This is a genomic window from Candidatus Mycolicibacterium alkanivorans (assembly GCF_022760805.1).
GTDB lineage: Bacteria > Actinomycetota > Actinomycetes > Mycobacteriales > Mycobacteriaceae > Mycobacterium > Mycobacterium alkanivorans.
In genome coordinates this window covers 2,396,217-2,453,887 of the sequence record NZ_JAIVFL010000001.1, presented here as the reverse complement: position 1 = coordinate 2,453,887, position 57,671 = coordinate 2,396,217, and the positions used below count along the sequence as shown (strand labels likewise).

The 57,671-nt window shown below is 65.0% G+C and carries 47 protein-coding genes, 1 tRNA gene and 3 rRNA genes (2 of these 51 cut by a window edge); 18 read left to right on the top strand and 33 right to left on the bottom strand.

Going from position 1 to position 57,671, the window contains the following annotated elements; all coding sequences use genetic code 11:
* The 3 genes in view from K9U37_RS12195 to K9U37_RS12185 are tightly spaced (each overlapping or abutting the next) and all read left to right on the top strand, a layout consistent with a single transcriptional unit that may run on beyond the window.
* Positions 1–491: the 3' portion of a TIGR02391 family protein gene (locus K9U37_RS12195; protein ID WP_243071913.1), read on the top strand. Its footprint begins 358 nt before the window's first position; 491 of the gene's 849 nt are visible here — the last part of the coding sequence; its start codon lies off the left edge, out of view; its stop codon occupies positions 489–491.
* Positions 488–1,030 (top strand): hypothetical protein, encoded by a 543-nt coding sequence (locus K9U37_RS12190; RefSeq protein ID WP_078292513.1) that lies wholly within the window; start codon positions 488–490, stop codon positions 1,028–1,030. The genes K9U37_RS12195 and K9U37_RS12190 overlap by 4 nt, the downstream gene beginning before the upstream one ends.
* Complete coding sequence (locus tag K9U37_RS12185) at positions 1,027–1,779, top strand: ETEC_3214 domain-containing protein (RefSeq protein ID WP_078292514.1); 753 nt, start codon at positions 1,027–1,029, stop codon at positions 1,777–1,779. Before K9U37_RS12190 ends, K9U37_RS12185 begins: the two co-directional genes overlap by 4 nt.
* Positions 1,780–2,217: 438 nt before the next feature.
* Here K9U37_RS12185 and K9U37_RS12180 read toward each other — a convergent pair whose 3' ends face one another.
* Genes K9U37_RS12180 through K9U37_RS12170 form a run of 3 tightly spaced genes read right to left on the bottom strand, consistent with a single transcriptional unit; the run spans position 2,218 to position 5,124 of the window.
* Entirely contained in the window at positions 2,218–3,573 is a 1,356-nt protein-coding gene (locus K9U37_RS12180; protein ID WP_243071911.1) for a hypothetical protein, read from the bottom strand.
* A gap of 52 nt (positions 3,574–3,625) precedes the next feature.
* Positions 3,626–4,507 (bottom strand): nucleotidyl transferase AbiEii/AbiGii toxin family protein, encoded by an 882-nt coding sequence (locus K9U37_RS12175; protein ID WP_243071910.1) that lies wholly within the window; start codon positions 4,505–4,507, stop codon positions 3,626–3,628.
* Positions 4,504–5,124, bottom strand: coding sequence for a type IV toxin-antitoxin system AbiEi family antitoxin domain-containing protein (locus tag K9U37_RS12170; protein WP_243071909.1), 621 nt, complete (start codon positions 5,122–5,124; stop codon positions 4,504–4,506). Before K9U37_RS12170 ends, K9U37_RS12175 begins: the two co-directional genes overlap by 4 nt.
* Positions 5,125–5,304: 180 nt before the next feature.
* On the opposite strand from K9U37_RS12170, the gene K9U37_RS12165 reads away from it, so the two are divergent.
* From K9U37_RS12165 to K9U37_RS12130, 10 genes are all read left to right on the top strand, one after another.
* Positions 5,305–5,619: a recombinase family protein gene (locus K9U37_RS12165; RefSeq protein ID WP_243071908.1), complete on the top strand. Its 315-nt coding sequence runs from the start codon at positions 5,305–5,307 to the stop codon at positions 5,617–5,619.
* Positions 5,586–5,693 (top strand): recombinase family protein, encoded by a 108-nt coding sequence (locus K9U37_RS20520; protein WP_372489507.1) that lies wholly within the window; start codon positions 5,586–5,588, stop codon positions 5,691–5,693. Before K9U37_RS12165 ends, K9U37_RS20520 begins: the two co-directional genes overlap by 34 nt.
* Positions 5,690–5,968, top strand: a complete 279-nt coding sequence (locus tag K9U37_RS20515; RefSeq protein WP_372489567.1) for a helix-turn-helix domain-containing protein — start codon at positions 5,690–5,692, stop codon at positions 5,966–5,968. The genes K9U37_RS20520 and K9U37_RS20515 overlap by 4 nt, the downstream gene beginning before the upstream one ends.
* A 178-nt stretch (positions 5,969–6,146) precedes the next feature.
* Positions 6,147–11,288: a DEAD/DEAH box helicase family protein gene (locus tag K9U37_RS12160; RefSeq protein ID WP_243071907.1), complete on the top strand. Its 5,142-nt coding sequence runs from the start codon at positions 6,147–6,149 to the stop codon at positions 11,286–11,288.
* A gap of 5 nt (positions 11,289–11,293) precedes the next feature.
* Positions 11,294–14,116, top strand: a complete 2,823-nt coding sequence (locus K9U37_RS12155; RefSeq protein WP_243071906.1) for a DUF8741 domain-containing protein — start codon at positions 11,294–11,296, stop codon at positions 14,114–14,116.
* A complete protein-coding gene (locus K9U37_RS12150; RefSeq protein WP_243071905.1) occupies positions 14,113–18,024 on the top strand; it encodes an Eco57I restriction-modification methylase domain-containing protein in 3,912 nt (1,303 codons plus the stop codon). Before K9U37_RS12155 ends, K9U37_RS12150 begins: the two co-directional genes overlap by 4 nt.
* 16 nt (positions 18,025–18,040) lie before the next feature.
* Positions 18,041–20,326 (top strand): McrB family protein, encoded by a 2,286-nt coding sequence (locus K9U37_RS12145; RefSeq protein WP_243071904.1) that lies wholly within the window; start codon positions 18,041–18,043, stop codon positions 20,324–20,326.
* The gene (locus K9U37_RS12140; RefSeq protein WP_243071903.1) at positions 20,295–21,503 is read left to right on the top strand and encodes an McrC family protein; all 1,209 of its coding nucleotides are present in this window, start codon (positions 20,295–20,297) and stop codon (positions 21,501–21,503) included. The genes K9U37_RS12145 and K9U37_RS12140 overlap by 32 nt, the downstream gene beginning before the upstream one ends.
* Positions 21,503–22,921: a hypothetical protein gene (locus K9U37_RS12135; protein WP_243071902.1), complete on the top strand. Its 1,419-nt coding sequence runs from the start codon at positions 21,503–21,505 to the stop codon at positions 22,919–22,921. The genes K9U37_RS12140 and K9U37_RS12135 overlap by 1 nt, the downstream gene beginning before the upstream one ends.
* A gap of 103 nt (positions 22,922–23,024) precedes the next feature.
* Positions 23,025–23,390, top strand: coding sequence for a hypothetical protein (locus K9U37_RS12130; protein ID WP_243071901.1), 366 nt, complete (start codon positions 23,025–23,027; stop codon positions 23,388–23,390).
* A 45-nt stretch (positions 23,391–23,435) separates the two neighbouring features.
* Here K9U37_RS12130 and K9U37_RS20510 read toward each other — a convergent pair whose 3' ends face one another.
* The 3 genes from K9U37_RS20510 to K9U37_RS12115 all read right to left on the bottom strand — a co-directional run bounded on the left by K9U37_RS20510 (position 23,436) and on the right by K9U37_RS12115 (position 25,477).
* Entirely contained in the window at positions 23,436–23,684 is a 249-nt protein-coding gene (locus tag K9U37_RS20510) for a hypothetical protein (RefSeq protein ID WP_372489506.1), read from the bottom strand.
* Between the two features lie 63 nt (positions 23,685–23,747).
* Entirely contained in the window at positions 23,748–24,455 is a 708-nt protein-coding gene (locus K9U37_RS12120; RefSeq protein WP_243073350.1) for a creatininase family protein, read from the bottom strand.
* Between the two features lie 29 nt (positions 24,456–24,484).
* Positions 24,485–25,477, bottom strand: a complete 993-nt coding sequence (locus tag K9U37_RS12115; RefSeq protein WP_243071900.1) for an NsdA family TPR-like regulatory protein — start codon at positions 25,475–25,477, stop codon at positions 24,485–24,487.
* A 374-nt stretch (positions 25,478–25,851) separates the two neighbouring features.
* Here K9U37_RS12115 and K9U37_RS12110 point away from each other — a divergent pair, with 374 nt between their 5' ends.
* The 5 genes from K9U37_RS12110 (at position 25,852) to K9U37_RS12090 (ending at position 30,524) form a co-directional block, all read left to right on the top strand.
* On the top strand, positions 25,852–26,235 hold the full coding sequence (locus tag K9U37_RS12110) for an SCO3933 family regulatory protein (protein ID WP_243071899.1): 384 nt from the start codon (positions 25,852–25,854) through the stop codon (positions 26,233–26,235).
* Positions 26,236–26,310: 75 nt separating this feature from the next.
* Complete coding sequence (locus tag K9U37_RS12105; protein ID WP_243071898.1) at positions 26,311–27,714, top strand: FtsK/SpoIIIE domain-containing protein; 1,404 nt, start codon at positions 26,311–26,313, stop codon at positions 27,712–27,714.
* Between the two features lie 74 nt (positions 27,715–27,788).
* Positions 27,789–29,081, top strand: coding sequence for a replication initiator (locus K9U37_RS12100; RefSeq protein ID WP_443627157.1), 1,293 nt, complete (start codon positions 27,789–27,791; stop codon positions 29,079–29,081).
* A gap of 7 nt (positions 29,082–29,088) precedes the next feature.
* Positions 29,089–29,295 carry a helix-turn-helix transcriptional regulator gene (locus K9U37_RS12095; RefSeq protein ID WP_243071896.1) on the top strand — a complete coding sequence of 69 codons (207 nt, stop codon included), beginning with the start codon at positions 29,089–29,091 and terminating at the stop codon, positions 29,293–29,295.
* Positions 29,295–30,524, top strand: a complete 1,230-nt coding sequence (locus K9U37_RS12090) for a site-specific integrase (RefSeq protein WP_243071895.1) — start codon at positions 29,295–29,297, stop codon at positions 30,522–30,524. Before K9U37_RS12095 ends, K9U37_RS12090 begins: the two co-directional genes overlap by 1 nt.
* A 97-nt stretch (positions 30,525–30,621) precedes the next feature.
* On the opposite strand, the gene K9U37_RS12085 is transcribed toward K9U37_RS12090, so the two are convergent.
* The 27 genes from K9U37_RS12085 to K9U37_RS11955 form a co-directional block, all read right to left on the bottom strand.
* Positions 30,622–31,002, bottom strand: a complete 381-nt coding sequence (locus K9U37_RS12085) for a hypothetical protein (protein WP_243071894.1) — start codon at positions 31,000–31,002, stop codon at positions 30,622–30,624.
* Positions 31,003–31,263: 261 nt separating this feature from the next.
* Positions 31,264–32,238, bottom strand: coding sequence for a hypothetical protein (locus K9U37_RS12080; RefSeq protein WP_243071893.1), 975 nt, complete (start codon positions 32,236–32,238; stop codon positions 31,264–31,266).
* A 248-nt stretch (positions 32,239–32,486) separates the two neighbouring features.
* Positions 32,487–32,563 (bottom strand) — tRNA-Pro (locus tag K9U37_RS12075).
* Between the two features lie 78 nt (positions 32,564–32,641).
* Positions 32,642–33,409 (bottom strand): sulfite exporter TauE/SafE family protein, encoded by a 768-nt coding sequence (locus tag K9U37_RS12070; RefSeq protein WP_252394540.1) that lies wholly within the window; start codon positions 33,407–33,409, stop codon positions 32,642–32,644.
* Positions 33,410–33,591: 182 nt separating this feature from the next.
* Positions 33,592–33,894 (bottom strand): hypothetical protein, encoded by a 303-nt coding sequence (locus tag K9U37_RS12065; RefSeq protein WP_243071891.1) that lies wholly within the window; start codon positions 33,892–33,894, stop codon positions 33,592–33,594.
* A gap of 108 nt (positions 33,895–34,002) precedes the next feature.
* Positions 34,003–35,409, bottom strand: a complete 1,407-nt coding sequence (gene der / locus K9U37_RS12060; RefSeq protein ID WP_243071890.1) for a ribosome biogenesis GTPase Der — start codon at positions 35,407–35,409, stop codon at positions 34,003–34,005.
* Positions 35,406–36,086, bottom strand: coding sequence for a (d)CMP kinase (gene cmk / locus K9U37_RS12055; protein WP_243071889.1), 681 nt, complete (start codon positions 36,084–36,086; stop codon positions 35,406–35,408). Before cmk ends, der begins: the two co-directional genes overlap by 4 nt.
* Positions 36,083–36,826 carry a pseudouridine synthase gene (locus tag K9U37_RS12050; protein ID WP_243071888.1) on the bottom strand — a complete coding sequence of 248 codons (744 nt, stop codon included), beginning with the start codon at positions 36,824–36,826 and terminating at the stop codon, positions 36,083–36,085. Before K9U37_RS12050 ends, cmk begins: the two co-directional genes overlap by 4 nt.
* A complete protein-coding gene (scpB, locus tag K9U37_RS12045; protein WP_243071887.1) occupies positions 36,819–37,508 on the bottom strand; it encodes an SMC-Scp complex subunit ScpB in 690 nt (229 codons plus the stop codon). Before scpB ends, K9U37_RS12050 begins: the two co-directional genes overlap by 8 nt.
* Positions 37,509–37,510: 2 nt before the next feature.
* Positions 37,511–38,329: a segregation/condensation protein A gene (locus K9U37_RS12040; protein WP_243071886.1), complete on the bottom strand. Its 819-nt coding sequence runs from the start codon at positions 38,327–38,329 to the stop codon at positions 37,511–37,513.
* The gene (locus tag K9U37_RS12035; RefSeq protein WP_243071885.1) at positions 38,326–39,189 is read right to left on the bottom strand and encodes a ParA family protein; all 864 of its coding nucleotides are present in this window, start codon (positions 39,187–39,189) and stop codon (positions 38,326–38,328) included. The genes K9U37_RS12040 and K9U37_RS12035 overlap by 4 nt, the downstream gene beginning before the upstream one ends.
* Before the next feature lie 91 nt (positions 39,190–39,280).
* Positions 39,281–40,225, bottom strand: a complete 945-nt coding sequence (gene xerD, locus K9U37_RS12030) for a site-specific tyrosine recombinase XerD (protein WP_243071884.1) — start codon at positions 40,223–40,225, stop codon at positions 39,281–39,283.
* Positions 40,222–40,845 carry an NUDIX domain-containing protein gene (locus K9U37_RS12025; RefSeq protein WP_243071883.1) on the bottom strand — a complete coding sequence of 208 codons (624 nt, stop codon included), beginning with the start codon at positions 40,843–40,845 and terminating at the stop codon, positions 40,222–40,224. The genes xerD and K9U37_RS12025 overlap by 4 nt, the downstream gene beginning before the upstream one ends.
* The gene (pyrG, locus tag K9U37_RS12020) at positions 40,838–42,610 is read right to left on the bottom strand and encodes a CTP synthase (RefSeq protein WP_243071882.1); all 1,773 of its coding nucleotides are present in this window, start codon (positions 42,608–42,610) and stop codon (positions 40,838–40,840) included. Before pyrG ends, K9U37_RS12025 begins: the two co-directional genes overlap by 8 nt.
* A gap of 143 nt (positions 42,611–42,753) precedes the next feature.
* The gene (locus K9U37_RS12015; protein ID WP_243071881.1) at positions 42,754–43,695 is read right to left on the bottom strand and encodes a copper transporter; all 942 of its coding nucleotides are present in this window, start codon (positions 43,693–43,695) and stop codon (positions 42,754–42,756) included.
* A gap of 31 nt (positions 43,696–43,726) precedes the next feature.
* Positions 43,727–44,911 carry a putative cytokinetic ring protein SteA gene (gene steA / locus K9U37_RS12010; protein WP_243071880.1) on the bottom strand — a complete coding sequence of 395 codons (1,185 nt, stop codon included), beginning with the start codon at positions 44,909–44,911 and terminating at the stop codon, positions 43,727–43,729.
* Between the two features lie 93 nt (positions 44,912–45,004).
* Positions 45,005–46,765 (bottom strand): DNA repair protein RecN, encoded by a 1,761-nt coding sequence (recN, locus tag K9U37_RS12005; RefSeq protein ID WP_243071879.1) that lies wholly within the window; start codon positions 46,763–46,765, stop codon positions 45,005–45,007.
* 7 nt (positions 46,766–46,772) lie between these two features.
* Positions 46,773–47,696 carry an NAD kinase gene (locus K9U37_RS12000; protein ID WP_243071878.1) on the bottom strand — a complete coding sequence of 308 codons (924 nt, stop codon included), beginning with the start codon at positions 47,694–47,696 and terminating at the stop codon, positions 46,773–46,775.
* A complete protein-coding gene (locus K9U37_RS11995; RefSeq protein WP_243071877.1) occupies positions 47,693–48,502 on the bottom strand; it encodes a TlyA family RNA methyltransferase in 810 nt (269 codons plus the stop codon). Before K9U37_RS11995 ends, K9U37_RS12000 begins: the two co-directional genes overlap by 4 nt.
* Positions 48,503–48,509: 7 nt before the next feature.
* Positions 48,510–48,686 carry a hypothetical protein gene (locus tag K9U37_RS11990; protein ID WP_243071876.1) on the bottom strand — a complete coding sequence of 59 codons (177 nt, stop codon included), beginning with the start codon at positions 48,684–48,686 and terminating at the stop codon, positions 48,510–48,512.
* Between the two features lie 8 nt (positions 48,687–48,694).
* Positions 48,695–49,720 (bottom strand): HAD-IIA family hydrolase, encoded by a 1,026-nt coding sequence (locus K9U37_RS11985; protein WP_243071875.1) that lies wholly within the window; start codon positions 49,718–49,720, stop codon positions 48,695–48,697.
* Between the two features lies 1 nt (position 49,721).
* Complete coding sequence (locus K9U37_RS11980; protein ID WP_243071874.1) at positions 49,722–50,555, bottom strand: tetratricopeptide repeat protein; 834 nt, start codon at positions 50,553–50,555, stop codon at positions 49,722–49,724.
* A gap of 126 nt (positions 50,556–50,681) precedes the next feature.
* Positions 50,682–50,795: ribosomal RNA gene (gene rrf / locus K9U37_RS11975) — 5S ribosomal RNA — on the bottom strand.
* Positions 50,796–50,899: 104 nt separating this feature from the next.
* Positions 50,900–54,022, bottom strand: a 23S ribosomal RNA gene (locus K9U37_RS11970).
* 391 nt (positions 54,023–54,413) lie between these two features.
* Positions 54,414–55,934 (bottom strand): 16S ribosomal RNA (locus tag K9U37_RS11965).
* The 16S, 23S and 5S rRNA genes sit together here, the layout of an rRNA operon.
* 381 nt (positions 55,935–56,315) lie before the next feature.
* On the bottom strand, positions 56,316–57,605 hold the full coding sequence (gene tyrS, locus K9U37_RS11960) for a tyrosine--tRNA ligase (protein WP_243071873.1): 1,290 nt from the start codon (positions 57,603–57,605) through the stop codon (positions 56,316–56,318).
* Between the two features lie 27 nt (positions 57,606–57,632).
* A protein-coding gene (locus tag K9U37_RS11955) for a DNA-3-methyladenine glycosylase (RefSeq protein WP_243071872.1) crosses the window boundary here: on the bottom strand, positions 57,633–57,671 show its 3' portion. Its footprint extends 573 nt past the window's final position; only the last 39 of its 612 coding nucleotides appear in the window; its start codon lies off the right edge, out of view — the gene reads right to left on this strand; its stop codon occupies positions 57,633–57,635.

The window sequence follows — 57,671 nt, the reverse complement described above, 5'->3', positions numbered from 1 at the left end:
TGATCGGATCGCTAGAAGACATGGCCGCACGCGCCGAAGTCGAGTTGCCGCCGACGGTCGACGTCGCGCAGATGCACCCGGCAGTGTGGGGTCAGGCCGCCCGTCTGTGGCGTGACGGCCACTACCGGCAGGCGGTGTCGGCCGCCGCGGATGGCGTTGTGCAGTTGGTGAAGGCGCGCACCGGTGGGCCGGAACTCGACGACACGACGCGGTGGAATCAGGCGTTCTCCGAGAAGGACCCCGAGCCGGGCAGACCGCGTCTTCGGTGGCCGGGCGACCAAACCGACCGAACCGTGGTGTCGATGAACGACGGACTACGTCGGTTCGCGCCGGGCGCGCAACTGACGATCCGCAATCCCGCCACCCACGGACCGGGCGAGATGACCCAACAGGAGGCCGTCGAACGCCTATCGGTTCTCAGCCTGTTGGCGCGGTGGGTCGACGAATGCGACCTCATCGAAGCACTCGACCCGTCGGCGGGAACGCCGTGACCATCGCGGCGTTCGTCCTCGGCGTGCTCGGATTCGGTCTGGCCGCGTCATCGCTGACGTGGCAGATCTACACGTTCCTCATGCAGGGCGCGCGGCCGAAACTCACCCCCGTGATCGGCATGCTCACACCGGGCGGCATGGTCACCAACGACGCCACCCGCGACATCCGTAAGTCATTGGTGAGCACCGCCAAACAACTGTCACCCGGCCCGCTGATCGTCGGTGTCAAGGTCGTCAACGCTGGGCGGGCACCGTTCCATGTCGCCGGGTGGGCTATCCGCGCCGACCCCAGCGGCACATCCTTCAACGTGCTCGGCGAACAAATCGGCTCACCGGAGGTGCCATGCGACATACCTGCGGGTGCCGAGGAGATCTTCTTCATGTATCTGAACGGGGCGACCAACCTGAAGTCAGGCGCGGACCGCATCGAAGGCACACCGCAGCAGATCGTTGCCACCGTGTTGAGTGGCGGTCGCACTCACGTGTCTAAGCCGATTGCGTCGGTGAATCTGGCCATCGAGTCGGGCGGTGCGCCGTGAGTGATCAAGTCAGCCTGTGGGATTCGGTGTCGACAGGGCTCGGCATAGGTGGTTCTGCGGCCGGTTTGATTGGTGCAGCATGGGGTGCCGCGTTCGTGGTGCGCCGGTGGTGGAACCGCACGATAGGTCGCCGTCGCGCACAGTCCGACATCCTCGACCAACTGTGCTGCACCAGCTCCATGACGTTCGTCGAATCGAAGCTCGGGGTGCCGCAGTTCATCACCCATCCCGACGACCGCGAGGAACGCGTCTACCGCCTCCCCGGCGCGTGGGTCATCGTGCACCCGGTCGCCGGTGCAGTGCGCTGGTTCTCCATCACCATCACCGACCCCGACATGTACTACGACATCGGACCGACAACCCTCGGAAACCTGCCCATTCGCCTCGGCGTGAGCACTTTCGCGGACGCACCACCGTCGGAACATGAGTCGTTGCAGATCGGCGCACGAGACGCCACCTTCGTCCGGTACTACGACTACGGGAACACCGCCGGTGGCGGGCAGCCCTACTGGCTCGCCTTCAACCCGGTCGGCTGCGGCACCTTCAGCGGCGGCGAACCGTACGGAACGGGCACCTTCACCGGCGACGGCCTTGGCAGCTACGGCACGCCGCCGGACACCGCCGGGATCACCGCCAACACGCTCACCGTCATGTCCCCCGAGGGCAATCCCAACGACATGCGGGAGCGGTGGCTGCACGGCCCACACCACGACCACGTGAAGCTAGCGGTACGCGAACGCCGGAAGTGAGGACAGTGCGCGCATTGTTGCACCCGCCGGGCCGCCCAGATTGGTTGCGGCGCAACCACACACGGCCCGCTGCACCCGGCCGACACCCGTCGATCGGCTACCTCGGGCCGCGGCCGCCGAATTTTTCGGCCGCGCAATAAAAAATCATGACTACCGCGGGCGGAAGTCACCTCACCTCCCCCACCAACATTCTGGGGGTAGGGGTCGATCCGGTCGACGGCGTGACGGTTCTTGCCGCCCCGACGGCCCGCTGCGCGACGAGCGCGGCCCACGCTCGACCGTGGGCCGCCTGGCCGTTCAACGTGTGGCGGCTCGCGCGGTGGTGGTCGCGGCACCCCGGCGCGCAACTTACGAAGGAGACTCGCCGGGGCACCGCGCCGCGGCCGGGCATAGGCGGTTGCCCTTCGCCCGCCCGGCGCGGTTCGGGGTGCGCCTAGACTAGACAGCGCTCGCCCCATACGTGTCGGCGAAGTGCAGCACCCGCGGTGCGAGAGGTGTTTGGGACGGAGCCAACTGACGGCGGGTGAAGCCAGGACCGGTTTGCAGCAAGTACATACCGCGCCTTCCCTGGAATCGGCCGATCAGCTCGCGGACGGTTGCGGCGTCCTCGGCAACGTTCGGATACATGACGTTGTCCAGTTTTTCCTGAAGCGGACCCATGAGGGGCTGAATCGCCTTGATCATGTCCAGGACGCTGGGATCGGAATCCAACTCCTCTAGCTCGCGACGCTTGAGCCAGGGTTTGTTCCGGTTGTCGTTGATGAACTCCAGCATGAAAGCCCGGTCCATGTTGATCTTGACCTCAGGATTGTCACAGACACTCGCGTTGAAGCTCCACTTGAACGCGTCAATGTCACCGTGCTGCAACGCATCACGCAAAGCCTCCAGCCACCGGTACTCGAAAGACATCTTCTTGAGACCGTCGAAGAGTGTTTTGACCTCCTCCACCTGCGAGCGGTCGAGGCTGAGGGTTCGTCGCGCGCTACGGATCGTCTGATACTCGTGGATCTGTAGCGCGGCGGTGAAAGAGATAAGCGCTGAGCGGATTCTGCGCCGCCGTTCGTCCATGGCGTCCTGGTCGGATAGTGTTACGCGTTGGCTCTGGAGCTCACCAAGAACGCCGACCAGAACGTCGCACAATCGGTCGCTTTCGTCGGAGATGTGTTGCAGCAGCTCGCTGTCAATCATCCGCCGAAGCCGTTCGTACGCATCGCGATAGCGTGTGTTTTCTTCATTGGTGAACGAACACAGTCGCTCGAAGATGGGTGCGTCGGATCGGCTTGGGTCGCGATGCAACAGAATCGCTCCGTATGGATCGGCTGCCGCTTCTGTATCCTCGGCGTCCATCTCGGCCGTCCGCCTTCCAAGTACGTCCAGGGACTCCTTGAGATCAGCGGCAACGGCGGCAAACCGCTGCTGGATCTCATCCGACGATGGCAGGCCCCCGGTCAGCCAGCCCTTCCGCTCCGACAGGACATCGCGCAAAGCATCTTCCATAAGCCGCTGAGCGGAATCCCTCGTGTAACGATCCCGGACGTCTGGTGTGTCTGCCCAGTCCATAATCATGGTTGTCGATGTTTTCGCCAGCGCATTGAGCGCCTCGAAAATGACTAGAGCAGAAGGGTTTACGCCGGTAACGCTCGACAGCGTGAGGTGCTGCCATGCCTCCAGGGCGTTGTCGGCGAAATCTGTCGCACTCTCGCCCTCGATGTCGTCCAGTGAAGAGGCGAACGCCTCCAATCGGTCGATCCACTTCCCCACGTTCTCTACTTCGCCGTGCTCGTCGTCCGCCACTTCGGTGCCTTTCTTCGGCTGTCACATCAGGTGTAACGCACCACACCGACAATCAGGTTTTCGTCGCCCTATCTATCCGGTGGACGAATCTGTGCACGGCCCCGGCCGCCTCCTCTGCCGTCGCAGCAAGTTCAAGGTGATCCAGCCCTTCCAACGCTCCCGAGTAGATCGGCGGCCAGTGCGGCAGTGCGGTCACATTCGGCGGCCATGGATGCTGAGCGCGCACTTCGAATACCGCGATGCACGCGCTGCGCGTTGGCGAGAGATCGGTGTCGGGCAGCAGCCCTTCCAGAAGCTGCAAGTCCACCAAATCGTGAGCGCGATCGTTGACCCTGGGCGCTTCAAACACCGCGGTGACCGCATGGAGCTTCTGCGCGACCTGCCACGGAATGGTCATGCACGGCACGGATACCGCCACGGGGACCCCGACAAGGCCCAGGGCATCCGAAGTGAGAGTGTCGAACTGGTCGGCATTGCCGGCTTCGACGGTGGAGACCTCGATCGGAACAGATGCGAAAGGCTTGCCGCGGTAGTTCAGCTTGGCGGTGAATCGTCGCGGCTTCACGGGCATGCCGGGAACATCGATCTCCTCGGGGACGGTGAAGATCGCGGTGAACCCCTCCCACCCCGTCTCGCCCGCCTCGGCCAGCTGCTCATGGACTTCTTCGATATCGCGACGTGCGACAGTGTCGAAGTCTTTGGACGTTCGCGAATCAGGGATCCCCCGACGCAGTTCGAGCGACGATCCGCCTTTGACCAATAGCAGCGGAGCGCCGTTGTCGTCGGTGAGCATGGCTGCGAACTGTGCGACGACGATCATCGCGACGTGGCGCTGCAGCCGGCCGAACACCACACCTTGCCGTTGCGCTGCTTGCGTGAGCCGATCTCGCAATGAACGCAGGTTCGTCGGCGGCGACGAATAGGGCTGGTTCATGCCGACGCCCGCTTCGCGCGAGCCCGGCCACGGGCGGGTGCATCGAGGGCGGCGCGCAGCTCAGCCGCCGGCCCGCGGCGCAGGGTGCCCTCAGCTTCGGCCCGCTCGATCGCCGTCCGAAGTTGATAGGGATCGGTGCCCGTGTCCAGGCAGTCTTTGATGGTGCGCGCAACCGTCGTGACAGGTATGCCGTCGACCGACGTGATGTCGGTTGCCTGAAGGTCGCGGCGGTGGAGCCGGTACAACTCACCCCCGGCCGCGCGGGGATGGTTGTCGCGCGGGACGGTGAGATGGATGCGCGACGGGTTGACGTCGGCAAGATCGTGAAGCACCAAGGCCGACTCATGCGAAACAACACCACGCCCCAAAGCCCACGACACTGCGGCTGCGAGATCGTCGTGCTCACCGCGCGGCAGGACAGGCACCCGGTACACACCACGACCGGCACGCTCAAGACGTCCGCGTGCCGTCAGAAGACGAAGCTGCACGGGGTCCACACCGATATCCCGCGCGTCCCGAGTCGTGACGTAGCCATGTTGCTCGGCGGCAAGTTCAACAAGCTGATCCCAGATCGCCATGTGCGCAATCGTATCAAATAGATACGTTTCTGCACACAATACCGACAGCGGACGGTACTCGCATGCAGTCGCCTGCCTGACAGTTTGAACCCCCGCCTGGACGCGGTTCCCGGTCCCACAGCGAACTGGTGTCACAGATGTTAAGCGTTTTGCGACAGGCCGCGTCGGTGCGTGAAAACCCAAGTGGGGCTGTCACATAACCGTGTGCCATTAGGCGGCATGACCAAGAACGTCGCTTATGCCAGAGTGACCACCAGCAAACAGACGACCGAACAGCAGGTCGCCGCGCTCCAGGCGGCGGGCTGCGCACCGATCTTCACCGAGACCATGAGCGGTAAGCGCAACGACCGGCCTCAGCTCGCCGCCGCGCTGGCCGAGCTCAAACCCGGCGACACCCTCACCGTCTGGAAGCTCGGCCGGCTCGGGCGTGACGCCCTCCGCTCGCCACGATCAAGGACTTGCACGACCGGGGCATCGTCGTCCGCTCGCAGACCGATGGCTTGGACTCCAGCACCGACTGCGGGCGAATGGTGATGGGCATCCTGGCCCACGTCGCCGAGTACGAGCTGGGCCTGAAACATGAACGGGCCGAGGCCAGCGCAAGCTGATCCGCCAGCGCGGCTGCTCACTCGGCGGCGCGAAGCCCAAGCTCGATCCCGAGCAGGTCGTGGCTGTGCGCCGCGCCCACGCCAACGGTGACACTGTCGCGTCACTAGCTCGGGTTCATAAGGTGTCCCGCATGACCGTGTACCGGATGTTGGAGGGTCGGCGATGGAGCGCGAGCGGTAACCGGCAGCTCTGGACCGAACCCCACGTCATCGCTGTCGACGACCTTTTACCGCAAACACGGCCAGGATCGTTTACCGAGTCGATGATGGGATGACGCGGTAGCCCAAGCAGCGGCAAAGACGAGCCCCAAAGCGACGAGCCGCCGGTATGTTCGTCGTGACCCCTTGGTCAGGGGCCGTACGTGCCAGTCAGGCATGGGGCAAGGTGACCGGATGCGCGGCCGCGGGGGTGCGCCCGGGGTAGGAGAGTTATCCCGAAGGGAGGTGAGTTGTATGGACATCTTTCGGGTCCATCAGGAGCTGATCGACGACTACAAATCCTTCACCACCAGCGCCGTCGAGCCGCGGGACCCGCGGATCAAGCAGTACGTCGACGACGAGCTCGCCGAAGGCAAGCAATGGCCTGAGCCGTGGCTGTCGCTGAACCCGACTTTCGCCGCCGGCGGCTCTATTGACGAACTGGTCGCCGACGACCTGCTGCACCCCGAGTGCGCCAGGATCTTCCGCCCCAAGGCAGACCTGGTGGACGCCGGCGACCGGCCGATCACCCTGCACCGCCACCAGCGCGAGGCCATCGAGACCGCGCGCTCCGGGAAGAGTTACGTGCTCACCACGGGCACTGGCTCCGGTAAGTCGCTGGCCTACATCGTCCCGATTGTCGACCGGGTGCTCCGCCAACAGTCGCGCCAGGCAGGAGTCAAGGCCATCATCGTCTACCCGATGAACGCCCTGGCCAACAGCCAGGTCGGTGAGCTCGAGAAGTTCCTGCGCTTCGGCTACGGCGAGGGGAACGAGCCGGTGACCTTTGCCCGTTACACCGGTCAGGAGCAAGGCGAGCGCCGCGAAGCTATCCTCCGCAACCCGCCCGACATCTTGCTCACCAACTACGTGATGCTCGAGTTGATGCTCACCCGGCCGGAAGAGCGGCGAAAGCTCGTCGACGCGGCGAAGGGCCTGGAGTTCCTGGTTCTCGATGAGCTGCACACCTACCGCGGCCGCCAGGGCGCCGACGTCGCCATGCTGGTTCGCCGGGTGCGAGATGCCTGCCAGTCGCCGGCTATGCAGTGTGTCGGCACCTCCGCGACGATGGCCAGCGCCGGGACCGACGCCGACCAGCGCCGGGTTGTTGCCGAAGTCGCGACGGGCCTGTTCGGCGCGGAGGTCACGGCTGACCGTGTTATCGGCGAGACACTTGACCATGCCACTACTGGCGATCCCGACGACATCGCGCAGTTGTCCCGAGAGGTTCAGGCGGGTGGCGCCGCAGGCGGCTATGAGGGTCTGGCTGATTCGTCGCTGGCGTCCTGGATCGAGACGACGTTCGGGCTTGCGATCGAAGAGAATTCGGGCCGGGTGATCCGGCAGCGTCCGGCCAGAGTGCGGGATTCCGCAGCGCGCCTGGCGGACCTCACCGGGCGCACCGTGGATCAGTGCGCCCAAGCGATTCGCACCACACTGTTGGCCGGCTCGGCGGCTAGACACCCGGTCACAGGCAGACCGCTGTTCGCCTTCCGGTTGCACCAGTTCCTCTCGAAAGGCGACACGGTGTATGTGTCGCTGGAAAACGAGGCCCGGCGGCACATCACGTCGCAGTACCAGATCGCGGTGCCCGATCGGCCCGATCACGTCCTGATACCGTTGGCCTTCTGCCGGGAGTGCGGTCAGGAGTATCTGGTGGTCGCACGGTCCTCTGAGGACTCGGATGTGATCTACCGCCCGCGGCGTGACCGCGACGCCAGCGGAGGAGACCAGGCCAACGGCTACCTCTATATCTCGACCGATCAGCCGTGGCCGGCGGACCCGCTCCCAGAGGGGCGCTTGCCCGACTCTTGGCTGGCTGACGGGCAAGTCGCCGAACGCCGCCGCCAATATCTGCCGCGCCGGGTCCGAGTCGACGTCGGCGGAACCGAGGTCACCGGCGCTGGCATCGACGCAGCGTTCGTCCCGGCTCCGTTCCGGTTCTGCCTGCGCTGCAAGGTGTCCTACGAACAAGCCCGAGGAAGTGACTTCGCGAAGTTGGCGACGCTGGACGCCGAGGGTAGAAGTTCCGCGGTTTCGGTGCTCAGCACTTCGATCGTGCGCTCATTGGACAAGATCCCACCCGGCGAACTCAGCGAGGAGTCACGCAAACTACTGACCTTCGTCGACAACCGTCAGGATGCGAGCTTGCAGGCCGGGCACTTCAATGATTTTGTCCAGATGGTTCAGCTTCGCGGAGCCGTCTACCGGGCATTGCAGAGCGGAAGCCTGCACCACGAGGACGTCGCGCAGCGAGCGGTCGAGAGCCTGGGCCTGCGATTCGAGGACTACGCCGCCAACCCCGAGGCCGTATACGGCGCCCGGTCGTCGGCCGAGCGCGCATTCAAGGAGTTCATCGAGTACCGCTTGTACTCCGACCTTCAACGCGGCTGGCGGGTCACGATGCCCAACTTGGAGCAGACCGGCTTGCTTGTAGTGGAGTACGAGTCGCTCCCCGAAATCGCGGCCGACACCGCGCTCTGGGAGCAGGCCTATGAACCGCTGCGCAACGCCACCGCCATCCAGCGAAAAGAGTTGTGCCATATCATTCTTGACGAGTTCCGGCGCGATCTTGCGGTCGCCATCGACTGCCTGACCGACGACGGATTCGATCGTGTGAAGCGGCAATCCGATCAGCACCTGCAAGGACTATGGTCGATTCCCCCGCACGAGCCTCGGCCCCGGCCAGCGGTGGTGTCCACCGCGGCAGGCAAGCCGGGCGCCCTGCGGTCGATCGCCCGCCTGACCGGGCGGACCGCGCTGGGACGGTACATCCGCGAGTCCAGCGGGCTCACCCTCGGCGGCGAGCAGATGGACACCACCGACTCCCAAAAGGTGATCGAAGATCTCCTCAAAGTTCTCGACCGCGCGGGCCTTCTGACAACCGTGGACGTCGAAGGCCTGTCGGGACCGAACTACCGGCTGAAGGCCTCGGCGGTGATCTGGAAGCGGGGTGAGGGTGTCACCGGCGCACCCGATCCGCTGCGGAAGGGTTTCGACCCGGATCAGGGCACCCGGGTCAACCCCTTCTTCCTTGAGCTCTACCGCCACACCGCACCCGAACTCGTCGGCATGTACGCCCGCGAACACACCGCCCAGGTGACCGCCGCGGACCGCGAAGAACGTGAAAAGGCCTTCCGCAAAGGCGAATTGAAGGTGCTGTACTGCTCACCCACGATGGAGCTCGGTGTCGACATCGCGAGCCTGAACGCCGTCGCCCTGCGCAACGTCCCTCCGACGCCCGCCAACTACGCCCAACGCAGTGGACGTGCGGGCCGGTCGGGCCAACCCGCACTGGTCACCACCTACTGCGCAACCGGCAATTCGCATGACCAGTATTACTTCCGGCGTTCCGTCGACATGGTCGCCGGCTCAGTCGCCCCACCGCGCCTTGACCTCACCAATGAAGCCCTGCTTGCCTCCCACCTGCAGGCGCTGTGGCTGTCGGAGACCGGCGCCGATCTGCACTCGCGCATGCCCCAGCTGCTGGAACTCGAATCGCCCGGCATGCCATTGACTTCGGACCTCGACAAGACGCTCCGCAACCCTGATGCGATCCGGCGAGCAACCGAACGGGCCGCCACGGTGATCGCCCCGCTCATCGAGGATTTGCAACGTACGTCGTGGTGGCATGTGGACTGGCCCGCAACCGTCATCGCCGATGCACCAGATGAGTTCGACCGGGCGTGCGAGCGGTGGCGCGAGCTGTATCAAGCTGCGCTCGACGATCAGGCCGAGCAAAACCGGATCGTGCTGGACGGCTCGGTGAGGAAGCAGGCGCGGACTGCGGCCGAGGGGCGCCGACGTGAGGCCGAGGGTCAGCTTCGTCTGCTGCGCAACGAGGACACCGACCGCACCCACTCCGATTTCTACACCTACCGTTACTTCGCCAGCGAGGGATTCCTGCCCGGGTACAGCTTTCCCCGGTTGCCGCTGGCCGCCTACATTCCGGGCGTGCGGCCGACGATCGGCAACCGAGCGGGCGGCGACTACCTGCAACGCCCACGTTTCCTGGCGATCAGCGAATTCGGGCCTGGCGCAATCATTTACCACGAAGGCGCCCGCTACGAGATTAAGCGCATCCAAGTTCCGATGAATTCGGGCGGCATCGGCACGGTCGACACCCAGGATGCCTACCGCTGTCAGTCGTGCGGCTATCATCACGTGCGCCGCCCCGGACTCGACGTGTGCGAGAACTGCGCGGCACCGCTGAGCGCGCCCCAGTACGGGCTGATGCGCATGCAGACGGTGTTCGCCCGCCGCCGCGAACGCATCTCCAGCGACGAGGAAGAACGCCGCAGAGCGGGTTTCGAGTTGCACACCTCCTACCGGTTCAGCGAGCACGGTCCTCGCCTGGGGCGCTCCGACGCCGCGGTCGGGGATAGTGAGGGCGGGCTGATGACCGTCAGCTACGGCGACACTGCGACGGTGCGCGTCACCAATGTCGGCCGTCGGCGACGCAAGCATCCGGCAGACCTCGGCTACTGGCTCGACACCGTCAAGGGCAACTGGCTTTCTGAGCGGGACGCCGAAGACACCACGCCCCAGGATGAATCGCTGGACGACGCCGCCGATGTCCCTACTAAGCAGAAGGTGATCCCCTACGTCGAGGACACCCGCAACATCCTCGTGGTCCGACTCGACACGCCCGTCGCCGAGGACGTGTCCACCAGCCTGCGCTACGCGCTGGAACGCGGTATCGAAGCCGAGTTTCAGCTTGAGGACTCCGAATTGTCCAGCGAGGCGCTTCCCGACAACGACGGACGCGGCCGAATGCTGTTTACCGAGTCGGCCGAGGGCGGCGCAGGTGTGTTGCGGCGGCTGCACACCGAACCGGACGCCTTAGCGCGAGTCGCCTTCGCCGCGTTGGAGATCATGCATTTCAGTGCCGACGGCACCGATCTGGGCCGGGCGGAGGGTGCCCGGGAACGATGCGAGAAGGCTTGTTATGACTGCCTGTTGTCCTACGGCAACCAGACCGACCACGCGGTGATCGACCGGCATGTGATCCGCGACCTGCTGTTGCGGCTCGCGGAAGCGACGACGGTGCCAGTCATCGACGACGAGCCCCGCGGCGACAAGGCGTCAGAGCTCAAGGCGCAGTGTGAATCCGAGTTGCAACGGGCCTTCATCGACTTGCTGGTGCAGCACGAGTTCGCCCTCCCCGATAACGTCGGGCAACCGGTAGCCCAGGCAACGGTGCGCCCCGACTTCGCGTTCAGTGCCGACGGATCTGCTTTGGCGGTGTTCGTCGAAGAGTCCACCCCGCCAGACGCTGAAGAGGTCGAGGAAATGTTCAACGACGCCGGCTGGTCGGTGCTGAGACTTCATCCCGGCGAAAACTGGCTGGCTCAGGTGCGCGAGCACTCATACGTATTCGGCGACGGAAGGGTTTAGGCACTGTGGGATTCGCCCCTGGAAGTCTGGTCACGGCACGCGGCCGCGAATGGGTGGTGCTGCCGGAGAGCACAGATGACTTTCTGGTGCTGCGGCCCATCGGCGGCATCGACGACGACATCGCCGGGGTGCTCGCCAGTGAGGGTGTCAGCCCGGCATCGTTCCCGCCGCCGCACGCGGAGGATCTCGGCGACCACCTGAGCGCATCGCTGTTACGCAGCGCGCTGCGGATCGGGTTCCGCTCCACCGCAGGCCCGTTCCGGAGCCTGGCCTCGATCGCCGTCGAGCCTCGCGCCTACCAGATGGTGCCGCTGATGATGGCGCTTCGCCAGGACGTCGTGCGCCTGCTGATCGCCGACGACGTCGGCATCGGCAAGACCATCGAGGCCGCTTTGGTTGCCACCGAGCTGCTGAAGGTCGGTGATGCACGAGGGCTCACGGTGCTGTGCAGCCCCGCGCTGGCCGAGCAGTGGCAGGGCGAGCTCAGAGAGAAGTTTGGTCTCGAAGCGGAACTCGTTCTGCCCAGCACGGTTCGCCGGCTGGAACGCGGACTCATCGGCGCGGAGTCGATCTTCGAGCGGTACCCGGTCACCGTGGTGTCCACCGACTTCATCAAGAGCGCACGGCGTCGCCACGAGTTCCTCCGCACCTGCCCGGATCTGGTGATCGTCGACGAGGTGCACACTTGCGTCGCGGACTCCACCACCAGCGGATCGGGCCGCACTCAGCGCTATGAATTGGTCCGCGACCTGGCGGCCGACCCTTCCCGCCACCTGATCCTGGCCAGTGCCACCCCCCACAGCGGCAAGGACGAGGCATTCCGGAACCTGCTGGGGCTGTTGAAACCCGAGCTGGCCACCGTCGACCTGGAGAAGAAAGCCGACCGGGAATACTTGGCCAGGCACTTCGTGCAGCGCCGCCGCGCGGATCTCCGCCGGTATCTCGACGAGGACACCCCGTTCCCGAAGGATCGCCTCTCCGCTGAGGTGCCCTATTCGCTGAGCCCGGAGTACCACGCGTTATTCGCCAAAGTCCTCGACTACGCCCGGGAAACGGTGCGCACCGGCGAAGGCGGGCTTGCTCGGCGGGTCAACTGGTGGTCCGCGCTGGCGCTGCTGCGCGCGCTGGCCTCCTCGCCGCGGGCGGCGGCTCAGACCCTGCAGACCCGGGCGGCGACGGTCGCCGCCGACTCCCCGGAGGAAGCCGACGCCATCGGCCGGGCCATCGTGCTCGACCAGGCCGACGACGAGGCGCTGGAGGCCGTCGACACCACGCCCGGCGCCGACACCGACACCGACACCAAGGCCGGCAATGCCAAATCGCGCCGGCTGCAAGCATTCCGGGCCGAAGCTCTCAAACTCGAAGGCAAACCCGATCGAAAGGTCGCCGCGTTGGTGAAAAGCGTCAAGGAACTGCTGGGCGACGGATTCAACCCCATCGTCTTCTGCCGATTCATCGACACCGCCGACTACGTGTCCGAGCAACTCGGCGCGGCTCTCGGAAAGAACGTCACCGTCCGCGCCGTTACGGGCACCCTGCCCCCCGCTGAACGAGTCGCTCGTATCGAGGAATTGGCGACGATTCCGGGCCAGCACGTCCTGGTAGCCACCGACTGCCTCTCGGAGGGCGTGAACCTGCAGGAAAACTTCCAGGCGGTGGTCCACTACGACCTGGCGTGGAACCCCACCCGCCACGAACAGCGGGAGGGCCGGGTGGACCGCTTCGGCCAACGGGCCGACACGGTGCGCGCGGTGACTCTCTACGGCCGCGACAACCAGATCGACGGCATCGTGCTCGAAGTCCTGCTTCGCAAACATGAGGCGATCCGCAAGGCGACCGGCGTCGCGGTACCGGTACCCGACAACAGTGAGGCCGTTGTCGAGGCACTGATGGAGGGACTGCTGCTGCGCGGCCGCGACGCGGAGCAATTGGGTCTGGAACTCGACCTGGAGGAAAAGCGCGATGCGCTGCACAACCAATGGGAGTCGGCGGCCGCACGGGAACGCAACGCCCAGACCAAGTACGCCCAGCACGGCATCAAACAACAGGAAGTGGAGACTGAACTCAAAGAGACCCGCGCCACCCTGGGCACCAACACCGACGTCGCCGAATTCGTCGACCACGCGCTGCGGGCCTTGCGGTCGACGGTGACCACCGCCGACTCTGGATTCACTGCGACGCTGGGGCCCCTGCTCCTGGGGCTGCGTGACGCGCTGCCGCCCGGCCGCAAGGACCCGCTGCACTTCGCCGCCGAGCTCCCGGTTGCCCGGGGTGACGCCGTGCTCACCCGCACCGACGCATCGGTGGAGGCGGTCGCCAACTACGTCCTGGAATCGGCTCTTGACCCGCAGCTTGCCGACGATCAGCGGCCTGCCCGGCGCTGCGCGGTCATCCGCACCAAGTCGGTGTCGACGCGCACCACGCTGCTCATCGTCCGCTATCGCTTCCATCTGCAGCTGCCGTCCCGCTCCGGCAGCCGCGAGCTGGTTGCCGAGGACGTCGCGTCGCTCGCCTTCGAAGGATCTCCGGCGAAGCCGCACTGGCTTTCACCGGAGTCGGTGGCTCCGCTGCTGCACGCCCGACCGTCCGGCAACGTCCCCGCCCCGCAGGCGACCCAGTTCATCACCCGCGCCCTCGATGGCTTGCCCGACATCGCCACGCATCTCGCCGAACACGGTGAAGAGCTCGCCGCGCGCCTGCTCGAGTCGCACCGCCGGGTGCGTCAGGCGGCCGCCGACGTGGTCCGCGGCCTGACGGTGATCGTCGAACCGGGCGCCGATGTTCTCGGCGTCTTCGTGTACGTGCCGCCGGCTGGAGGCGACAAGTGAGCACCGACACCGCATCCACCAACTTCGTCGGCGTCCGCATCGTCGGAGGTCTGCTGCCCGCCGACCTGCTCGCCAAACTCGTGGCCGCCCAGACCCAAGACGGATTGTCCTCCAAAGACTTTCACCTCGCCGCCGGCGAAACCGTGCGCGACGCCGCCAACCGGGTATGGGCCTATTTGCGGGGCGCCTGGACCACCTACCGCGCGGCCCTGGCCGCGCTGCCCGACAACGATGCCGCGACCGGGCTGACCCGAGAACGCTTCGCCCTCGTGCTGCTCGACCAGCTCGGATACGGCCGCGTCCATCCCACCGGGAAAGGCGGCCTGCACGTCGGGGACCGCAGCTTCCCCATCTCACATCTGTGGGGAAACGTCCCGATCCATCTGCTCGGCCGCGTCGCAGTGGACACCCGGACGAAGGGCGTGGCCGGGGCGGCCGGCGCCTCGCCGCAGTCGATGGTGCAGGAACTGCTCAACCGCTCCGATGACCACCTGTGGGCCATCCTCGCCAACGCGACCACCCTGCGGCTGATTCGCGACTCCACCTCGCTGGTGGGGTCGGCCTACGTCGAATTCGACCTGGAAGCGATCTTCGACGGCGACCTGTTCGCGGACTTCCTGCTGCTGTACTCGCTGTGCCACGTCTCCCGCCTCGAACCCCGCGACCCCGAAGTCGGTCCCGCCTCCTGCTGGCTGGAGCACTGGCGCCAGGACGCCATCCAATCCGGTTCCCGCGCCCTGAACCTGCTGCGCGACGGCGTCATCCAGGCACTGCACACCCTCGGCTCGGGATTCCTCACCCACCCCGACAACGCGACGCTGCGCCAAGACCTCGCCGACGGCCAGATCACCGTCGAGGAGATCAACCACGCCCTGCTGCGGGTCACTTACCGGTTGCTGTTCACCTTCGTCGCCGAAGACCGCAACGCACTGCTGGATCCCCACGCTGATCCGCAGGTGCGCCGTCGCTACCTCGACTACTTCTCCACCGAGCGGTTGCGGCGGACATCCCGGCGCCGCCGCGGCGGCCGCTACGGCGACCGCTGGGAGGCCCTCAAAGTCGTGTGGCGCGGCCTCGGCAGTGTCGACGGCCTGCCCGAACTCGGGCTGCCCGGTATCGGCGGCCTATTCGACACCGGCGCGCTGGACTTCCTCATGGACTGCTCGCTGAGCAACCAGGCGCTGCAATCCGCGGTGCGCTCCCTGTCACTGGTGAAAGAACCCCGGTCACAGGCCATGCGGATCGTCGACTACCGCAACCTCGGCGCCGAGGAACTCGGCAGCATCTACGAGTCACTGCTGGAACTCATGCCGAGCTGGGACCCAGCCACCAAGACCTACTCGCTGGCCGTCGCATCGGGCAACCAACGCAAGGACACCGGCTCCTACTACACCCCCACCTCACTGGTGGAGTCGCTTCTGGACACCGCGCTCGACCCGATCTTGAACGACGCCGAGAAGTCCGACGAACCCGAGCAGGCGCTGCTGTGCGTCACCGTCTGCGACCCCGCCTGCGGCAGTGGACATTTCCTCGTCGGGGCGGCCCGCCGAATCGCCAAGCGGGTGGCCGCCCTGCGTACCGGTGACCCCGAACCGGCCCCCGAGGCGGTGCGCTCGGCGATGCGCGACGTGGTCGGGCGCTGCATCTACGGCGTAGACCTCAACCCGCTCGCCGCGGAGTTGGCCAAGGTGTCGCTGTGGCTGGAAGCTCTCGACCCGGGCCGGCCCCTGACCTTTTTAGATGCCCAGATCAGAATCGGCAACGCCCTCGTCGGCGCTACCCCCCGGCTGCTCGCCGGGGGTCTGCCCGATGAGGCGTTCAAGCCGATCGAGGGCGACGACAAGAAGATCACCGCCACCCTGGCCAAGCAGAATAAGGCCGAGCGCAGCGCCCAGGGCAGCCTCTTCGATGTCGACATGGTCGCCGCGAACACGAAACTTGCCGAGCAGGTGGAGAAGGTGGTCGCCGCACCGGCGCTGTCACTGGATGACGTTCATGTGCAAGAGCAGCGTCTGCGCGCCTACACCCAGTCGACCGCTTACCGTCAGCAGCGATTGGCGGCCGACGCCTGGTGCGCGGCCTTCGTATGGCCGAAAAGCCTCGGCGCGCCGCCCGCGATCACCCAGCGCACCATCACCACGCTGAGCGACGGCGACGACAAGCTCACCGACAAGCAGCGCGCCGAGATCGAACGCCTGACCGCCGAATATCGGTTCTTCCACTGGCACTTGGAGTTCCCGCACATCTTCCCGACCGAGTCGACGGATGACGACACCGTGAACGACGCCACCGGCTGGTACGGCGGTTTCTCCGTCGTGATCGGCAACCCGCCCTGGGAGCACGTTGAACTCAAGGAGCAGGAGTACTTCGAAGCCCGCGATCCAGATATCGCCAAGGCGGCTGGCGCCAAACGCAAACGCATGATCACCGAATTGCTGGCCGGCGATTCGCCGGTCGGCCGCGATTACATGGCCGCGAAGCGTCGCCTGGACGGGGTCCGTCACTTCGCGGCGAATTCCGGGCTTTACCCCCTGTGCGGGCGCGGCCGGATCAAGACCGACCCCCTCTTTGCGGAGACGGGACGCGCGCTACTGGCGGGCGAAGGTAGATCCGGGATGATCCTCCCTACTGCTATCGCCACCGACTCGACGACGCAGTATTTCTTCAAGAATCTTGTGCAGAGCGGCTCCATCTCAAGTCTTTACGACTTCGAGAATCGCAAGCCTCTCTTTGAAGCGGTCGACAGCAGGTATAAGTTCTGCCTATTGACGCTTGCCGGTCGAGATTTACGTGAGCCGGAAGCGGATTTCGCGTTCTTCGCCCATGACCCTACGGACCTCGAACGACCCGGATCGCGGTTCAGTCTGACGCCAGAGGAAATCACGCTGCTGAACCCGAACACCGGGACATGTCCGATCTTCCGCAGCCGCCGTGACGCGGAGATCACCCTCGGTATCTATCGGCGGGTGCCGGTGTTGATCCGGGAGGGGGATCCGGACGGAAACCCCTGGGGTGTGAGGTTCATGCAGGGCTTGTTCAACATGACCAGCGACTCCCACCTGTTCCGCACCCGCGATGAGCTTGAGGGTGACAGTTGGACGCTGAGAGGGAATGTGTTCTTCAAGGGCCAGCAGGAGATGCTGCCGCTGTATGAGGCCAAGATGATTCACCACTACGACCACCGCTGGGCCACTTATCAGCGTGACGGCACGGTTCGTGACGTCACGCTTGCAGAGAAGCAGGATCCAAACTTTGTTGTCATGCCCAGGTATTGGGTAGATAGACGGGAGGTCGACACTAAGCTCGAGGGCCGTTGGACTGGTGAATGGCTGATCGGCTGGCGCGATATCTGCCGGAGTACAGACGTTCGGACGGTGATTGCAGGCGCCTTGCCCCTTGCCGCAGTCGGAGACAAATTCTTGCTAGCGCTCGTCGCTGCTGATGTGGGTGGCCTATTGCAGGCTATGTGGTCATCGTTCGTCTACGACTATTGCGCACGCCAGAAGATCGGGGGAACATCTCTCAAGTATTTCACTTTCATGCAGCTGCCCGCACAACGTCCTGATGTCTTCTCGCTCGGCTCAGAGTGGGATGCGGCACGTCCACCCAGGAAATGGGTCATCCGGCGCGTCGATTACCTTCGGTCCGAATGGTCGTCGCCTCCGATCCGCACGGTAGCGAAGGCGGAACTGGACGCCGCGTTCTTCCATCTCTACGGCATTGAGCGCAATGACGTCGACTACATCATGGAGACCTTTCCGATCGTCAAGCGCAAGGACATTGCTGAGCACGGGGAGTACCGAACCAAGCGGCTGATCTTGGAGATGTACGACGCGATGGCGGAGGCCGGGCGAACGGGTAAGCCGTATGAGTCGCCGTTCGATGAGAAGGCTGGGACCGCACGCTGAGGGGAGGACCGCTGTGGTGAGCGTTGACGATGTGGGTGTTTTCGGGCGGCCGGATGCCGTGGCTGTCGAGAAGATCGGCCGCCGGCTGATCGAATCGGCTTTCGGGCAGGACGGCTCGCTGCTGACACCTGGACAGCCGATCTGGACGACCGACCATCTTGCTGAGCTTCAGCACCACTACGTCGAACGGCCGAACCTCGGATCAGGCGGACTGATCGAAAAGCTCGACGAGCAGCTGGCGACAACCTCATCGGGTGCCGTCCAGCTCTTCGCCGAGCTTCTGATCCTCAACGTCTTGCCCATCAGTAATCTCGGCGGGCAGTTGAAACTTCAACAAGTCCAGTCGGTGCTGGACCGCTGTGATCCGCCCGTCGAGATACCCGACGAGGTGAAGCAGGCACTACTGGAGGGACATGCCTTTCACGGAGGACCCGCGTACGGCGGCAACAAGCCGAATCAGTTGGCGTACCTGATAGCGGTCGCCCAACACTTCAAGTCGCTCTCCGAGCAGCGCAGGGTTGACGCACTCATCGAGCCGCTGATCTTCCGCTCCGAGGTCGACGCTGTCGAGTCCGGCCAATGGGCGCAACGGCAAGCACTCCTGTATCTGGCCTTCCCGGATTTCTTCCTACCGATCGTCAGCCGCGGCCAGCGTCGCCTGATCCGTGACACCTTCGCACCCGAGTACTTGGGTCGGCCTGTCGGTGACGTCGATGAGGACCTCCATCTCATTTATGAAGCGATGGTGGACCAGCACGGCGTGGTCGATTTATACAAGTCGCCGTGGCTGGAGATGTGGCAAGAACCGCCGGTCATCGTTGATCCGGCTCCCACCGACGAGGTGCGCCACGCCTGGCGGGTGCACGGCTCCAACGTCAAAGGCCAAGACATGGTGCCTATTTGGCGAAAGAAAGGCACGGTGTCTCTCGCTGCGAGCTTGCTGCGTCACGTCGAGCCCGAGGTCTCGAAAGATGAGCTCAAGGGCTTCGTCGAGGAGGACTACCGCTCTTCGGGCTACGCGCAGCGTCAGGAGAAGCTCGACGAGTTCTATGCCTTCCTGGCGCGCATGCACCCAGAAGACCTCGTTGTCACCGTAAGTCAGGGACAGGTTTACTTCGGGACCATCACCGGACCGCCTGAATTCGTGAAAAGCAGTGACCAGCGGTCCAATCTCAGACGCACCGTCAGGTGGTATTCCCGCTCATTGCCGTTAGCGGACCTCCCAGCCGAGGTATCGGCTCGTTTCAGTGCCCAAGGCGAGGTTCTGGACCTCACCCAGCATTTGGACACGCTCGTGGCCTTGGCCGAGCATCGGCAGCCACCGAAAGGGCCTGCCTCGCTGAACCTTCCGGATGCCACCGATGAACTGGCGACGCGTCTGAACGTGCCCACGGAGTGGCTGCAGGAATGTGTCGACCTGCTGCGAGACCGCCCGCAACTGATCTTCTACGGCCCGCCAGGGACGGGCAAGACCTACATCGCTCAGGAACTCGCACGGCATCTCACCACCGGGGCGAATGTCAAGATCGTCCAGTTCCATCCGGCCTATACCTACGAGGACTTCTTCGAGGGATACCGGCCCAAGGAACACGGCGGCGGCCAGGTCGGCTTCGCCCTCACCCCAGGGCCGCTGCGCTCCCTGGTCGACAAGGCCAAGGACAATCCGGATGCGGTCTATGTGCTGATCATCGACGAGATCAACCGGGGCAATTTGGCCAAGGTTTTCGGTGAGCTCTACTTCCTACTGGAGTATCGCGACAGCGCGATCGACCTTCTCTACTCCGCGGACAACACCGAGCCGTTCTCGCTGCCGAAGAACATCCTCATCATCGGGACGATGAACACCGCCGACCGTTCGATCGCCCTCGTCGACGGCGCGATGCGCCGGCGCTTCGCCTTCCTTCCGCTGCATCCCTCGGAGAGCCCAACCAACGGGATTCTGCGCAAATGGCTCGAGGCGACGAACCGTCCCAGCGAAGTGGCCGAACTACTCGAGGAACTCAACTCGCGCATCGAGGATTCCGACTTCAAGATCGGACCGTCCTACTTCATGCGGTCGGCGGTGCACGAGGCCGGCAACAAAGGGCTGGAGCGGGTCTGGCGCACCGCAATCCTGCCGCTGCTCGAAGAGCACCACTACGGAGACGGCACCGACGTCCGATCCCGTTACGGTCTCGACGTCATCCGCAAGGCCCTGCAGAACAAGGCTCCTGTCGGCGAAACACCGCCGGCCGATGACGGCCCGGCCACAACCCCTCCGGAAGCACCCGATGACGGCGCCGGCACCGCTGCTGCTGACTGAGGGCGAGGCCGCCCAGACCGTCGCACTCACCGACGCGGAATACCTCGCGCTGCAAGGCCTCGCCTTGGTGAACGTGACACCGACGCTGACGCACGGGCTATTCGAGGTCTCGGCCAGCCGCAAAGTCGGCGCCGTCCGCATCGGTGAGCGTCAGATCGTCGTGCGCCCGAAGATCACCGATCTTAACCGGCTTGTGTTCCTGCTCGGCTATGCGAAGGATCTCGGCATCTGGCGTGACGATCTGGTGCATCTCTCCGCCGACGAAGATCTGTTGCCTGCTCTGGCAGAGGCCTTCGGCCGGCTTGCCCTGCGCGCGGTGGAGCAGGGCCTCTTGCAGGGATACCGCACCGTCACCGACCGGCTGCCGGTGCTGCGCGGCCGGCTGCTGGCGGGCGAGCAGATGACCCGCCTCTACGGCCTTCCCGTCCCGGTGGCCGTCGAGTACGACGACTTCACTGTCGACATCGCCGAGAACCAATTGCTGCTGCTGGCCGTCAATCGGCTCATCACCGTTCCCAGGCTCGCGGAGGTAGCGCGTCGCCGCCTGCAGCGACTGCGGCGCATCCTCGCCGACGTGACGGTTTCGCCACGCGGCGCGGTACTGCCGAAATGGCACCGCAGCCGACTCAACGCTCGGTACCACTCGGCACTGGCCCTTGCCCACATCGTGCTCGCGGCGGAGTCTTTCGAGCACCGCGTGGGTGACCTCACCGTTACCGGCTACATGTTCGACATGTGGCGGGTGTTCGAAGACTTCGTCACGACCGCGCTTCGGGAGTCCCTTCACTCCCAAGGTGGCCACAGCGTGTGCCAGAAGTCCCTGAGCCTCGACCTGCGCGACCGGGTGGTGATGCGGCCGGACCTGATGTGGTTGCGTGGCGGGGAGGTGCGTGCGGTGGTCGATGCCAAGTACAAAGCCGAACGGCCCGAGGGCTTTCCGAATGCGGATCTCTATCAGATGCTGGCGTACTGCACCGTGTTGGGCCTTTCTGAGGGGCACCTGGTGTATGCGAAAGGCAATGAGCCAGTGGACTTGCACACCGCTCGGGGCAGCGGTGTGGTGATCCATTGCCATGCCCTCGACTTGAGCGCTCCGCCGGCTGAGCTGTTGCGGCAGGTCGATCAGCTGGCGGCAACGGTTGCGACGCCGACGGGCGCACTGAGCGTGGGGCCGTAATGGCATCAAAGAAGGTGGATGTCGCCGTCTACGACGGCGACCGGCTCGTGACCAAGCTGGCTGCTCGTCCGGTACGGCTCATGCCCGGTGGGTACGCCGGCGTCGTCTACAACGCAGCGGTCTATCCCCTGTACGCAGACGACTGCATCAAGCTTGCGGACGAGCCGGTGGACAAGGACGACTGCGACCGCTTCGTACCGGCATATAAGGACACTCCGTACGCGCCTGAGGACAGACCGAACGAGGGAGATGACGACGCAGGCCATCTCGGAATCGAGGCCTGGTATCTGGAAAGCAACCAGTTCGGCCACTACCTCGTTTTCGATGCCTTGGAGACTGCCGCGCGGCGGCTCGTCGACGCGGTCGAGTCGCATGGTCTCGGAGTCAGACGCTGGGACGAGAGTTCCCGCCCAGCCGACAATGGTCAGTTCTACGACTGGTTCATCAGGTTGGGCTTCACAGGCTCGCGTGAGGAGTGCCTGCGTCGACTGGCGGCCCTGCTCCAGGACGAAGAGATTCAGCAGGATGACGGCTTAACTGAGGTGCTGGCTGCTGCCGAGTCTGATTCCGGCTCCGCGCACCTAGACCAGATGGTGGACGCGGTGTTTGCCGCCGTCACGGAAGATGTCGATACCGGCCAGGTAGTCGAGTTTCTCGAGTTGCTCGACCTGGAGGGAAGCGGCGAGCACCTCGGCTATTTCAGTTGGCGCTACCGCGAGGCAATGACTCGTCCCGGCGCAGCCTTTGACGGTTCCGTTGAGAGCCGCCTGCGAGTGCTCGCCACAATCGTCAAAGACGACAAAGAACTACTGGCGCGATTCATCCGCAGCTACGGCAGATTCCTTGACCAGTCCCGTGGTCTGACCCGGAGCGCGATTGACGCCGAGTTTGACCGGGTCGACCTCGACGCCAGCTGGCGGTCGGCTGAAGACGCGCTGCGTCGAGCGAGGGCAAGCACAATCTTTCTGATCCACGCCTCACTGCTGATCTTCGGGGACGACGACTGTAGAGAGCAGCTGATTGACAAGGTGCGCCAGCTGGCTCCTCCGGAGCCGCACGGGTGGCGCCAGTACCCGCAAAACGTGATCGCCGCGATCGACAACTTGGAACGGATGATCGGCTTCGTCGAGCAACTACTATGCGGTGACCTGGATGATTTCGAAGAACGGTTCGTCAACGGACAGGACGAACTGCTTGCGCTCGAACGCGGTGACTTCGACTTCATCGCTGAGTTGGCCAGCGTCGCAAAGGTTTCGGCTGGGGCGGTGGACGGTGACCTGCCGTTTGTGGTCCTGCCGCCGGGTGAACTGATCCAGTCGTTCATCACGGAACTACGCGCGAAAGGCAGCTATCAAGGTCGAGAGATCGACTTGAGGCGCGTCGAGGTGCTGAAGCGGCTTGAGGATTATTTTCCCTGAAGCGCGTTGCCGAATCCACCGTGGCGCCTTCCCGTCGCGTGGTCGGGACAACCTCTACGTCGTTCTGTCCATTGCACACCCTGGCGGCCGTGGTGAGGACGCCGTGGCGATAAGCCCTTGCAGGGGCGAGCATGCGACGTTCGTTGTGCGCCACGATTGCGGCTCCGGCCTGCCTTGGCACGTTGTCCTCTCCCAAACCAAGCGCGAGGCGAAGTTACTTGGGGCCCGCCGGCTGTTGTTCACTTCGAAGTCGGGACGCGGAATCGACGAATACGAAGCCATGCTGGAGAAACTGTTGTGGCTGCTTGAATCCGAGCCCGAGGACTTCGATTGGGGCGGAGCATCTCTGGATGAAGAGTTGCATGCCGACGACGGTCGACCGGGTTGGAAAGGTGGTCGGGCTGGCGAAGGCGGCTCGTCACCGGGGGTGGCGGGAAAGATCGTCAACTGGATGTTGCGACGGAGGTGAGTGACCGAGTTGAACCGCAGACGCGGACGACTTGGATGCGGGAGTTCAGGCCTTCAGCACCGGCGTTGGTGATCGGGTGGGCGAAGTAGGACAGCAGCCCTGCGCCTCGTGGCGCTTCAACGTCTTGGCTGCTTCGATGATCGGCTTGAGCCGCGAGCGCTTGAAGTGCTTGGCCGCCCTGCCGCTACCGCGGCGCTTGTAGGACCAGAAGTGGCGCAGGTCTTCCTTGATCCCAGTAAAGAAAATTCTCACAACCGGCAACGCTGCCTCGAACTCGTTCAGCTTGTCGGGCACGACAGCTTGGTCCGTGGCGGCGGACGGGAGCGCCAGCGGACGGGAGCCGTCACGGCGTTGACGTCAGGCGTGTGGATCGACGAGAAGCGCGATCAGTTCGCCAACGGCCTTGCCGAGATGATTGAGGACCGCAAGGCCCTTCTCGGCGGTGGCTCGTGAGGGGTAGCCGATGACGCCGCTGTCGGTGTACGCGCTCATGCCGACAGTTGTCAGATGCCGGCGGTCGGGCGCGCTATGGTCGGCGGTCTGCCATCCGTCGCGGACGTGACCGGGATGTGTGGCGAGCAGGATTGACGTTTCGAGTTCGCCGGCGTGCATGTCGTCATGATTAGTGCTGGTGATGCCCGCGGCTTCACGCGCTTCCGTCCAGACTTCGCGACTCGGAAAAAGGCCGACGCGGATATCGCCCTTGGTGTTGGCCTCTTGGACCGCGTTCGACAGCACATAGTTGCCGCCGTGTGCGTTGACAATGACGAGGCCGCGGGTTCCCTGACTGTTGAGTGAGTCGATGAGGTCGTTGACGATGCTGTTCAACGTGGTCGCGCTGATGCTCACCGTCCCCGGAAAATCCGCGTGCTCGTGCGAGCATCCGAACGCCAGCGTTGGGAGTTGAAAAACGTTGTGCTGTCGGCTGATCGAATCGGCGATGGCTGTTGCAATCAATGTGTCGGTGACAAGGGGAAGGTACGGGCCGTGCTGCTCGAATGATCCGATCGGAAGCAGCGCCAATGCAGCCTCGGGCTCGCTGTCCTCGGTTGTCGTGGTCGGCATATCCAAGCCGATCTCTCCTTGGTGGTGAGTCACAGGTTGAAGTCTCCTCGCAGAGTTTCCTCGATCTTGCTGCGCAGTGTTTGCAGAGGCAGCGTTGTTGTTGCTCTGGCGCGGTCGCGAATTAGCTTGCGGCACTGCCGTAGTTCACGCCGCGTCCGATCTGATGGCGCCGACAAGTACGTGCTGATCGTCTGGGGAAGCAGTTCGACCGCAGTGCGGGAGTCGCCGACCATGATCGTCGCTCGCAGCAAGCGAGCCGAAGCCACGGCGAAATCGCGACGCTGGCTGCCAGGCCAGCTCCCGTGGTGTTCGCGCAGCAACTCCAAGGCATTCGCCGCATCGCCAAACATCATCAGTCCCGAGGAGATCTCACCGGCAACGTAGGCGGGCGAAGCATAGATCGCGTGATCGTCCGGAACCGGCTCGATCTGTGCGATGTGGACGGCGTGCGCCGAGAGCCGGGCAAAGCTCTGTCGGTCGCGATCCGCAGCCGCCGCCAGCGCTTGCTGACGCGCAATGCTTGCGGCGAGGCGCCCCACGGAGATCCCGCTGATGAGTCTTGCCGCGCCATCTGCCAGTTCGACCGCCAGCCTCGGGTCGGACCGCAGCACGATGTTGGATCGCCGCATGAGGACGGTCGCTTGCAACGAGGGGTCTGCTGAGCGGAGGTGATCCTCTGCTCGTGTCGTCAGCTCCAGGGCTTTCAGTGCGTCACCGCTGTCCTGGGCGATCCAGCCACCAAGCTCAGCGATGCGGCCAGCAGCCCGGCGTATCTCGGGGCGTACGGCCGGCGGGGTAACGCGGATGAGTTCCTCAATCGTGGTCAAGTCACGGTCCACCAGCTCTCGGGCGTACGCGGGACCGAAGATGTGCTCAGCTCGGATGTGCGCTGCACGCTGTTCCAAGATCACGGCGAGCACGTCGCCGTCGAACTCAGCCTGCACCAACAGCGGACGCGGAAGATCTGTATCGACGGCGAGGCCGAACAGGCGGTCCTCGTCCTCCTGGAGCGCTTCGGCCAAGAGCCCCCTCCAAAGCGGCCCTGGCTGACGCCCACGTTCGAACTCGACGATTTGTCGTCGAAGTGAGTCAGAATCGATGGCCTTCAGCCGTTGCTTTATCCGAACGCGCAAGACTTCGGCGGCTAGGTCATTCTGACTCCAGCCCCATTCAGCGCGCGCAGCACGCAATCGCTGTGCGCTCATCGGTCGTGAAGCTGCAGCGTCGGCCACACCCCGATTTTGCCTGATCAACCGCACCGCTAGCCGCACCTTGGCGCGCAGTTTCGGTCTCCCCCTGTCTCCCTGCGGCTCCCTTACGCAACCGGCAGAGCACTGGTGTTCTGACCTGGTGGCGATCGCCACGTCAAACAAATCACAGGTCAGGAGCAAATCCGATGAAACTCAAGATTGACACAACCGGGGTGTCGTTCGTCTGCACACGGGCACCGGAGCAACGCGTCGCCTTCGACACGGGACAGCCGCGGATCGACCGCGAAACGGGTCAGCCGCTGTGGCAAGTCCAACTGATGGCCCTCGATGTCTCGGGCGCCGAAGTCATCGCCGTGACGGTCGCCGGCGACCCCGGCGTGACAGTAGCTCAGCCTGTCCAGGTTGACGGCCTGATCGCGTCGCCCTGGAATCAGGACGGGCGCAGCGGTGTCGCGTACCGCGCAGACGCCATCCGCGCTTCAGGTGCACCCCTGTCGGGGGTGGTCGCGCCGCCGAAGACGGTGCCCCCGTCAGGAACGTCGGCCGGTCCAGGCAAGACGGCCGCCTGAGCGAGTTGGTCGGGGACTGCATCACGGACCGCGGTCGAGCGGCGATGCAGTCCCCGATTCTCGAAGGAGATTGCAATGTTTGATTCCTCGAACACCCGTAAGCCGAAGCCGTCAGGCAGCACTGAGTCTGATTGGGACGAGACCATAACGCTGATCGTCACCGGCCTAGCGAAGGGACTCGGGATCCTCATCTGGTGGTCGGTGTTGTTTCCGATGATCAGCCTCCCCCTGCTAGTGAGCTTCTGGATTGGATTAAGGTACGCGCCGATCCTGGGATTGCTCCTCGCCGTCGCATCGGGGTCAGCGCTGGCGGCGTGGGCCTACCTCTCGCCCGAGTCGTTCGACGAATGGATCACCGCCAGGATGTGGTCACGATGGCGGACGTGGTGGATCTATCGGCACCGCTGGGAGGCCATCTGCACATTGCACGGTCTGACGGCCTCGATGGCCGGCCGCACGCTGGTGCCAACGCTCCGGTCGGTATCGATTGGTGCGATTTGTGACGTCGCGGTCGTTCGGATTCTTGTCGGGCAGTCGGTCGCCGACTGGCAGAACAAGACGCTTGCGCTCGCCGAAGCCTTCCGAGCTGAGCGGGTGACGATTCGTTCCCGCAGACCCGGCGAGGTCAACATCACCGTGCATCACCGCGATGCCCTGGCCGGTGTCGTTCGGTTACGACGACCGAGCCATGAATCCCATGCTGACCTCACGAACATCGATGTCGGCATCATCGAGTCCGGAAAGCGTTGGAGTATCCCCGTCTTGGGACATCACATTCTGGTCGCTGGCGCTACCGGCGCCGGCAAGGGATCCGTTCTCTGGTCGCTCATCTCCGGACTCGCGCCAGGCATACGTGCAGGGACAGTGCGTCTGTTGGTCGTCGATCCCAAGGGAGGCATGGAGTTTGGCCGCGGCCAGCGACTGTTCACCGGATTCGCCTACGACAACGGCGAGCGCACACTGGCGCTACTGCGGGCAGCGACTCAGGTCATGCAACAGAGGGCCCAACGGCTTCGCGGTCATACGCGCTTGCATGCTCCATCTAGCTCGGCGCCCCTGATCGTCGTCGTGGTGGATGAGATCGCCTCGCTGACTGCCTATATCGGCGATCGCAAAGTTCGTTCCGAAGTCGAACAACTCCTCGGGCTGTTGCTCTCTCAGGGCCGGGCTGTCGGGGTCTCGGTGGTCGCGGCAGTACAAGATCCGTCGAAGGACGTGTTACCGATCCGGCAGTTGTTCTCCATACGGATCGGGATGCGGATGACCGAGGCCACTCAGACCGCCATGGTGTTGGGTGCCGCGGCCCGCGACGCGGGGGCGCTCTGCGACGAGATATCGACGGCGACTCCCGGCGTGGCATATGTCTGCCAGGACGGACGTGCCGAACCCATCAGGGTGCGTGCTTTCCATGTCACTGACGCCGACATCGACTATCTCGCCGAGCATTTCCGACCTTCGATCGGAAAGGCGGCACGGTGAATGGCTCGGTGTCGGACATTCCGTCGCTGCCGGATGCACCGGCCGGGGTCGACAGCTCCGCCGTACTGACACAGATGGTGCGGCGGGCTGCGTCGCCGAGTTTCGACACATGGTGGGATACCGCGGAAAGATGCGGATTCTGCGCGAGCCCAATCCGCTTGAAGGCCTCCGACGAGTTCGGCAGGCAGCATCACGTCCTGACCAGGTGCAATAACCGCCGCGCTACGGCGTGCCCGTCATGCTCTGATCTGTACGCCCGCGACATTTGGCAAATGATCCACGCCGGGCTCAACGGGGGACATCACGGTATCCCCAGTACGGTCGCCGATCACCCACAGTTGTTCGTCACGCTCACCGCCCCGAGCTTCGGCGCTGTTCACACGACACGGCGCAACGGAACCTACCATCCGGGGAACCAGCAAGGTACAAAGTGCGCACACGAGCGCATCATCCGATGCAACTGCACCCACAGCCTGCATGATCCCGCCGTGGGCCAGCCGCTGTGCAGCGAGTGCTACGACTACGTAGGGCACGTTCTCTTTGCCTGGCACGCTCCCGAACTCTGGCGTCGATTCACCATCCGCCTCCGCCGGTCGCTCAGCCAAGCACTCAGAACGCGCGGCGCCGACCCCAAAGGCACGAGGCCGTCCTTCGTCAAAGTCGTTGAGCTACAACGCCGCGGCGTCCCTCACTTCCACGCCGTCATCCGCCTCGATGCGGCTTCACCTCCGGGAGAACAACCTTCTCCCCCGGAACCCAATCTCGATATGGCCGACTTCGTCGAATTGGTAAGGCGGGCAACGGTCGATACCAAGCTGGCGATACGCAACGACGTCGTTCTGCGCTTCGGCGAGCAACTGGACATCAAGTCCATCAGCGGGGCAGGCATAGTCGGCTCCGACGCCGACGTCCACAACCGCCGTGTTGCCGGCTATCTCGCCAAGTACGTGACCAAGTCGGTGACAGACCACGGTATCGATTCCCGGCGTCTCAGCGAGGAAGGAATCGATCAGCTCGATGTGACGGATCACGTTCGCCGAATACTCCAGACGATCGTTTCCGTCGCCCGCGACGAGCAATATCAGGAGATGACCCTCTGGCTGCACACACTGGGTTTCCGAGGGCACGTGACAAGCAAGTCGCGACAGTTCTCGACGACCATGAAGGCCCTGCGCGAGCATCGGGCTGACTGGCGGCGGGAGCGGGCAGGATCACATCCGGAAGCCGCCACGGTCCAGCAACTGATGTGGGAGTTCGAACGCTCGGGATACGAGAACCTCGGTGACCGCCTGCTGGTCATTTCGGCTTCTACTCGTGCTCGTGAGCAGCGCCTTACCGGGCGTAACGCGTTGAAGGAAGGCGCGTGAACCGAGGATGCTGCTAGATGGGCGTTGGTACAGTAGCAACGAGCTTGCCGAACTCCTCCACGTGGACGCCTCGACCATCCGGCGTTGGCGAACCGCACGACCGCCGCAGGGTCCGGCATTCGTTCAAGTATCTGATCGGGTGTTCATGTACAACTCGGACGACGTTGAGATGTGGCTCGCCAGTCGGCGCGTCGATCCTGGTGAGGTGGCGTGATGGTTGATAAAGTCGCTCTGCCACTGGGGATTTCGCTAGCTGCTGACATCGAGGAGCGCCCCGGCGGGGCGTACCGTGCACGTGTCCGATGGGTCGATCCGGCCGTCAAGAAGCGAGTGTCCAAGTCTGAGACGTTCACTACGCGTGAAGCCGCCGAAGACTGGATCAACCGGATGCGTCAGTCCGCCGGTCGCGGCATCGACCCAAACACGGCGACGACCACCCTCTCGGAGTACGGCACGACCAACATGAAACTGGCGCTTCGTGGCCTGGAAGGCAAGACCACCGATCCGTACCTCGCCGGGTGGCGGAAGCGAGTCGTGCCATCGCTCGGCCACCTACCGGTAACCATGATCACCAACGGCGCGGTCGATCGGGCCGTTCACGCGTGGATCGCTGACGACTGCAGCCGTTCGACCGTCAAGAACAGCCTCGCGGTGCTGGTTCGGGTCATGGAGCAAGCGCTCCGCGACGGGATCATCGATCGGAACCCGGCTCGGATCAGCGGCTGGCAGCGCGAGTACAAGCTCGCCGAGGATGAGCTGGACGACCCGCGATCCCTGGCGCTGCCGGACTGGTCTGCACTGGTGACCCTCGCTGACGCATTGGTCGCAAACTCGGCGGATAAGTACCAGGGCTGGGGCGACGCTGTCGTCTTCGAGGCGTGCACCGCCGCGCGCATCGGTGAAGTCTCCGGCTGCCTCGTTCGCGACATCGACACCGAAAACTGGATCTGGACCGTGTGCCGCCAGACGACCCCATCCCCCGGCGAACTCACGCACGGCGCCACCACCGCATCTGGTGGGGGCCTGGTCGACAAAAACACCAAGGGCCGGCGAGCACGTCAGGTGCCGCTGATCGAATCGATCCGCGACCTCATTCAGCGTCGGATCGAACTTACCGCCGGTGAACCCCATGCGCGGCTATTCACCGGCCCGCGGGGCGGGCGTATCACCACCGCCACCCTTCGCGACGCGACCTCTTGGGATGAGGTGGTGACCAAACTTGGCTACGAGCAGCTGACGCGCCACGGCCTGCGGCACACGGGGCTGACATGGATGGCCGACGCAGGTGTCCCCCTGCACAGTCTTCGCAAGATCGCCGGCCACGGGAGCATCACGACCACCCAGCGCTACCTGCATCCCGATCGGCAGTCCGTCGCCGATGCCGGTGAGTTGCTGACGCGGCATCTCTCGTCTAACGTCGGGCGCAATCTGCGCGTGGTGTAGGTACCGATCCCGTTGTCCCAGAGTCGATATCATCGACCTTGCCATCCGACCTACCAAACAAACGTGGTCGATCTGTTCGGAAGCCAGCTTAATTTAGTTACTTCGGCGCTTTGAAGGCGATCGCAGTCAAGGACCGCGTTGCGCTCTCAAGAGAATCGAAGGCATTGGCGAGGTCTGTTTGGAGCTTCTCGAACCTGTCGAACTCGTCGACCTCGCCTCCACGATGCGCGGCCTGCATTGGTCCGTTCCAGTTCTCAGCGGCGCGCCTGATCGTCTTCAGCGCGGCTTCAACCTCGGAATTGCTGGTAAGCAGCTCGGCTGTGATGACCTCGTGCTTGATCTTGTCGCAGAGGACGATGTGCTTCTGCCTGACATCCATTAGCCGCGAAGATCTCTCGGCAGGTGGCGGGTCATTCCGCGCGGTCTGCTCACGATGCGTCATCGTTGCGTCGAACAGCTCGCGTTGCGAGTCAATCATTTTCGGTCGTTCCGATAGCACGGTAGCGACTTCCTCGCGTAGCTGATCGGCTCGCTTGTCAGCTCGGTTCGCCGCTCCCTCTGAGCGTGTCGTCCATCGAGTGAGCCAGACACCACCGAGGGCGAATACAGCGCCCATGACCGGGCCTGTAGTCAACTCACGGAACCAGTCACCCCAAGTCAATTCTTTCCCCCCCCCAACAACTTGCATTCCGAATGGAAACCGACGCAAGCTCTACTGCGCGATCCGTAGCGTTGTTCCTCACGGAACATGGAGCAGGATCTGTGTCCATGGGTGGTCCCCGACCACGGCCACGCCCTGGCCATCGACGATTATCCCTCGGAACGACTTGTGCCCGAGTGCCCATCGTCGCTGGCGGATCTCGGCGAGTGACCGGCGCCGCCACCGCACGCCGTTCCAACCGGGTGGCGGTTCCCCACCAACCTCACGAATCCAATCCGGCGCGAGGAATACCTCTTCGCCGTACACCATCAGCTCGGCAACGTGGGCGTCGTACTCGACGCGCTCTGACTTCATCGTTTCTTCCACCTTGAGCCAGAACCATTTGTAGAACTCGCGTACGGCAGCCGTGTAGCGACCGATGATCGGAATCAGATCAATCGAATCGCCGTGTTTCTCAAGGTATTTACGAACCACTGCCGTCAAACTGTCCCACTTCAGAAGTGGCTTGACATGCAACCGAAATTGGAACTCTGCCGCTGGCACCGACTGTGAAAACTGCCACGCCGGGTTCAAGTAAGGAAGGAATCGATGCTGAGAGTAATTGCGGAGCTCTTCTAGAAGTTTGGCCTCGTCCGCTTCGAACACTGCCAGGCGCTTGGTGGTGTATTCACCTTGCTCGAACCCAGAGAGCTCCTTGCCGAGCTTGGGCCAGATGTCACGCAGAACTGCGCGCTGACCTGAGATAAGCGACTTCACGGAGGCGAGCAAATTCGCGAGGAGTCGAGCTAGCTCGATGCCGAACGGGTCGCCGACGTCCGGGTTGAATGGCTGACTATGGCCAATCTCGGGGTAGCGCAGGACGTGGGCCTGTAGCTCCTCAGCGTTCTTACTGAATGCGTACGAGGTCAGATTGAGATCGCGCATCATCACGATCACCTCGAACGGCCGCATCTTCGTCAGCATCGCCTGGCGCCGCTTGTACTCGGCGATCCATGGGTTCGTCCAGCTCGTGGTGGACTCCCGACCGTCCTCGTCGCCCCCCGCTGCCTCCATGAACCTCATGATTCCACCCGCATCCGACACTTCCCGGTGGTTCCGCTTCCGTGTCCTGGAACTGACTGTTGGTTCCCGTCCGGTGCAGGCCGCTCCAGGATTTAACCTGGGGTGAACACCGACCAGCAGCTCCGCTGTCTACTCAGCCGATCGCTGCACATACACCATCTGGTCCCAGTCTGGTCCCAGACGCCCGGTCGATGGGAGACTCACGGCGAGAATCTCCGCAGGTGAAAGCCTACTTCTCTTGGTCGGGCTGACAGGATTTGAACCTGCGACCACTTGACCCCCAGTCAAGTGCGCTACCAAACTGCGCCACAGCCCGTTGCCGCCCGAACTACCGTCGGCAGCAGGTCGAAAGCCTACCGCAGGCCCCACCGCCAACCCGAATCGGCCACAGGTGTCACACCGTCAACAACCGGTACAGCCCGATCAGCCCCACCACCACGATGACCGCCCGCAGCGCGTTCGGCGACAGCCGCCGCCCGTAGTGCGCCCCGAGCCACCCGCCGACCAGCGATCCGGCCGCGATCAGTCCCGCCGCCGGCCAGCTCACCCGGTCGAACGCCACCACCGTGTAGCCCACCGCCGCGACGATGTTCACCAGCAGCGACAGCAGGTTCTTCGCCGCGTTCATCCGCTGCACGTCTTCGGGCAGCAGCGCCCCCATCACCCCGATCAGCAGGATCCCCTGCGCCGCGGTGAAGTAGCCGCCGTACACCCCCACCGCGAACGTCCCGACCACCAGCGCCGCCATCCGCGCCGGCGACACATGCGAAGCCGACCGCCCCGCCTGCTCCGCGCGCTGACGCGCATAGGCCTGGATCCGCGGCCCGATCACCACCAGAACCAGCGCCGCAACCAGCAGCACCGGCACGACCTGGGTGAACACCTTCTCCGGCAGATGCAGCAGCAGGAACGCGCCGATCGCCGCGCCCGTCACCGACGCCGGAATCTGCCAGCGCAGCCGATCCCACTGACCGCGCAACTCGGCCCGATACCCCCAGGTCCCCGACACCCCGCCGGCCACCAGACCGATCGCGTTGGACATCGTCGCGGTCACTGGCGGATACCCCAGCGTCACCAGCGTGGGAAACGTGATCAGCGTGCCCGAGCCGACCAGAGAGTTGATCGCGCCCGCACCCATACCGGCCAACGCGATCACGATCATGTGGGCGACAGACACTTGGTCAATCCTAATCGCCCCGCAGGCACGCCCGGCACTCGCCGTCAGCCCAGGCCGACAGTCAACGAAACCTGTTCGCGCTCAATCAAAGCCCGCAAGCCAGTCGAGCAGGTGGTGCACCTCGACAGCTATGGAAAACGGGCCCGGCTCAATACCTGAGCGACGGCTCAGCGGCCGGCGTGGCCACCGCCACCGCCGCCGACACGGACCTCCCCACCGCCGCCCGGGACGGCGTTGAAGCCCGGCTGGGCGACCTCCGCTTCGGTCAGGTTGTCGCTGACATCGGGGATCACCGACGGCGCGCAGTTCATCGAGAAGTTGTCCTCTGTCTCAGTCTCCGAGCATGCCAGCACCCGCGGCCCGGGGCCCGAATGCGAGACCGCGAACACCGCGACGGCGGGCGCAGCCGCAATCACGGCTCCGGCGAGCACATACGCCAGTCGCCTGGTACCGATAGACACCGTCGTCATGACGGCTCTCCCTCCCGAACCGGCCGGAGAGCGAACCCCGGACGCCGAAAACCTCATCACTGGCAACTTACCGCCCAGCAGCCCTCACAACCCAGCAAACGCCCGAACTCAGCGTGGCTTGAGCTTGCGCTTCTCGCGCACCCGCACGTTGATCCGGATGGGAGTGCCCTCGAAACCGAAGGTCTCCCGCAGGCGACGTTCCAGGAAGCGGCGGTACCCGGCCTCCAAAAAACCGCTGGTGAACAGCACGAATGTCGGCGGTCGCGCGGTGGCCTGGGTGGCGAACAGGATGCGGGGCTGCTTGCCGCCGCGCACCGGCGGCGGGGTGGCCGCGACCACGTCCTTGATCCAGGTGTTGAGCTGTCCGGTGGAGATGCGCTTGTCCCATGACGCCAAGGCGGTCTCCATCGCCGGCACCAGCTTCTGCACGGCCCGGCCGGTCTTGGCCGAGATGTTCACCAGCGGCGCCCACTGCAGCTGATGCAGCTGCAGGTCGATCTCGCGGTCCAGCAGATAGCGCCGGTCCTCGTCGACCAGATCCCATTTGTTGAACACCAGCACCAGCGCGCGGCCCGCCTCGATCACCATCGACAGCACCCGCTGGTCCTGCTCGGTCAGCGCCTGCGACGCGTCGACCAACACCACCACCACCTCGGCGGCGTCGATGGCGCTGTGGGTGCGCACCGAGGCGTAGAACTCGTGTCCGCTGGCCTGGCCCACCTTGCGGCGCAGCCCGGCGGTGTCGACGAATCGCCAAGTCTTGCCGTCCAATTCGATCAGCGAGTCCACCGGGTCGACGGTGGTGCCGGCGACGTCGTGCACCACCGATCGCTCGGAGCCGGCCAGCCGGTTGAGCAGTGAGCTCTTGCCGACGTTGGGTTTGCCCACCAACGCCACCCGGCGCGGTCCCCCGCCGCCGGTCCCGACCTCGGAGGCCACCGGCAACGCGGCGACCACCTCGTCGAGCAGATCGGCCACACCGCGCCCGTGCATCGCACTGATCGGGTGCGGCTCGCCCAGGCCGAGTGACCACAGCGCGGCCGCGTCCGCCTCGCCCTTCTCGTTGTCAACCTTGTTGGCCGCCAGATACACCGGCTTTCCGGAGCGCCGCAGGATTCGGGCTGCCGCCTCGTCACCCGAGGTGGCACCCACGATGGCGTCGACGACGAAGATGACGGCATCGGCGGTCTGCATCGCGACCGAGGCCTGCTCGGCGACCAACTGTTGCAGTCCCTTGGCGTCGGGCTCCCACCCGCCGGTGTCCTGGACGACGAAGCGGCGGCCCACCCAGTTCGCGTCGTAGGACACCCGGTCCCGGGTCACTCCGGGCAGGTCCTGCACGACTGCCTCGCGCCGCCCGAGGATCCGGTTCACCAGAGTCGACTTGCCGACGTTGGGTCTGCCGATGATGGCCACCACCGGCGGCGGCGCGTAGGCCTCACCGGTCTCGTCGTCGAATCCGTCCTCGGCGAACTCCCATTCGCTTTCGTCGGACCACGTGCCGTCCTGGGTCATCGCATCGCCCCGCTTCGTTGCTCGACAAGCTCGACCAGTCGGGCGATCACCTCGGCCTGGGGCATGTCGCTGGTGTCGACGATCAGTGCGTCCTCGGCCGCCCGAAGCGGGGACACCGCACGCGTCGAGTCCAGGTGGTCGCGGCGGCGCACATCGGCCAACACGGCCTCGTAGTCGTCGGCCAGGCCGGCGGCCACGTTCTGGTCGTTGCGCCGGTGCGCCCGGGTCTCGGCCGTCGCGGTGAGGAAGATCTTCACATCCGCATCCGGCAGCACCACGGTGCCGATGTCGCGGCCTTCCACGACGACACTGTCGGCCCCCGAGGCCAATTCGCGCTGCAACCTCACCAGCCGCTCACGCACCTGCGGAACCGCGGAAACCGCGGACACCGCGCGCGTCACCGCGTCACCGCGGATCTCGACCGAAACATCCTCGTCGCCAAGATAAGCCCGGTCCACGTCCGGGTCGTAGTCCACCGACAGCGGCACGTCCGAGGCGGCGGCAATGGCCGCCGGGTCGTTCAGATCGACTTCCGCTCGCAGCATGGCCAGCGTCACGATCCGGTACATCGCACCGGTGTCGAGATAGCGGGCACCCAGCGCACGCGCCAATCCCCTTGACACCGAGGACTTTCCCGTTCCCGCCGGCCCGTCGACGGCCACCACCACCCCGCTCACATCCCGACCGCCTTGTACAGCTCGCCGACTTCCTTGCGGGTCAGCACCCGGATACTGCCCGGCCGCTGCTCCCCCAGCGACACCGAGCCGATCTCGGTGCGCACCAGCGCCTCCACCGGATACCCGGCTGCCGCCAGCAGTCGGCGCACAATCCGTTTGCGTCCCTCGTGCAGCGTCACCCGCACCAGCGTCTTGCCGGGCACCGCGTCGACCACCGCGAAGTCGTCGAGCTTGACCGGCCCATCCTCGAGTTCGATACCCGCGCGCAGCGTCTTGCCCAAACCCCTTGGCACCGAACCGGTCACCGTGGCCAGATAGGTCTTGGGCACCTCGAACGACGGGTGCATCAGCCGGTGTGCCAGCTCGCCGTCGTTGGTCAGTATCAGCAGTCCCTCGGTGTCGGCATCGAGGCGCCCGACGTGAAAGAGATTTTTGTTGCCGCGCACCCGGTGCTCGACGAGATCACCGATACACGGCCGGCCGCGATCGTCGGACATCGTCGAATGCATGCCGATCGGTTTGTTCACCGCCAGATAGACCATCGAGTCGTCGAGGATGATCCGGCTGCCGTCGACGCGGATGTCAGCGGTGTCGGGGTCGACGCGCGTGCCCAGTTCGGTGACGACGTGCCCGTCGACCTCGACGCGGCCGTCGGCGATCATCCGCTCGGCCACCCGCCGCGAGGCAATTCCGGCCTGTGACAACACCTTCTGCAGGCGTACCCCTTCGGTGTCAGCCATCGGTGTCCACATCGAAGGCGATGTGCTGGTCGGCGGACCGGCCGCCGCCGGAAAGCTTGGCGAAACGTGGCTCGCTGTCCAGGGTTTCGCTCAAATCGTCGATCACGTCGACATCGGGCAGCAGCGGGGCGATGTCGGGCAGGTCGGTCAGCGCCGTCAACCCCAACCGTTCGAGGAACAGCTCGGTGGTGGCGAACGTCGTGGCACCGGAGTCCTCGTCGGTGCCGGCCTCGGTGATCAGTCCGCGCGCGACCAGGGTGCGGATCACCGCGTCGACGTTGACCCCGCGCACCGCACTCACCCGGGCCCGGGTGACCGGCTGGCGGTAGGCCACCACGGCCAGTGTCTCCAGCGCCGCCCGGGTCAGCTTGGAGCGCGAGCCGTCGAGCAGCAGCCGCTCGACATACGGCGCATATCTGGCGCGGGTGTGCATCCGCCAGCCGCCGCCGACTTCGCGCAGGTCGATCCCGCTGTCGCGGGCTCGGAGTTCCGCGGCCATCGCCTCAAGTTTCTCGGTGATGCGCGTGACCGGCTGTTCGGTCACCGTCGCCAGTGTCTGGGCGCTCACCGGGGTGTCCACCACCAGCAGCAGCGCCTCGAGTACCCGGATCAGCTCGTCGTCGTCCAACTCGGCGTTGGCGACGTCGATACCCAGGTCGAGATCGGGCGCGTCGTCGGTCATGGCTAGCTTTGCTCTTCTTCCCACTCGGATCTGACCAGCTCTTCGTTCACCAGCCGGTCCCCGGTCCACGAAACCTGCAGCACACCAAGCGGTTCTGACTGCTCGAATGCTACCGCCCTGGCCCGATACAGTTCGAGCAGCGCCAGGAACCGTCCGACGATCTGGATCGGCTCGTCACAGTCGGCAACCAGCTCCCGGAACGAGGCCCAGTGGCCCACGCCGCGCTGCTCGAGCATCGCCAGCAGCCGCTCGGCCTGCTCGGGCACCGACACCTGCGGCGCGTGCAGGTGCTCGGTGCCCACCGTCGGCACCGGCCGCGGAGTGAACACCGCGGCCGCGATCTGGGCGAAGCTCTGGGCGTCCACACCCAGCATGACCTCGGGCAACAGCTCGGAGAAGCGGTCTTCCAGCGCCACCGCACGCGGATAGCTGCGCAGCGCGGCGGCCTCGAGCTCGGCGAACATCTCGGCGACGTGCTTGAACGCCCGGTACTGCAGCAGCCGGGCGAACAGCAGGTCGCGCACCTCCAGCAGAGCGAGGTCTTCTTCGTCGTGGACTTCGCCGGCCGGTAGCAGCCGCGCGGCTTTGAGGTCCAAAAGTGTGGCCGCAATCACCAGGAAGGCGGTGGTCTCGTCGAGTTCGAGGGCCGGGCCGATCTGTTTGGTGTAGGTGATGAACTCGTCGGTCACCTGATGCAGCGCCACCTCGGTGACATCGAGACGGTGCGCGAAGATCAGCTGCAGCAGCAGGTCGAACGGACCCTCGAAGTTGGTCAGCCGGACGCGGAAGCCGCCCTGTTCGGCCGCGGGCCCGGCCGTCACTTGCCGAAGCGGTCGATGACCTCGCGGGCCAACGATCGGTATGCCTGTGCCCCAGCGGATTTCGGTGCCCACGTGGTGATGGGCTCGCCGGCGACACTGGTTTCGGGGAAGCGCACAGTGCGGGTGATGACGGTGTCGAACACCAGGTCGCCGAACCGCTCGACCACGCGGGCCATCACCTCGCGGGCGTTCACGGTGCGGGTGTCGAACCGGGTGACCAGGATGCCGCTGATCGACAGCCGCGGGTTGAGCCGGTCGCGGACCTTGTCGACGGTGTCGGTGAGCAGCGCCAGGCCGCGCAGCGAGAAGTACTCGCACTCGGTCGGGATCACCACCCCATCCGAGCAGGCCAGGGCATTGACGGTGAGCAGGCCCAGCGACGGCTGGCAGTCGATGAGGATGTAGTCGTAGCGGTCGAGCACCGGGTAGAGCGCCCGCGCCAGCGTCTGCTCGCGGCCCACCTCGTTGACCAGCTGAATCTCCGCGGCGGACAGGTCGATATTGCTGGGCACCAGGTCCAGGCCCTCGACCCGGGTATGGATCAGCACGTCGCCGATGCCGACCCGCGGTTCGACCATCAGGTTGTGCACCGTGGCGGCCAGTTCGTAGTGCGGCACACCCAGGCCCGCCGACAGCGCCCCCTGCGGGTCGAGGTCCACCAGCAACACCCGGCGGCCGTACTCGGCCAGCGCGGCGCCGAGGTTGATCGTCGAGGTGGTCTTGCCGACGCCGCCCTTCTGATTGCACATCGAGATGACCTTCGCCGGGCCGTGCGAGGTCAGCGGCCGAGGTTCGGGGATGGTGCGGGGTGGGCGGCCGGTGAGACCGATCGGTGCGACGCCGTCTGCCTCGTCGGTCACGCCCTGGCCCCCCGCATCGGGCACATCGGCGGCGTGGACATCCGCGCAAGTCTATCCATGTGTCTGTTGTGCGAGAGCCCTACCGCTGACATCACGCTCTCGGGTGCGCCCCGGCCCACACTTCGCGTAGCGCATGCACCGTGACCAGCGTGTAGATCTGGGTTGTGGTCACCGAGGCGTGCCCCAGCAACTCCTGGACCACCCGGACGTCGGCGCCGCCGTCGAGCAGGTGGGTGGCGAACGAATGGCGCAGGGTGTGCGGTGAGACACCCGAGTTGATCCCGGCGCGTTCGGCCGCGTCCTGCAGCACCTGCCAGGCGCTCTGCCGCGAGAGCCGGCCGCCGCGGGCGTTGAGGAAGATCGCCGGCGTGCCCCGCCCGCGGCGGGCCAGTTCCGGGCGGCCGCGCACCAGGTAGGCGTCCAGGGCGGCCACGGCCGGGCGTCCGATCGGCACCAGCCGCTGCTTGCCGCCCTTGCCGCGCAGCAGCGCCGAGCGGGCTTCGGTGTCGACGTCGTCGACGTCGAGGCCGACGGCCTCGGAGATCCGGGCGCCGGTGGAGTACAGCAGTTCCAGCAGGGCCCGGTTGCGCAGGGTCAGCGGTCCGTCCGACGGGCCGTCGCCGCCGGCGCCGTCGAGCAGCGCGAGCACCTCGTCGAGGCTCAGGGCCTTGGGTAGCCGCCGGCTCGGTGTCGGCGGCTTGACCGCGCGGGCCACGTCGGCGTCGACGATGCCTTCGGCGGCGGCGAACCGGTGCAGCCCGCGCACCGCGATCAGCGCCCGCGCGGCCGACACAGCCGACAGCGGCACCACACCGGTCTCGGGGTCACCGCTGCGTAGCGCGACGAGGAACTCACTGACGTCGGTCTCGGCGACGTTGCGCAGATCGTCGATGCCGCGCCCGGTCAGGTGCTCGGCGTAGCGGCGCAGATCCCGGCGATACGAGCTGAGGGTGTTGGCTGCTACGCCCCGCTCGATGGTGAGGTGGTCGAGGTAGCCCTGCAGTTGGTCGTCCAACGCCGACCGGAATGTCGTCATGACTGCTCCTGACGCGCGGCGAACGCGCTGGCACGGTCCGGCCAGGGCGCGTCGACCGGTCGGGTCGGCTTGCCGTCCACGATCGCCGCGCGGGCGGCCAAAATGCCAACTGCGGCAGTCGAATTCACGATTTCACCAGCCAGCACCCGATCGGCGGCGTGGTCGATGTCGAACCAGTGCACGGTGAGGTCGGCCTCCTCGTCGTCGGCCTCCGGCCGCCCGACGTGACGCAACCCACGGGCCAGATAGATCCGCACAGTCTCGTCGCTGAAGCCCGGCGAGGAGGCGACATCGGCCAGCACGCTCCAATGCTCGGCGGTCAGTCCCGCCTCCTCCCGCAACTCGCGCGCCGCAGTGACCGCCGGGTCCTCCCCGGCGGCGTCGAGCAGCCCGGCGGGCAGCTCCCACAGCCGGTGACCGAGCGGGTGACGGTACTGGTAGACCATCGCCACCCGCCGGGTTTCGTCGACGGCGGCCACGGCCACCGCGCCGAAGTGCTCGACGACCTCCCGGATGGCGGTGTTGCCGCCGGGCATCCGCACCTCGTCGGCGCGCAACGCGAGAATCTTTCCGCGGTAGACGGTTTCGGAGATGACGGTGGCGAAATCGTGCTCAGCCACGGGCTACGTGTTCTGGGACCTGCTCGGCCAGCGGCGCAGATCCGTTGTCCGGATGCTCCTCGCCGTTTGGGTGTTGTTCGGGGATCTCCACCGGCAACCGCTCGGCGGCCTTGTAGTCGATCGCCGCGCCGACGAATGCGTCGAACAGTGGGTGCGGGCGGGTGGGCCTGCTCTTGAGTTCCGGGTGCGCCTGGGTGCCCACCACGAACGGGTGCACGTCGCGGGGATATTCGACGAACTCCACCAGATGCCCGTCGGGTGAGGTTCCGGAGAACCGCAGACCACTCTCGGCGATCTTGTCGCGGTATTCGTTGTTGACCTCGTAGCGGTGGCGATGGCGCTCGGAGACGTGCGTGGACTGATAGGCCTCGGCGACAATGGATCCCGGCTCCAGCATCGCCGGGTAGGCGCCCAGTCGCATGGTGCCGCCCAGGTCGGCCTCACCGGCCACCGCGTCACGCTGGCCGGCCATCGTCGAGATCACCGGATCCGTTGTGCCAGGGTCGAATTCGGCGGAGTTCGCCTCCGACAGCCCCACCGATCTAGCCGCTTCGATGACAATGCACTGCAGCCCGAGGCACAGCCCCAGCACCGGCAGTCCGCGATGGCGGGCGTAGCGGATCGCACCGATCTTGCCCTCGATGCCGCGGATGCCGAACCCGCCGGGAATTAGCACCCCGTGCACGTCGTCGAGGACGGCGGCCGCGCCGCTGTCGGTCTCGCAGTCGTCGGAGGCGACCCAGCGCATCTCCACCTTGGCACGATGGGCGAATCCGCCCGCCCGCAGGGCCTCCGCCACCGACAGGTAGGCGTCGGAGAGGTCGATGTACTTGCCCACCAACGCGATTCGCACCGTCTCCTTGGGCTCGTGCACCCGGCGCAGCAGGTCGTCCCACTCCGACCAGTCGACGTCACGGAACGGCAGGGCCAGCCGGCGCACCACGTAGGCGTCGAGCTCTTCGCGGTGCAGCACCTTGGGGATGTCGTAGATCGACGGCGCATCCGGTGTGGAGATCACCCCGTCGATGTCGACGTCGCACATCAGCGCGATCTTGTTCTTCAGGGGCTCGGGCACGTCGCGGTCGCAGCGCAGGATCAGCGCGTCCGGGGAGATACCGATGCTGCGCAGCGCGGCCACCGAGTGCTGAGTGGGTTTGGTCTTGAGCTCTCCGGAGGGCGCCAGGAACGGCACCAGCGACACGTGCAGGAAGAAGCAGTTCTCCCGGCCCACCTCGTGGCGCACCTGGCGGGCGGCCTCCAGGAACGGTAGCGACTCGATGTCGCCGACCGTGCCGCCGACCTCGGTGATCACCACATCGGGTCGGTTGCCGTCGGCGTCGGGTTCGGCCATCGCCAGGATCCGGCGCTTGATCTCGTCGGTGATGTGCGGGATCACCTGAACGGTGTCCCCCAGGTACTCGCCGCGGCGCTCCTTGGCGATGACGGTCGAATACACCTGACCGGTGGTCACATTGGCCGACCCCGACAGGTTGCGGTCCAGGAAACGCTCGTAGTGCCCGACGTCCAGATCGGTTTCTGCGCCGTCCTCTGTGACGAACACCTCGCCGTGCTGGAAGGGGTTCATGGTGCCCGGATCCACGTTGAGGTACGGGTCGAGCTTCTGCATGGTCACCTGCAGGCCGCGCGCGGTGAGCAACTGGCCGAGGCTGCTGGCGGTGAGGCCCTTGCCCAGGGAAGAAACCACGCCACCAGTCACGAAGAGGTGCTTGGTCGTGGTCTGTGGGTGCTTGCGCAATGGTGGCAAGAGCGACCTCCGTGACGACGGCGCAGGGCTTGGTTCTCTAGGCCGAAACCTAGTTGGGGCCTGCCGACCCACGGGAACTCACCTTAACACCGACACCGACAAGCCGTCGCTGACACGCCTGTGCGACGCGTTACCGTTCCTGGTTACTGCGGAACGGTGATCGAGGTCGCACCGGGGCCGGTGCCGAACTGCCCGGGTCGGGCGCCGCCGATCAGGTTCTGCAGCGCCAGCACCGTGGTGATCCGGCCGGACTCCACGCCGATGTCGTCGACGGTGGTCACCGCGGCCGCCATGCCGGCATCGGCGCGGGTCACAGCCACCGCTGAGGTTCCGGTGGCCGAGCCGTCGCGGCCGACCAGCACCGTTCCCGAGCCGTGCGGAGCCAGTCCCGCCGCGAACCGTGCGACGGTGGAGCCCTGGTTGCCGGCGTTGTCGCCAAGCGCCCCGCCGGTGACGACGACGGCGGTGTCGGCGGCGCCGACGCGGTCGCCCTGATAGGTCAGGAAACCGGTGTCGCGCAGCGCGGCCAGCACTGTCTCACGCTGCGGGTCGTCGGCCGGTTTGACCTTGGGGTTGCGATTGATCAGCAGGGCGATGCCGAGCAGGTCGCCGGCTTGCGAGCCCTGGTCGACCAGTGTGGTGCTCAGTTGCGCTCCGGCCGGCACGATCGGCGAGTTGACCACCGAACGCAGCTTCTCCGCCGAGTTGGCGTCGACGAATTCCTGGGTGAGCGCCACGGTGCCCGAGACGGTGCCGCCGGACTGGCCGATGATCCGCGTCATCGCCTCGACGTCGTCGTTGTCGGCGTCCGGGGTGCGGAACAACACCACCGACTTGCCCGCCAGCGCGTCGCGGACGATACGTCCCGACATCTGGGTATCGAACTCGTCTGCACCACTGAGCTTTTCATTGAGCGCGTTGCGCTGGTCGGTGAGCCCGGTGATCTGCTTGTTGAGGTCCTGCTTCTCGCTGCGCAGCCCCGTCAGCAGCGTGTCGGAGAGCACACCGGAACCGAGGATCACGCCGAGAGCCAGCGCAAGGAAGACCGCTGCCAGCGAAATGGCATGGTGGCGTAGTGATATCACAGCCGATGAGCCTTTCTGCTCTACGCCCGGGCTATGTCACCCAGCCCTGAATCCAGATCAAGAAGCGGTTCCAGTAGTTCACGATCCAGTCGATGACCACCGTGTCGGCCCGCGACACCCACAGCGCGGCAATGATCGCGAACAGAACGGCCAGGATGAGCATCGCGATCGCACCGCCGGAGATGTGGTTGCGGTACAGCGTGGCAACGGCTTTGGCGTCGACCAGCTTCTTGCCGACTTTGAGCCGGGTCAGGAATGTCGAGGGGTTGCTTTGCTGGCGAGACCGGTCGAAGAACTCCTCGATGCTGGCCGGGTGGCCGACGGTCACGATCAGCGAGGCGCCGTGGTGGTCGACGAGCAGCAGTGCGAGATCGGCGGCCGAGCCGGCTGCTGGGAAGGTCATCGCCCCGATGCCCAGATCCTGAATGCGCTCCAACCCGGCGGCATGGCCGTCGGCGTCGGCGGGCAGCACCACCGGGGCACCGCACTTGAGCACCTCGGCGCTCATCTGTTCGGGGTTGCCCACGATCAGCTGCGGCCAGTAGCCGCACTTGTCGAGGATGTCGGCGCCTGCGCCGACACCGACGAGCACTGGCTGGTACTCCTTGATAAACGGCTTGAGCGCCTTGAGGTCGTCCTCGGCGCCTTCCCCGTCGGCCACCACCACCACGTGACGGCGGTAGACGTCGACGTCGATGTTGGGGATGCCGACCCCGTCGATGAGCAACGGGCTCTCGCTGCGAATGAACTCGATGGTGTTGCCGGCGAAGGCTTCCAGATGAGCCACCAGACCCGTCTTGGCGTCGTGCATGAGGTCGGCGATGTCTTCGTCGCTGCGTTCGACACCGTGCACCAGTCGGCGATCGCCCGAATACACCCCACCGTTGTGCAGTCGGACCTTGGCGCCGTCCTTGATCTTCTTGAAGGCCTCGGCACCCACGCTGTCGATGAGGGCGATGTTGTTGGCCACCAGCACCTCGGGGCCCAGGTTCGGGTAGCGACCGGAGATCGACGGCGAGGCGTTGACCACTCCGGCGACGCGGGCGTCGGCCAGTGCGTCGGCTGTGATGCGGTCCAGGTCGAGGATGTCGATGACGACGATGTCGCCCGGGCCGATCCTGCGCAGCAGGCGATCGATGTCGCGGTCGACGCGGGCGGTGCCCGTCACTCCCGGCCGAGCATTGGTGTTACGCGAGAGAAGCGCTGACATCTTCATGGGGTGATTCTGTCGGCGGGACCGCGGATATCCGCGGAGGCGCGCCGTAACACCAGCCCCACGAGTCATATCGTGTCACAGGAGTAACACGATTTAGGTCGCGGCTCTGTCGTCCTGCGCGGCCGCCAACAGCTCGCGGGCATGCGCGCGTCCGGTGTCGGATTCCCCCAGCCCGGCCAGCATCCGAGCCAGTTCGGCCACCCGTTGGTCGGTGTCCAGCCGGCGCACGTCGCTGGCCCCGTTGCGGCCCGACTCCACGACCAGATGGATGTCGGCGTAGGCGGCCACCTGCGGCAGGTGCGTGACCACGATGACCTGATGGGTGCGGGCCAGGCGCGCCAGCCGTCGGCCGATCTGCACCGCGGCGCGACCGCCCACCCCGGCGTCCACCTCGTCGAAGACCATGGTGGTTCCCTCGGCCGAGGCGGCCAGCACGACCTCCAGCGCCAGCATCAGCCGGGACAGCTCACCGCCGGAGGCGCTCTTGTTCAGCGGCAGCACGTCGGTGCCGCGGTGCGCAGTGAACCCGAACTCGACCAGGTCGATGCCCTCGCTGCCAGCATGAACTGCCTGACCCGCCGGCAGCCGCAGCGGCGCACTGTCATCCTCACGAGCACCCATGAGCGAGACCCCGACAGTGAAGTCGGCATCGGCCATCGCCAGCCCGGCCAGCTCGGCGGTCACCGCCTTCGCCAGGCCCTTGGCTGATTTGGTGCGGGCCTTGGACAGCTCGAGCCCGGCAGCGGCGACCTGCTGCCCCAGCGCGTCGACCCGCCGCGCCAGCCCGGACAACGCCTCCTCGGAGACATCGAGCTGAGCCAACCGCTCCCGCGACTGTGCCGCCCAGCGGAGCACACCGTCGACGTCAGCGGCGTACTTACGGGTCAGGCTGCGCAGCTCGGCTTGGCGCGCCAGCTTGGTCTCCAGCGAGCTGGCGTCACCGGGCAGCTCGCCCAGGAAATCGCCGAGCTCGCGGGCGGCGTCCCCGACGACGGTCGACACCTCGCTCAGCTGGCGGGCGAGCGCGATCAGCGCCGCGTCGTCGGTGGACTCCAGCAGCGCGATGGCCCGGCCGATGGTGTCGGTGGCGGCGTGCGGTTGGCCGTCGCAGACCTCGTCCACCGACGCCGAGAGGGCAGCCCGCGCACCGGCGGCGGCCTCGCGCAGCGCGTCGAGTTCGCAGAGCCGCCGGATGTCGGCCACCAGCGTCTCGTCCTCGCCGGGAGCCGGGTCGACGCCGTCGATCTCGGCGAGCGCGAACTTCAACCGGTCGGCCTCCTGCGCCAGTTCCCGGGCGCGGTTGGTTCGATCGACCAGATCGCGCCGCGCCACCAGCCACTCGTCGTGCACCTTCGTGTAGCGCTCTAGTTCGGCTTCCACACCGGCGAAGCGGTCGAGCGCGGCGCGCTGCTCGTCGGGGCGCATCAGCCGCAGCTGGTCGTTCTGGCCGTGCAGGGTCAGCAGTCCGGTGGTGAAGGTGGTCAGCGATCTGGCCGGCACACTGCGGCCGCCGAGGTAGGCCCGTGACGGCCCGTCGCGGCTCACCGACCGCAGCGCGATGATGGTGCCGTCGTCGTCGCGCTCGGCGCCCGAGGAGTCCAGGATCTCGTCGATCTGCGCGGTGGTCGCCGGGTCGAGTTCTTCGGTGGTGAACCGGCCTTCGACGACCGCGCGCCCGGCGCCCGACCGAACCCGGGTGGCGTCGGCGCGCGCACCGCCGAGCAGATGCAGCCCGGTCACCACCATGGTCTTGCCGGTGCCGGTCTCACCGGTCAGCACGGTCAGTCCCTTGTCGAACTCCGCCGTCGCGGCGCTGATCGCGCCCAGTGACTCGATTCGGATCTCAGCCAGCATCACCGGCTCACTGACCGCGCCAGCCGGTGACCGGCAGGCGGAACTTGCGCACCAGGCGATCGGTGAACGGCGCACTGTCCAGGCGCACCCACTTCAGCGGCGTGCTGCACTTGGTCACCTCCAGCCGGCCACCGGCAGGCACCCGCATCTCGCGACGGCCGTCGCACAGCACCAGCGCGTCGTGACTATCGGCGTCGATCTCGATGGCGATGGTGGCGTGCGGGCTGGTGACCATCGGACGGGCGAACAGCGCGTGAGCGTTGTTGGGCACCACCAGGATTGCCTCGAGATCGGGCCAGACCACCGGCCCGCCCGCCGAGAACGCGTACGCGGTGGAGCCGGTCGGGCTCGACACCAGCACACCGTCGCAGCCGAACGCCGAGACCGGTCGTCCGTCGATTTCGAGGACCACGCCGATCACACCCAGCCGCGCGCCCTTCTCCAGGCTGGCCTCGTTGAGCGCCCACCCGCGTGAGAGCTCGTGTCCGCCCACCCTCACCGCGATGTCCAGCGTCATGCGCTCTTCGACCCGGTAGGTGCGGGCGACGACGTGGTCGAGCACCGCGTCGATGGCTTCGGCCTCGGCCTCGGCCAAAAAACCAATGCGCCCGAGGTTGACGCCCAGCACCGGGATCTCGGCGTTGCGGGCCAGTTCGGCGGCCCGCAGAAACGTTCCGTCGCCGCCGAGTACCAGCACCAGTTCACAGCCCACGGCCGCGTCGTCGTCGGCGTCGACCACCTCGATGTCGGCGCCCAACGCCTTCATGTCGGCGGGATCGAGGTGCACAGAACCGCGGTCAACGGCCTCGGCCGACAACACCCGCAGTCCGATCCCGTTGTCGCTCAACACTTTCTCGACTCGCCGGGCGGTGTCGGTGGCCTTGTCGCGGCCGGTGTGGACGACGAGCAGGATCACCCGCTCAGAGTTCATTGCGGTCCTTCCGCGACGGCGCGGCGCACCGCGGCGTCCAGTTCGTCTCCGTGCAGCGCACGGTCGGTGGTGGCGCGCAGCCATAGGAAGTATTCGACATTGCCCGACGGACCTGGCAGCGGGCTGGCGGTGACGTCGACGGTCTGCCAGCCCAAGGTCTCGGCGCGCGCGGCGACGGCCAGTACCGCGGTGGCCCGCAACTGCGGGTCGGACACCACCCCGCCGGATCCGACCTGGTCGCGGCCGACCTCGAATTGCGGCTTCACCATGGGAACGATATTGGCGCCGGGACTCGCGCACGCAGTCAGCGCGGGAAGCACGGTGGCCAAGGAGATGAACGACAGGTCGGCCACCACCAGGTCGACCCGACCACCGATGGCTTCCGCGGTCAGATCGCGCACGTTGGTCCGTTCGATGACCCGCACCCGGGGATCCGAGCGCAGCGACCAGGCGAGCTGCCCGTAGCCGACGTCGACGGCGACCACCTCGGCAGCGCCGCGGTCCAGTAGCACCTCGGTGAATCCGCCGGTGGATGCACCGGCGTCCAGGCAGCGACGATCGCCCACCTCGATGCCGAAGACATCGAGCGCGCCGATGAGCTTGTGGGCTCCGCGCGACACCCAGGTCTTCTCGCCGGTGCCCTCGACCTTCAGATTCGCCGTGATGGCCACCGCGGTGGCCGGCTTCACCGCCCGCATACCGTCGATGCTGACCCGCCCGGCACCGATCAGCTCCGCGGCCTGCTGGCGGGAGCGGGCCAGGCCGCGACGGACCAGCTCCGCGTCAACCCGGGCACGCCGCGTCACGCTGACCTCAGCCCTTCTCCACCGATTCCAGCGCGGAGACCAGGATCTGGTGCGCTTCCTCGAGCCGGCGTCCAACCGCGTCGATGTCGACACCGGCGACGTCGGGATGGTCCGGATCAACGCTCGGCAACTCGGCCAGCACGGCGTCGATCTCGGCGCGGATCTGTTGGGGGTCGGTGTTCATCTCACCGTTCACGCTAGCCGATCCGGGTCCGTCAGCAGCGACCAGCGCTCCAGCGCGGCGCGCGCGGAGTCGTCACCGGCGCGGACCGCGATCGCGCGTCCGTCGGTCGATGTGTCCCACACGGCGCGGGCGGTCGCGCGCACCACCGACAGCCCGTCGTCACCCGGGTCATCTCCCGTGGCGAACACGGTGACGACGTGGTCGTGAACCTCGACCCGCCACGCCGGGTGCGCAACTACCTTCAGGGCCTCGGCGTCGGTGTGCAGGTCACGCAGATCCGCCCCGATGAGGATGGGCCGCTGCGCGGGGCAGGCATGGACCGCGTCGGCGGCGTTGTTGACCCCGGTGAGCACCATCAGGCTGGGCAGCTCCGCGGCGTTGGCGCCCTCGATGTCGGTGTCCAGCCGGTCGCCGACGACCAGCGGCGCGTGGAAGGTGCCGCGCGCCAACGCGTCTCGCATCAACGCGGGTGCCGGCTTGCCGGCGACCTGAGGCTCGGCGTCGGTGGCCGCCTTGAGCGCGGCGACCATGGCGCCGTTTCCGGGCAGCAGACCCCGCTCGGTCGGCAGGGTGCGGTCGACGTTGGCGGCCACCCACAGGGCGCCCGCCCGGATGGCCAATGCCGCCTCGGCGAGGATGGGCCATCCGGTGGTCGTCGAATGGCCCTGCACCACCGCGACCGGCTCGTCGGAGAACAGCCGCACCGGCTGCAACCCGACGCCGGCCACCTCATCGGCGAGTGCGTCGGTTCCCACCACGAGGACCTTCGCCCCGGCGGGCAGTTGCTGTGCCAGCAGACCGGCGGCGCTCTGGGCGCTGGTCACCACATCGGCGGGCGTGGCGGTGAAACCGAGCCCGCGCAGGTGCTCGGCTACCTCGTCGGCAGCACGGGAGGCGTTGTTGGTGACGAACAGCTTGCGGGTGTCGGCGCGGTCCAGCGAGACGATGGCGCCCTCGGTCGGCTGGTGGCCGCGAAAGACCGTACCGTCGAGATCGAGCAGCAGGCAATCATGTTGCTGTGCAAGGGTTGTCACGTCAGGCCAGCTCGCTGACCCGATCTTCGGCGTCGGTGACACCGTCGATGTCGGCGGCAGCGGCATGGATGAACCACTGCAGTGCGTCGTCGTCGCGGCCGAGCGCCAGCAGGGTCTCGGCGTAGGCGTAGAACAGTCGCGCCGAGGTGGTCCCGGTACGCGACGGGTCGGGCTGCGGGCTGGACAGCAGCGCGAGCGCCTGATCGAGCTGGCCGAGATCGGCCCGGGCGCCGGCGGCCACGATGCGCATCTCGTCGGCGTCGTCACCAGTGAGTTCGGCGGCCTCGGGGCTGCGGGCCAGTTCGACGGCCCGCTCCGGCCGGCCGACCCCGCGCTCACAGTCGGCGATCAACGGCAGCAGTTGGGACTTGCTTCCCATGCGGCGTGCGGCCCGGAACTCCGAGAGTGCCTGCGCCCAGTCGCCGCACTGGTAGGCGGCGATGCCGACGGCCTCACGCACCGCGGCGATGCGGCCGGAACGGGCTCGAGCCGCCTGGGCGTGCGCCAGCGCGGTCTCCGGATCCTCCTCGAGCAACTCGCCGGCGGCGACGAGGTGCCGAGCGACCGTGTCGGCGGTGGCACGGTCCAAAGTCGATAGCTCCCCACGGATTTCGGGAGCGAGCTGCTTGGCTTCGATCTCCGCGGGGATCGGCGGACCGCTGGGGCGCTTGGCATCGTCGGCTTCGGAGGCGTGCTGTGGCTGAGCCTGACGGGCGCGTCCGGGACCCGATCGATACGGCGGCTTCGGCCCGCGACGGTCACGACCGGAGGAGCCGGCTCCCGCCGGACGGCGCGAAGGGCGCCCATCGGAATTGCCTTGCCTGTCGTCGACCACCCGTAAAGGATACGGGCCGCGCCGATAACGCGACAATTCGGCCTGAGCGCAATTACTGGAATGGATTTTGGAATAAAAATGCCTGGGCCCCCCAAATTGAATTGGGGGGCCCAGGACTCAAATTGTGTTCGGCGGTGTCCTACTTTTCCACCCGGGTTGGGTAGTATCATCGGCGCTGGCAGGCTTAGCTTCCGGGTTCGGGATGGGTCCGGGCGTTTCCCTGCCGCTGTGGCCGCCGTAACTTTATTCACTCGTTTTTGAGTGTGAGCGTGGTGTTTTGGTGGTGGGGTGTGGTTGTGGGGTTGTGTGGTTGCGAGGTTACAACAGTTCCGGGTTTTGTTGGTTGTTGTAAGTTTTCGGCCGGTTAGTGCCAGTTCCCTGACGTATTGCTACGTGTGCAGGTCTGGTCTATCGATCCCGTGGTCTGCGGGGGGCCTTATCCCACTTGGATGGGTGAGAAGCCTGGTCTTGGAGAAGGTTTCCCGCTTAGATGCTTTCAGCGGTTATCCTGTCCGAACGTGGCTATCCAGCGGTGCCCCTGGTGGGACAACTGGTGGACCAGAGGTTCGTCCGTCCCGGTCCTCTCGTACTAGGGACAGGTTTCCTCAAGCTTCTGACGCGCGCGGCGGATAGAGACCGAACTGTCTCACGACGTTCTAAACCCAGCTCGCGTGCCGCTTTAATGGGCGAACAGCCCAACCCTTGGGACCTGCTCCAGCCCCAGGATGCGACGAGCCGACATCGAGGTGCCAAACCATCCCGTCGATATGGACTCTTGGGGAAGATCAGCCTGTTATCCCCGGGGTACCTTTTATCCGTTGAGCGACACCCCTTCCACTCGGGGGTGCCGGATCACTAGTCCCGACTTTCGTCCCTGCTTGACATGTTCGTCTCGCAGTCAAGCTCCCTTGTGCACTTGCACTCAACACCTGATTGCCGTCCAGGTTGAGGGAACCTTTGGGCGCCTCCGTTACATTTTGGGAGGCAACCGCCCCAGTTAAACTACCCACCAGGCACTGTCCCTGGACCGGATATACGGTCCGAAGTTAGAAGTCCAATACGATCAGAGTGGTATTTCAACAACGACTCCACCCACACTGGCGTGTGAGTTTCACAGTCTCCCACCTATCCTACACAAACCGTATCGAACGCCAATACCAAGCTATAGTGAAGGTCCCGGGGTCTTTTCGTCCTGCCGCGCGTAACGAGCATCTTTACTCGTAGTGCAATTTCGCCGAGTCTATGGTTGAGACAGTTGAGAAGTCGTTACGCCATTCGTGCAGGTCGGAACTTACCCGACAAGGAATTTCGCTACCTTAGGATGGTTATAGTTACCACCGCCGTTTACTGGGGCTTAAATTCTCCGCTTCACCCCGAAGGGTTGACGGGTCCTCTTAACCTTCCAGCACCGGGCAGGCGTCAGTCCGTATACCTCGTCTTGCGACTTCGCACGGACCTGTGTTTTTAGTAAACAGTCGCTTCTCACTGGTTTGTGCCACCCCCCACCGCTGCCGGCAGCTAATGCCATGACAGTAGGGGGTCCCCCTTCTCCCGAAGTTACGGGGGTATTTTGCCGAGTTCCTTAACCATAGTTCACTCGTACGCCTCGGTATTCTCTACCTGACCACCTGTGTCGGTTTGGGGTACGGGCCGTGTGTGTGCTCGCTAGAGGCTTTTCTCGGCAGCTGAGGATCACCGAATTCGCCTCACTCGGCTATGCATCACCTCTCACGCACATGACATCCGGATTTACCTCGATGTCGCGCTACCGGCTTGCCCCAGTATTACCACTGACTGGTACGGCTACCTTCCTGCGTCACCCCATCGCTTGACTACTACCCACCCGGGTCCCACGCAGCCAGCAACTGTCTTTCCCCGAAGGGATCGATCAGCCACCTTTTGGGTGGTTAGCAGAATGGATTCGTCAGGGGCGCCCACACACGGGTACGGGAATATCAACCCGTTGTCCATCGACTACGCCTGTCGGCCTCGCCTTAGGTCCCGACTCACCCTGGGCGGACTGGCCTGCCCCAGGAACCCTTGGTCTTTCGGCGGGCAAGGTTCTCACTTGCCTTATCGCTACTCATGCCTGCATTCTCACTCCCACACCCTCCACAGCTGAATCACTTCGCTGCTTCACCGGATGCAGGACGCTCCCCTACCCAGCCAACACGTTGGCTGCCGCGGCTTCGGCGGTGTGCTTGAGCCCCGCTACATTATCGGCGCACAATCACTTGACCAGTGAGCTATTACGCACTCTTTCAAGGGTGGCTGCTTCTAAGCCAACCTCCTGGTTGTCTATGCGACTGCACATCCTTTTCCACTTAGCACACGCTTAGGGGCCTTAGCCGGCGATCTGGGCTGTTTCCCTCTCGACGCACGGAGCTTATCCCCCGCCGTCTCACTGCTGCGCTCTTAGACTCACCGGCATTCGGAGTTTGGCTGACGTCAGTAACCCTGTGGGGCCCATCGGCCATCCAGTAGCTCTACCTCCGGCGAGAAACACGCAACGCTGCACCTAAATGCATTTCGGGGAGAACCAGCTATCACGGAGTTTGATTGGCCTTTCACCCCTACCCACAGCTCATCCCCTCAGTCTTCAACCTAAGTGGGTTCGGGCCTCCACGCGGTCTTACCCGCGCTTCACCCTGGCCATGGGTAGATCACTCCGCTTCGGGTCCAGAACACACCACTACACCACACACAGTTGTGTGGATACGCCCTATTCAGACTCGCTTTCGCTACGGCTACCCCACCCGGGTTAACCTCGCGACATGTCCCTGACTCGCAGGCTCATTCTTCAAAAGGCACGCCATCACCCCACCACAAACGTGGAAGGCTCTGACGGATTGTAGGCACACGGTTTCAGGTACTCTTTCACTCCCCTCCCGGGGTACTTTTCACCATTCCCTCACGGTACTAATCCGCTATCGGTCACTGGGAAGTATTCAGGCTTACCGGGTGGTCCCGGCAGATTCACAGCAGATTTCACGGGCCCGCTGCTACTCGGGAACCCATCACAGCAGAGAACATGTTTTCACCTACGGGGCTCTCACCCACTACGGCAGACCATCCCAGGCCACTTCGGTTAACACATTCTTTTCTCACTGCTGCCCAGACCGGCAGATCTGGGAATGACAGACCCCACAACACCGCACACACAACCCCTGCCGGGTATCACCATGTACACGGTTTAGCCATCCTCCGCTTTCGCTCGCCACTACTCACGGAATCACTTTTGTTTTCTCTTCCTACGGGTACTGAGATGTTTCACTTCCCCGCGTTCCCCCCCGCACCCTATACATTCAGATGCGGGTGACACGACATCACTCGTGCCGGGTTTCCCCATTCGGACATCCTCGGATCAACGCTCGGTTGACAGCTCCCCGAGGCTTATCGCAGCCTCCTACGTCCTTCATCGGCTCCCAGTGCCAAGGCATCCACCATGCGCCCTTAAACACTTACAACACAAAACACCAAAAATGAGATTAGGAAAAATTGCACATCAACACACACCAACCACCACCCACAGCCACACCAACTCCGAAAAGCCGGCACCACCATGCGCGTCTACGTTCGTGCGTGCTCGATGCTCGCAACCACTATCCACAAATCAAACACCACACCCCACCACCAAAAGCGGGGCAACAACAATCCTCTCCACCCGCAGGCGAAGAACAACGGGCTTGTTGTCTCAAAGCCCAATAGTGTGCCCGGCGGCCGGCCCCGAAAGACCACACGTTTGTTGTCGCACCAGAACCTGAAACCCACTACAGGCCAGGCCCATCCAACGAATCGCTCAGCTCACCGAACCCCCACACGATGTGGGCGGGGCATAAGTCTCGTGGTGCTCCTTAGAAAGGAGGTGATCCAGCCGCACCTTCCGGTACGGCTACCTTGTTACGACTTCGTCCCAATCGCCGATCCCACCTTCGACGGCTCCCTCCCTGACGGGTTAGGCCACCGGCTTCGGGTGTTACCGACTTTCATGACGTGACGGGCGGTGTGTACAAGGCCCGGGAACGTATTCACCGCAGCGTTGCTGATCTGCGATTACTAGCGACTCCGACTTCACGGGGTCGAGTTGCAGACCCCGATCCGAACTGAGACCGGCTTTAAAAGGATTCGCTCCACCTCACGGCATCGCAGCCCTTTGTACCGGCCATTGTAGCATGTGTGAAGCCCTGGACATAAGGGGCATGATGACTTGACGTCATCCCCACCTTCCTCCGAGTTGACCCCGGCAGTCTCTCACGAGTCCCCACCATGACGTGCTGGCAACATGAGACAAGGGTTGCGCTCGTTGCGGGACTTAACCCAACATCTCACGACACGAGCTGACGACAGCCATGCACCACCTGCACACAGGCCACAAGGGAACCGACATCTCTGCCGGCGTCCTGTGCATGTCAAACCCAGGTAAGGTTCTTCGCGTTGCATCGAATTAATCCACATGCTCCGCCGCTTGTGCGGGCCCCCGTCAATTTCTTTGAGTTTTAGCCTTGCGGCCGTACTCCCCAGGCGGGGTACTTAATGCGTTAGCTACGGCACGGATCCCAAGGAAGGAAACCCACACCTAGTACCCACCGTTTACGGCGTGGACTACCAGGGTATCTAATCCTGTTCGCTCCCCACGCTTTCGCTCCTCAGCGTCAGTTACTGCCCAGAGACCCGCCTTCGCCACCGGTGTTCCTCCTGATATCTGCGCATTCCACCGCTACACCAGGAATTCCAGTCTCCCCTGCAGTACTCAAGTCTGCCCGTATCGCCCGCACGCCCACAGTTAAGCTGTGAGTTTTCACGAACAACGCGACAAACCACCTACGAGCTCTTTACGCCCAGTAATTCCGGACAACGCTCGCACCCTACGTATTACCGCGGCTGCTGGCACGTAGTTGGCCGGTGCTTCTTCTATAGGTACCGTCAGTCACCCTTCGTCCCTATTGAAAGAGGTTTACAACCCGAAGGCCGTCATCCCTCACGCGGCGTCGCTGCATCAGGCTTGCGCCCATTGTGCAATATTCCCCACTGCTGCCTCCCGTAGGAGTCTGGGCCGTATCTCAGTCCCAGTGTGGCCGGACACCCTCTCAGGCCGGCTACCCGTCGTCGCCTTGGTAGGCCATCACCCCACCAACAAGCTGATAGGCCGCGGGCCCATCCCACACCGCAAAAGCTTTCCCCCACCAGGCCATGCGACCAGCAAGGAATATTCGGTATTAGACCCAGTTTCCCAGGCTTATCCCAAAGTGCAGGGCAGATCACCCACGTGTTACTCACCCGTTCGCCACTCGTGTACCCCGAAGGGCCTTACCGTTCGACTTGCATGTGTTAAGCACGCCGCCAGCGTTCGTCCTGAGCCAGAATCAAACTCTCCAAACAAAAACCCCGGGACACACCCGGCAGAATTCGAATCAGAAAAATCTGACCTAACAAAACGACACCAAAACTGGCATCAAAAAACCACACCCCACAACAGGAAGACGGGAAATCCCCCCAGAGGCATGACAAAAAAACAACAAACAAAAACCACCAAACACACTATTGAGTTCTCAAACAACAACACCCGGCAACCTCGCCGACCGCGCAACCCACCCCGCGACTTTCGCCGCGAGCCGGTAGAGCAGACAGTGGAACATCCCGGAGCCCGGGAGTATTCCTCGAAGATGCCGTCGCGCTCGGCGGCGGGACCGCGTCGCAACGACGTGTATTAAGTTACGTGAGTGCTAACGGGGAGTCAAATCGCCTGCTAGAAGCAGGTTCTCAACTCGTCCGCCATCGCCCAACGCGTCGCACACCAGCAATATTCCGCTTCCCGCGCCGCAGCACCAGCCAGCTGCCGTGCAGGAACTGAGACGGATGTGCCACCCAGTCCTCGCTGTCGACCTTGACGTTGTTGACCGACACCCCGCCCTCGGCGATGGTCCGCTTGGCTTCCTTCTTGCTGGCCGACAACCCGGTCGCCACCAGCAGGTCGACGATGCCGTCCGGGCCGCCCGGCTCGAGTTGGGCCACCGAGGTCTCCTGCAACGCCGCGGCCAGGGTGGACTCGTCGAGGCGCGAGAGTTCGCCGCGGCCGAACAAGGCCTGCGAGGCGTGCTCCACCGCCTCGGTCGCGGCCTGTCCGTGCACCAGGGTGGTGAGCTCGCGGGCCAGCCGGCGCTGTGCCGCCCGCTCATGCGGGCGTTCGGCGGTGGCGGCCTCGAGTTCGGCGAGTTCGTCGGCCGACAGGAAGGTGAACCAGCGCAGATACCGGATCACGTCGGCGTCGGCGGTGTTCACGAAGTACTGATACCAGGCGTAGGGGCTGGTCATATCGGGGTCCAGCCAGAGGCTTCCACCCCCGGTGGACTTGCCGAACTTCGTGCCGTCGGCAGATGTGACCAACGGCACGGTCAACGCATGCACGCCGGCTCCGAGCCTCTGCCGGACCAGGCGCACACCGGCGATGATGTTGCCCCACTGATCCGAACCGCCGATCTGCAACGAGCATCCATACCGCTGATGCAGTTCCACATAGTCGTTGGCCTGCAACAGCATGTAGCTGAACTCGGTGTAGGAGATGCCCTCGCCGTCCAGGCGCCGCCGGATGGTGTCGCGGTCGAGCATGACGTTGACCGAGAAGTGCTTGCCCACGTCGCGCAGGAACTCGATGGCGCCCAGTTGTGAGGTCCAACTCAGGTTGTTCTCGACGACCGCACCGGTCGGTGAGTCGTCGAAGTCGACGAAACGCTCCAGCTGGCCGCGAATCCGCTCCGACCACTGGGCCACGGTGTCGGCGGTGTTCAACGTCCGTTCGCCGGCATCACGGGGATCGCCGATCAACCCGGTCGCCCCACCGGCCAGCACGATGGGTCGATGACCGGCGCGCTGGAACCGCTGCAATGTGAGCAACGGCACCAGATTGCCCGCGTGCAGGCTCGGCGCGGTGGGGTCGAATCCCGCGTAGACCGTCATCGGTGGCTGCGCTGCCGCGGCAGCGAGCGCGTCGATGTCGGTGGATTGCGCGATCAGTCCGCGCCAGTCCAACTCGTCGAGGATCGTCGTGCTCATGGGTTGATCTTCCCGTATCGGATTCGCTCAGTCGCTTGCGCCCGGCCTTGGCGCGCGCGGACTGCG

What these genes read in the sequence shown, in the direction of transcription:
- xerD (WP_243071884.1), bottom strand. Translation starts at nt 40,225, where the DNA reads ATGACGACATTCCGGTCGGCGTTGGACGACCAACTGCAGGGCTACCTC.
- K9U37_RS12095 (WP_243071896.1), top strand. Translation starts at nt 29,089, where the DNA reads ATGCTGCTAGATGGGCGTTGGTACAGTAGCAACGAGCTTGCCGAACTC.
- K9U37_RS12050 (WP_243071888.1), bottom strand. Translation starts at nt 36,826, where the DNA reads ATGGCTGACACCGAAGGGGTACGCCTGCAGAAGGTGTTGTCACAGGCC.
- K9U37_RS12165 (WP_243071908.1), top strand. Translation starts at nt 5,305, where the DNA reads ATGACCAAGAACGTCGCTTATGCCAGAGTGACCACCAGCAAACAGACG.
- K9U37_RS12100 (WP_443627157.1), top strand. Translation starts at nt 27,789, where the DNA reads ATGGTGCGGCGGGCTGCGTCGCCGAGTTTCGACACATGGTGGGATACC.
- tyrS (WP_243071873.1), bottom strand. Translation starts at nt 57,605, where the DNA reads ATGAGCACGACGATCCTCGACGAGTTGGACTGGCGCGGACTGATCGCG.
- K9U37_RS12000 (WP_243071878.1), bottom strand. Translation starts at nt 47,696, where the DNA reads ATGAACTCTGAGCGGGTGATCCTGCTCGTCGTCCACACCGGCCGCGAC.
- K9U37_RS12120 (WP_243073350.1), bottom strand. Translation starts at nt 24,455, where the DNA reads ATGCCGACCACGACAACCGAGGACAGCGAGCCCGAGGCTGCATTGGCG.
- scpB (WP_243071887.1), bottom strand. Translation starts at nt 37,508, where the DNA reads ATGACCGACGACGCGCCCGATCTCGACCTGGGTATCGACGTCGCCAAC.
- K9U37_RS12140 (WP_243071903.1), top strand. Translation starts at nt 20,295, where the DNA reads ATGACGGCGCCGGCACCGCTGCTGCTGACTGAGGGCGAGGCCGCCCAG.
- K9U37_RS12105 (WP_243071898.1), top strand. Translation starts at nt 26,311, where the DNA reads ATGTTTGATTCCTCGAACACCCGTAAGCCGAAGCCGTCAGGCAGCACT.
- K9U37_RS12085 (WP_243071894.1), bottom strand. Translation starts at nt 31,002, where the DNA reads ATGATTGACTCGCAACGCGAGCTGTTCGACGCAACGATGACGCATCGT.
- der (WP_243071890.1), bottom strand. Translation starts at nt 35,409, where the DNA reads ATGACCCAGGACGGCACGTGGTCCGACGAAAGCGAATGGGAGTTCGCC.
- steA (WP_243071880.1), bottom strand. Translation starts at nt 44,911, where the DNA reads ATGAAGATGTCAGCGCTTCTCTCGCGTAACACCAATGCTCGGCCGGGA.
- K9U37_RS12160 (WP_243071907.1), top strand. Translation starts at nt 6,147, where the DNA reads ATGGACATCTTTCGGGTCCATCAGGAGCTGATCGACGACTACAAATCC.
- recN (WP_243071879.1), bottom strand. Translation starts at nt 46,765, where the DNA reads ATGCTGGCTGAGATCCGAATCGAGTCACTGGGCGCGATCAGCGCCGCG.
- K9U37_RS11990 (WP_243071876.1), bottom strand. Translation starts at nt 48,686, where the DNA reads ATGAACACCGACCCCCAACAGATCCGCGCCGAGATCGACGCCGTGCTG.
- K9U37_RS12065 (WP_243071891.1), bottom strand. Translation starts at nt 33,894, where the DNA reads ATGACGACGGTGTCTATCGGTACCAGGCGACTGGCGTATGTGCTCGCC.
- K9U37_RS12090 (WP_243071895.1), top strand. Translation starts at nt 29,295, where the DNA reads ATGGTTGATAAAGTCGCTCTGCCACTGGGGATTTCGCTAGCTGCTGAC.
- K9U37_RS12135 (WP_243071902.1), top strand. Translation starts at nt 21,503, where the DNA reads ATGGCATCAAAGAAGGTGGATGTCGCCGTCTACGACGGCGACCGGCTC.
- K9U37_RS12080 (WP_243071893.1), bottom strand. Translation starts at nt 32,238, where the DNA reads ATGGAGGCAGCGGGGGGCGACGAGGACGGTCGGGAGTCCACCACGAGC.
- K9U37_RS12175 (WP_243071910.1), bottom strand. Translation starts at nt 4,507, where the DNA reads ATGAACCAGCCCTATTCGTCGCCGCCGACGAACCTGCGTTCATTGCGA.
- K9U37_RS12110 (WP_243071899.1), top strand. Translation starts at nt 25,852, where the DNA reads ATGAAACTCAAGATTGACACAACCGGGGTGTCGTTCGTCTGCACACGG.
- K9U37_RS12070 (WP_252394540.1), bottom strand. Translation starts at nt 33,409, where the DNA reads ATGATCGTGATCGCGTTGGCCGGTATGGGTGCGGGCGCGATCAACTCT.